The sequence below is a fragment of the Sphingobacterium sp. MYb388 genome, from assembly GCF_037479535.1.
Taxonomy (GTDB): Bacteria; Bacteroidota; Bacteroidia; order Sphingobacteriales; family Sphingobacteriaceae; genus Sphingobacterium; species Sphingobacterium anhuiense.
The window spans coordinates 115,343-173,013 of record NZ_JBBGYV010000001.1 but is presented as its reverse complement, the minus strand read 5'-3'; the positions used below and the strand labels follow the sequence as shown (position 1 = coordinate 173,013).

Sequence of the window (57,671 nt, the reverse complement as noted above, 5' to 3'; positions counted from 1 at the left end):
TTATACAATCTTTTTTTTCATCAACAGTTTGATTATTATCCTTTGAACAACTCAGCATAGTTGTCACTGTCATCAATAGTAAAAATACTTTTTTCATAAAATTAATAATAAGCTTAATGTCGTTAGCCATTACAACAGTTTAAAATACAAGAAGTGATTGGCTTAAATTTCACTTCAAAAATAGGTTTAACATATGACCACCACATGCGGGAAACCATATAGGTATTATAATCTTAGTTCACTAATTATTAATCTTTAAAAATATTTTGTCACAGATATATTCAAAAAAAATTATAACCAATTGTACAGGAACAAAGGGTAAAATAAGTAACGTGTAAAGAGTCGTTCCAAATATTGAATAGAGTTTCTCTTTAAATGGTTTACTAGGTTTTCTATCGTTATTTAGAAAAGATGGCAAATCATCATCACCATCAGATTCATAAATTTGCTTTATATAGTTAGGAATACGGTCACGAAAACTTATATCATTGCGGACGACTCTTAATTCAATTAGGATACCGTCTTCAAATTTCAGAAAAGTCTCTTTACGGTAAAGTGTTTCAAAATTGTCATGATCTGATTTTACAAATCCCTTTCCTAATTTGATTTCACCTGAATACCATTCGGCAAATACTTCTTTTTGATTGGGAAATAAATAATCTAGTCCAACACCCTTAATTCCAAAAGGGTTTAGTGGATCAGTTTTAGTAAATTCAAAAGGTTCTGTCTTGTCCGAACCTTTTACGTTAGGTATTCGCATTGAACCAGAGAAATTTGTTAAATAAAGTTTATCTTTAATGATTTCCCATGTGCCTGTGTAACCACGCCAGCAAGCGGAAGAAATGCCCACGAACTCCTCACTTAAATTGTTTTCGTATAGATACTTACTTAATGGTTCGTTGTAGGTATCAGAATAAGTTTTGCCTTGATAAATAAATACTTCACTTGATTGAGCGGTCATAATTAAAGTGTTTTAAATAAATCAACTAACAACTTTAGCGAAAATGCTAAAAAGAAGTGCTATTAAGCACATGGTTGAACCATCTCCCGAACCTTTATATTTAACAGGGTCAGATAAATAACGCAAGCGGAAAAATGCAAATAAGACTGCAAAAAAAACTATAGCTGGCATAATGATTAAAATAATAGGTACCGATATGTCCCTATACGGTTGGTTAGTAAATACAAAAGCGTGGGACTATAACCTAGAGCTGTCGGAGAGAGGTACCTAGGAGAACCCTGCACAAACAGATAGGTTACGCCCCACGCTTTTATAGCGTAGAACGTTACTCTAACTGTCCTTGTTGTGCAATTGAAAATTTCCTAGGTTTCCTCTTTTACAAGAACTTTTAGTTAACGCTTAACTTGATATTTTATATATTTTTTGTTTCTATATTTCGTTGTTTGATTTAAATACAAAGATATGTTAATTTTCAGATTACTTTACAATAAATTCTTGCGCTCTAATGATAACAGGAAGGCAAGATGGTGATCCCCTTCCCTTAAGACAATGGTAGGGGTTGTTTGATATATAGGCTTGAAGTGTGAAATACAGACATAATTTTTTAAAATTTTGTAATTTTTTTTCTTGAAAATTAAGGGAAATGGTTATCAACATTCTCAAAGGGATTGGTCTATTAGCTTGACTTTTAGAGGCTAAGACCGTAAATTTAATAAGTACAATAAATACATTACTTATTATCAACATCTTACAGCATTTAATAACTCCTGGTGTATATATATTAAAATAAATGAATACCATTTTTAGAATTTGCTTGACTTCATTAATTTTAGGAACGTTAAGATTGTCGCAATGTGGAAAAGACAGTAACTTATCCATCTTGTTTCAAGTGGAGAAAATACTGTCTCAAATTGTTTCACCTCTAAAAGGTTGGTAACTGATTATAACCACTGAGACGTCATTTTTCTTAAAGGGTATAATAAGATAATATTGACGTCTCAAATTATTTTAGAGATATATTAAATTTTGCTTTTTCTAATTTAATCATTCTCATTTCAGAACTGTCAACCCTTTTTTTAAAGGTTCTAATTTCATAGAATCTTTTAATAGCATTGATTTCTCTCTTTGCTTCTGAGTCGTATTTTTGATAAATCACCATAAATAAATCTAAGAATTCGCTTTGATTATATTCTTTTCCGGATTCAAATTTTTGATACAATTCACGGATTAATGGTACATTCTCAAGATGGGTACTGTCATAGTATAAATAATAGTGCTTCTTTATTTTATTTAGACTTTTACCAATCTTACGAAGTTTGTCAACCCCTTCGTTTAAAAAAATCTCATACATTTCAGGATAATCACGAGTAATCAGACTCTCAAGTTCTTCTAAACTATCAATCTGATATTTATTTTCTGCTCTTTCCTTTCTTAATCTTTGAATAGATTGCATAGCAATGATTAGCTGTTCGTATTTATCCTTAAATGGCTTATATGCTGATACAAGTTTTACATCTAATGAAGAAAGGTCATAAAATTCTTCGACATGATCCACGTTAAAATATTTTAAATCAGTATTCCTAATCCCCACTTCCTTAATAGCTTCAATCAACTTCTTAGTTGAAACGTAAAGAGATTTCACTCTATTCTCAAGTCTAAAATTGTCCATCATGAAATAATTTGGAGTAAAATCCTCGTTAAAAAATGCTTTATCTGCATTAATTTGAATAATCTCTTTAAGATAACTCCTCAGGCCCTCATTGTCTGTTGAGATATAGTGAGTCTTTAAGAACACTCTTAGTTGAGTTCCAAACCTAAACGCCTCTTCAATTGATGATTCAGAAACATAATTTACATATTTTGAAATTTTGCAGATAAAAGATATGGAATTAACCAATTCCTTCTTACGTAAACGACCGATAATTTGTAGAATATCTGTATTCGGGTCAATTATAGAATGTTGAAAATTATCAATATCGGAAATCATTACAATGTCCACTTGCTCATCCAATTTAATATCCACAGCAGAAAAGAAGCGGCTAGTTAGAAAATTATACTTACTAAATTTTGCATTGTCGACCATATCTATAACATGATTGGGAGTAACACCTTTTGTCTTCTCGCAGAATTCTTTACACCCATCAGTTGATGTAAAAACAGATGATAATTTATCAATTTTTAGTGATTTAATAATGCGAGCTATACCACTAACACTATTCAGAAAGATAAATACCTTATCTGCCTTTGAAGATTGTAAAACCTTATTCAATGTTGATAGTGAATGATTTGTTGTAATTATGTTCAAATCCCTTTGTATATCAAAAGTTGGAATCACATTGCATATTGAGAAGCCATTCTCTTTAAATCGAGGGTCTGTTGGAATTAGTGCAGTTGCGCTAACGAAAGCTTTGTATTTGAATTTGAAAAAATATTCAAGTGATAACAATATTGATTTTCTATAATTAACATCCTTAGTTAACTTATCACATTCGTCAATAAGCATAAAGTATGTGTTTAAATAATCAATTTCCATTTCTTCAAATACTGCTATAATTTTAGACAATGATTCGGGGGTAGTTACTAACTTTTTATCTTCGACATTACCTCTAAGATACTTTTCAATATGAACCTTATTCACACCTTCATATACTCCTAAAACACCTTTGCGTCCTTTGGTCTTACCAATAATTACAGGAACATTTGGTTCAATAATGATAGAATTTCTTTGTGCAACATTTAATTCAATATGGGTTGCCCCAATACCTGTAAGGTTTTTGCAAAAAATGGTGTTAGTTGGAACCGGTTTACTTAGGTATGTATCTTTTTTTAATTTAATAGTTGTAGTTTTCATAAGGCATAGAATATCTGTTCGCACATATGTGCGTTATTAAAAATCTTGAAACGTTAAGGGAAAAGCTGAGGAGGATTCCTCAGCTTAAATTATACTAGGGTTTATTTTTGATTTGCAATAGTTAGGAGCTCCTTCAAATCAAGATTATATTTTACGTTAGTTGCAAAGCTCAAAAGCTTGTATAAGCCAAAGAAGTAAAACATCTTATATGTAACTTCTTTTCCGCGATACTTGGTGGTAATTTCAACATTAGAGATATTATTTTCGTCAAGTCTTACATCACTTATATAAATTTCTATCCCATTTGTAAGATTATTTAATAATAACCATAGTCCTTTTCGATGTGAATTAGGTATTGCCTTGTAATAAGCTATAAAGTTCTTTTTGGAAATTACACCTAAATATTTGTGGTTTTCGACAAAAAAACTTTTGTTGTTCAATGTATATTTAATGGTAGCTTTAGTTGCTTTTTTTGTAGCGCCATTGAATAAAGGTTTAGCAATATTTTCAATGTTTGTTTTGGTCGCTGATTTTTTAAAATTAATTATATTCATCTTTTTCAAATTTTAATATTTATGTCTCCCTAGTTCATGTCCACATTTAAACACTTGGCGCCTTATTGTTTAAAGTAGTATCCCTCTCGGACATCACAAAAGTCTGAAGAAACGAAAAGGGGATAATATTTTACTTTCGTAAAGTATACCCCCCATTGAAAATGAACAAGAATATTATTGAGTTTTATTTACTTTTTAGTAGGTCTTTAATATAATCTTCCTTTAAATCAAAGGGCTGATCAAAATCTAATTTGGGATTCTGCGGAACAAAGCCAAAGAATCGAAGGCAGGAGAATATAATGTGCTCTTTCTGTTTTTTCAAACCTATCTTAAAGTAATTACTCAATTCAGTTGATTTGTCAGTCAGATATCTATCCAATGTTTTTGCGATTAAGCTATTGAATTTATTCAGTGGTGAAACTCGTTCATCCCAGCCCCAATTTTGTGTAGCCTCAGTAAACAACCTTTCCATATAGCTTAATTCAATATTAGGATACAATCCGTCATCTTGAAATATTTTCATGATAGCCTGTGAAGTTATGTTGTTCATCTTTTTCATCACCTGCGCAATTGGAAGATCTTCTGCGAAAGAAAAGGTCATATTTAAGCTCTCATTAAAATACTTGATATCTTCCTCTGTAAGTTGTTCTAAAGACCATTTAGAAACCCTGTGGGCAAGTAATAAATTTAATATCACCTCTCGTTCCTCTGAATCTATTTTTAGAGTATTTTGTTTAATTACATCACCATTTTCGCTTTTCAATCTAAAAGTAGCATCACTCCTATCAAGGTGTTTAATCATTTGTAGTAGATTGATTATTTCTTTTAATTGCTCAAGCTCTTTGGATATAAAGTTACCTTTATTCTCAAATTTGCTATTAGGCGCTTTCTTATCTATTTGATAAGAAGCGTAAAGATATTTGAAATATGTACTCCATTCGTATGTAGCAAATAGGTAGGTGATTGCAATTATTTCGTAATATAGTGTATGAATTACCTGAACTTCTTCACCTGTATAATTTCTAGGATTTATAGGCTGGAAATACCTTTGAATAAAACTAGAGATATTCCAATCATCACCTCCAACATACCTCTCTATATCAATTTCCATAATCATATTATTTTCCTTTTTAGGATCTGGAAAACTAGGCGTGTAATTGTAGTAAGGAGCTATATTAGTTAGATCAATTGAATAGTTAATATTTACTTTTTGGTATTTTGGTGACTCAGACATCTTTTTTCTGCTAAAATATAAAAGCCCATCGAATTAACGATAGGCTTATCAGAAATAATTGAGACATGATTTTTTGAAAGGGGTATAAAAACAAAATTTCCGTGTCTCACTAAATACTTGGAACTTCCTTTTCTGATATATCAACAAAATCAAGTAAATCCTTAAGATAATTCTCTGTCTCTTCAATAGAGGCATGTCGATTAGCTTTCATGATTTCAGCCAAACTCCATCCTGCTAGAAATTTCTTTACATTACTAAAATGCTTAAAACTATACATGGTATATCCTTTATTATCTAATCTAAGCTTTTTAAGAATTGTCACAAACCTTTTGTAAGGTCTATTCGGATGATATGGAATTGTTCCATATAAACAATTATCGTTACAGAAAAGATACAATTCTTGGTCTATATGTTGAAATGGTTCAAGAAGCTTTTTAAAGTTGGAAGAAATTGTCGAGTAACCATCTTTTCTATTCTTACTAATGTGTGAAGGAATAAAAATAAGATTTCGTTCGAAATCATAATGTTTACGCTGTAATAACATCAATTCTTTTGGTCGAATACATGTATAGTAAATAGATTTCACAAATAAAGATAACATTCGATCTTTATCAACAGCATTCATAATACTCTTGAAATCTTCATCTGTGAATACTTTATGCTTCTCTGTTTTAGAAACATATCTGTTCTTTATCTTGGATACTGGATTCGTCTCAATAAAACCCTCTGAAATACAAAATTCAAAAAAACCATAATAGATACCTTTACAGTTATTGAATGTCTTTGGCATCCATTTCTTGCCCAACGAAACAAGAAGCTTGTTCAGATGACTAAATTGCAGAGAATCAATTTTAGCCGAAGCAAAGATTTCATTCAAGAATTTAAGTTTACTGGAATAGCTCTGAATTGTTTTAAGCCTTGAGCCTTTATCGATTTGAAACTGAATAAATAATTCGATTGCTTTGGAAACAATTGGAATCTCTATTTTAATAGCTTCAATTGTATTGAATCGACCTGATTGTAATAGATTTTCATAGTGGATACGTAACTCTGAAAAATTCTTGATCTTGTTTTGATAATCCTTAATACGATTCAGTCCATCAGATTTACGATGTCTTTTTCCATCGAAATAGAACTCAATAAACCATTTCTCATTCGCTTGTAAAGCTTTTGTACTCCTAACCTTACCTTGTAAGATTACGGGTGTTGTGTAGTTTTTCGTCACAGTTTTGGCACAGTTTTCCAAAATGTGACCTAAAGCATATAGTATTTGCTAAAGAATGACCTAGCGGGAATATAAATAAAAACCGCATTTAAAGCCAACAGACTCCGGAGAGGTGTCAGAGTGGTCGATCGAGCACGCTTGGAAAGCGTGTGTACTTAACGGTACCGCGGGTTCGAATCCCGCCCTCTCCGCATCCTAACAAGGAAAACGTATCAAAACCCTACAAATTGTACAATTTGTAGGGTTTTTCTTTTACACGCCATATCGTTTTTTTAAATACTTCTCATTTCCAGCGAGACCCTAAAAGATGGTTAGCTAGGGTCTCGCTAAAATGAACCGCTAGATAAACACCGCACAAAGGCACTACATAACCAGTCTTTGAACATCTTGACAGTTTATATCCAATAGAATAAATTGAATATTGAAATAAAACATCACACACTTACATGACAAAGTGAATAAGCATAACGAATGGTTTTATTTTTAGATAAAGTCTTCCTATAGCATAGGTATCATTCCTACTTTTTTTGTAGATTGGTTTTGCTGAACCATTAGGAGCGAACATAATCATGTAAGATTAAAATGGACAAACTGACAATCATAATAAACGGAGACAATTTTTCTGATTTAGAAAGTTTCTATCATGAAGTCGACCAAGTCTTGACGAAAGATCTTGATTGGCAAACAGGGCATAATCTAGACGCGTTTAATGACCTACTTTGTGGCGGTTTTGGTGTTTACGATTATGCGACATCTGTAAAAATTGTTTGGACAAAATTTTCTAAAAGCAGAAGCGAATTAGGGGAGAAACTTACAGATACTTTATGTGCGATAATCGCATACCACGATCATATTGAATTTGAGACAAAAGACTAAGAAATAATTGTAGTATAAAGAATAAATGATGGACGTGGTTATCTATAGCTTAAAGCGCCTACATAGGTGACTAACGATAACACTCCCTCCCTAAACTACTAAAAAGCCCAGCTACAAAACTGGGCTTTCTCATTTTTTACATGTAGAATTTTTGAAATTTAATGATGTAAAACGTATCGTAGAAAATTATTAATCAACCGAATATTTACCCAAAGTATTCGAAAATACATAAATACCAGCCGAATAATTATTGCCTAAAAAGACCTCTTTCTAATTGATTATTTTTAAAGAATACATAGATGGTGCATTGCCTTTGTTAATTATAAAATTTAAAAAAAATGAAAAAATTAAATGGAATGAAGAGTTTCTCTTCTTTAGAAAACAAAAAACTAGACTTAGAAAATGTGGAAGGTGTTACTGGAGGTCGTCTATCTCAGGAACGTTTCACCCAAGTTTCTTCTAACTTTTTAAATGCAGACGGTGCTCAAGATTATGATATGTACATCGGTAGTAGATTTGTTGGAAGAGGATGGGATATGTCAGATTGTGACGTTTCTTGGTAATAACTGAATCGATTCATCACATCGTGTACATCTAACATTATTCAAAAGAACATTGATTACCTGGCGAATATGTATGTTCCCCGAGCCCCATTGACTTACTGATTGATTTTAAAGAACACAAGCAATTGTGCATTGAATTTGTCAATTATAGATTTTAAAAAAATGAAAAAATTAAATGGAATGAAGAGTTTCTCTTCTTTAGAAAACAAAAAACTAGACTTAGATAATTCTAAAGCTGTGTTAGGTAGTTTGGCTGGTGGGCCTCAGTATATCAGATCTAATTTCTTAGATGAAAATGGATGTCAGGATGTAGATTACTATCATGGAGGTAAATGGCGTGCTAGATTTTATGATTGTTCAGGTTGTTAATAGTTCTATTTTAAGGTTATGAAGAAATTAACTGGAATGAAGGATTTTTCTGCTTTGGAAAAGAAGAAAATCGATATAAATACTGTAGGCGGATTAGCCATGTCTGGTGGTGTTTATGAAATACGTTCAAACTTCGTCGATGCACATGGTTGCTCTGATGTAGATGTTTATGATGGAAATGGTGGTACATACCTGTCAAGAGTATGGATCAAAGATGGCCGATTTCCTCACCTAGATTAAACTAAATTTCAGTTTTAATCGAAATATATTTCTAAAACATAAGCTGCTTTTGTTTGCAAAAGCAGCTTATGTTTTTAAAAAGACTGTTATACTTAAAAATAGTACACTACTCAAATTTATGATTTTAATCATCTCTAAAAACAATGAAATCACGACCACAACGGTCATAAAGTGGCTTATTGCTATGAAGAAGGAATTTATCCGTATTCATGAAAACGAGGTATTTGAAATCAAAGCTATAGAAAAAAGAATTCTTTTAAAAAGCACGCGAAATCAATTTTTTCTTGATGAAATAACTGCTGTATGGTATCGACGAGGAAATATCGCATTTGATACATTAAAGTACGAGAATCAAGCTATAAATCGCTATATGTTTGAAGTACAGCACTGGTTAACGGATTATGTAATCAAATCTTTGGAAGGAAAGAAACACATCAATAAGGAAAGTAATAGCCATGTTAACAAACTATTGGTTTTAGAAAAAGCAAAAGAAGTAGGATTGGATGTACCACCTTATTTTTTGGCTGAAGATATGAAGGATGTTATCATCAATCAAACCATTGTGAAACCCATTTCTGGTACGCCGATAATAGATATGGTTCATGAAAATCAGAATGGTATTATGTACACATCGGTCATCGAGCAAAAGAAAGAATCCAATTTCTTTATTTCTTTTTTTCAAGATAAGATCGAAAAAGATTTCGAGATACGAAGTTTCTACTTAAATGGAAAAATTTATTCTACCGCCATTATATCACAAAATGATGAAAGAACAAAGATTGATCATAGAAGATACAACAGCAAAATTCCCAATAGAAATGTCCGGTATAACCTACCTCTGGAAGTAGAGCAAAAAATTAAGGTATTGATGCAGACATTAGATCTAAATTCAGGGTCTTTAGATTTTATTAAATCTGGCGATAAGTTTTATTTTTTAGAAATTAATGCCATTGGTCAATTTTTAGGAATGTCCAATGCCTGTAACTATGGATTAGAAAGAGAAATAGCAACATACCTATAATATGGAAGAAAAAGTAAAAGACCTGATTATAAAAGAAGAGAATAAGCTTCCTCTGACATTTGAATACATGGAATTGTATGATGGTAAAAGTTCGAATAATTTAGATTCAGATTCATCGCTTTATCTAAAATGTTCAACGTATCAAACAGATTATTTGTTACGGACAAAACCATTTAAACGATTGACAAGACTGATATGAGATTTTTTAATTTGTACACTGACATCTTTATAACAAAGGGATATAATCGTATACTAGTATCCGATTTAGGGAGAAATGTTTCCAAATTATATCCGTTAGAATTGTATGAGCTTATTGAAGAATTAAAATCGAGTTCCATTGAATCGGTACTTGACAATTATGATCCAGAATCCAAAAATATTGTCCAAGAATATCTCGATTATTTATTGGAAAAGGAATATGGTTTTATTACGGAAAACGATTGGGATAAAAATTTCCCCCCATTATCTTACGAGTACCATGATTATCAATTGGTTTCCAATTTATTTATAGAAATTGAAAAACTATCCGTACCAGAAACATTAATAAAATCTATAACCAATTTAAATATTAAACATGTGGTTGTTTTTTGCAGAAGTTCAGCATCTTCACAAGAAATCATCGATTTTGACCGTGCTTTTGAAAATACACCTTTAGAAGGTTTAGAAATATTTACAGCCTATTCTACTGCTCTTAACGAAGCTTTTCTTCAAGCTGTTCATGATCGAAGTCAGCGGATTTATCATCTTGTATTTTATCAATGTGAAAAAGTCCCTGTGCTATCGAATTCCAGTTTCAGATTTATGGTTGATTTTACTGAAGATGCACTATCCATTAATTCCTGCGGAAAAGTAAATACAGATTATTTCAATACAAATATGCCCAAAGTTCTAGAGGCTATAAATCATAATTCTTGCCTTCACAAAAAGATTGGAATCGATATAAATGGTAATATTAAGAACTGTCCAGCAATGCCACAATCTTTTGGTAACATAAAAGAGATGACTTTAGAAGAAGTATTACAGCAAAATTCGGTTCAGGAATATTGGCATCTGACAAAAGAAGAAATAATGGTTTGTAAAGATTGTGAATTTAGAAATGTATGCACCGATTGCAGGGCTTTTACAGAACGTTCCCAATACAATAAAAAAGGTTTGGATATTTCCAAACCCTTAAAATGTGGCTATGACCCCTATAGCAATGAATGGTCGGAATGGTCTATGAATCCGCTAAAACAACAAGCGATAACGTACTATGGTTTTGAACAATTGGCTCCGAAAAATTAAATATGGCAAAATTTCCATTCTATAAACAACCGGATTCCAAAGACTGTGGACCTACCTGTCTCCGCATTATCAGTAAATATTACGGAAAAATATTACCCCTCCAGATGCTCCGTGATTTGTCCGAGACAACACGCGAAGGATCAAGTCTTTTGGGATTAAGTAAAGCTGCCGAATCTATAGGATTTAAAACACTTTCTGTAAAAATAGATTTCAAGACACTTGTTGAAGACGCACCACTTCCCTGTGTAGTGTTTTGGATGAAACAACATTACGTTGTTGTCTATAAAATTCAAAAAAAACGTCAGGGTTACCGAATCTATATTTCAGATCCAAGTTACGGCTTAATTAGCTATTCAGAAGAAGAATTTCTACAGAACTGGATAGGAAAAGGTGCTACCGATACAACAGAAGAAGGTATTGTACTCGTTCTAGAAACAACAGCACGTTTTGATCAACAAGAAGACATTTCAGACAGATCCTTTTCTATCAAAAACTATCTGAAACATTATTTTTTTAAATATAAATCCTTTATTATTCAATTGGCTTTAGGGTTGATAGGAGGAAGTTTACTGTCCTTGGTTTTTCCGTTTCTGACACAAAGTATCGTTGATATAGGGATTCAGAATCAAGATTTAAATTTTATCTATTTAGTGTTATTTGCCCAAATTATGCTTTATATTGGACAAATGGGCATAGAAGTGATCCGAGGATGGATTTTACTGCACCTATCATCACGCATCAATATATCTATTGTATCTGATTTCTTCATTAAATTGATGCGTTTGCCTATTAGCTTTTTTGATTCAAGGGTAACGGCCGATATCATGCAACGAATCGCTGATCATGGTCGAATCGAACAATTACTTACCAACAACTCTCTACAGACACTCTTTTCATTGATCAATTTTTTGGTTTTTGGTGTTGTTCTTCTATTTTACAGCTATAAGCTTTTTATTATTTATCTGGTAGGTGCTGTTCTTTATTTCTTTTGGATCGCATTTTTTTTAAAGAAGAGAAGAGAATTAGATTACAAACAGTTCTCCCAGCTAGCAGAAGAACAAGGCCAGGTCATGGAATTGATCAATGGTATGCAAGAAATCAAAATGAATAATGCCGAAACCAATAAACGTTGGCAATGGGAAGGTATTCAGATTAAAGTTTTCAGAATTAAAATTAGAGCACTTAAGCTTGAACAGATACAGACTATAGGTGGAAATATTATCAATCAACTTAAAGATGTATTCATCAGTTTTATCGCGGCAAGCCTGGTGGTAGAAGGTCAATTGACATTAGGAATGATGCTTTCTGTGCAATACATCATAGGACAGCTAAATAGTCCATTAATCCAATTTATGAACTTCATCAGACAAACGCAGGATGCTAAAATTGCACTGGAGCGATTGAATGAAATCCACGGAAAGGACGATGAGGAAAGTCTGGATAATAACTATGCGTCTGAAATTCCAGAACAAAATATTTCAGTAACGAACTTAACATTTCGCTATAAAGGATCAACTCATGCTGTATTTGAAAATTTGAATCTATTGATTCCCTATGAAAAAACGACCGCTATTGTAGGCGCCAGTGGATCTGGAAAAACGACTTTAATGAAACTATTAACAAAGTTTTACGATGCAGATGAAGGTGAAATTAAGATTGGGAAGACCGACATACGCCATATCGCCCCCAGTATGTGGCGTGCATCCTGTGGCGTTGTTATGCAGGATGGTTACATTTTCAATGAAAGTATAGCAAATAATATTGCAATGGGTAATATTAGTGTAGATAAGCAAAAATTAAAGCACGCGGTAGAAATCGCACATATAAAAGATTTTATTGAATCATTGCCAGTAAGTTACAATACAAAAATTGGCTATGAAGGATTAGGTATCAGCGGGGGACAACGCCAACGGATGTTAATAGCGCGTGCAGTCTATAAATCTCCACAATATGTATTTTTCGACGAAGCAACTTCTGCCCTTGACGCAAATACAGAAAAAGTTATAACAGATAATTTGAATCAGTTCCTAAAAGGGCGAACGGCAGTGATTATCGCACATCGCTTATCTACTGTAAAAAATGCAAACAAAATAATCGTACTGGATAAAGGTAAAGTGGTCGAGGAAGGCACCCATGAACAGCTTGTATCCTTAAAAGGAGAATATTATCGATTAGTAAAAAATCAATTAGAACTTGGCAACTAAAGACAACATATTGGACAATATCAATCTGCGTTCAGAGCAGGTACAGGAGGTTTTAGAAACACCGCCAAATTGGCTTATCCGTTGGGGAAGCCTAGTGATGTTAGGTATAATACTTTTATTTTTTTTACTGGCATGCATTATTAAATATCCAGAATTCATTTCATCTACTATTATTATATCATCTCAAAATCCACCAGAGAAAATTGAGGTTAGGATCGATTCACGGATTGAAAAATTGATCGCAAAAGATCAAAAAACAGTAAAAAAAGGAGACTTACTGATGGTTTTGGAGTCGTCAGCCGATGATCAAGATATATATCAATTAAAGAAGATTCTCGATTCTCTATCGACGAAACAACTTAGTAAATTTCCATTACAACTTGTTTCCAGCTTTAGATTGGGTGAAGTACAGGAAGATTACAATGCCTTTGCCAAGGCGCTGGAGGAAGAGATATTATTTACCAATCTACAGCCTTATGCTGCAGAAGAGGTAACGGCCCTTAAAGGTATTACAGATTATAAAGAACGTGTTGCAAATCTTAGGCAACAACATATATTAGAATCAAGTAAGTTACAATTGACCGAAAAAAACTACAAGCGTTCCGAATCATTACATCGTGAAGGTGTGATAGCTGCTTTAGAACTTGAAAATGAAAAAGTAAAATTATTGGAAGCGCAAAGGAATTTCAAAAATACAGAAATATCAATTGCGCAATTGGAAGAAACTATTTTAAACTTTAAAAAAATAAAATCAGGTGCAGATGTAAATATTGTTAAAGAAAAAACTTCCTATTCATCTGCTTCTATCTTATTACTTGAAAAGCTCAAAAAAGCACTACGACAATGGGAAAAAACTTATCTCGTCTATGCTTCTATAGATGGAACATTAAGTTATCTCCAATTTTTAGGAGAGAAACAATTTGTGAAAGCGGGCAGTACCCTGCTCAGTATACTGCCAAACAATAGACAGATAACAATAGGACAAATGCATATAGGAGCGCAGAATCAAGGTAAAATAAAAATAAATCAAAAGGTATTGATCAAGCTTGATAATTATAAGTACCAGGAATATGGTATAGTACAAGGGAAAATCAAATCCATTGCTTTAGTTCAAGATAAAGACAGTAAATACTATATAGAAGTAGCACTGCCCAATGGATTACAGACTTCTTATCATAAAACAATTGTATTTGACAAGGAATTGAGCGGAACGGCTGATATTGTTACACAAGAATTAACACTTGCTGAAAGAATATTGAGTCAATTAAGGAGTTTACTTAGATATCAAGATAATTAATGATTGTGTTATTTCGATATATATTACTAACGCTTGGCATCACATGCATTACAGGCAAAGTTTTGTTCGCACAACAGACTTTTGACTTACACCAATGCATTGCCGTTGCACTTGAAAAGAATATCACTTTAGACAAAGCGAAATTAGTTCTTGAAGACAAAAATCTAGATATAAAAAATTACAAAAATGAACGTCTACCTAATCTAAATGGATTTACAAATTTATACAACAATTTTGGACAATCTCAAGATATTTTTGGTAACAATGCACGAAATGACAACTTCAACAGTACATTAGGTTTATCTTCCTCCTATTCGATCTTAAACAATGGCAAACTGAAAAATTTCATTAAGAAATCAGAGAGAGAAATGGAAGCAAGCGGACAAGACTTAGCTTTACTCAAAAGAGAAATAACACTAAAAACTATCCAGGCTTACCTAAACGTATTGTTGCAAAAAGAGATCTGCAAATCGGTAGATACAGCTCTATTTTTTGCAGAGAGCCAACTTTTAAAAGTACAAAAGTCAACTGACCTCGGAGCCACTTCACTCACTATATTATACGAAGCAAAGGCTAATTATGAACGTGAGAACGAAAAGAATAGACAGGCGCACTACACTATAGATAAAGCTATATTGGAACTTAAACAAATAATGGCTATTGAACCAGATCAAAATTTTGAAATTAATACGGAAACTAAGGCTTTTTCACCGTTACAGCAATCAAGTTCTGAATCTTCGGATTTATACAGTTCCTATTTAAAACAGCACCCTGCATTAAAAAAATATGCATTGTTGAGTGAGGCACTTCAATTTGATCAAAAAGCTATAAAAGCCCAGCTTTACCCCACGATTGATGCGAGTCTGACATTGGGTAGTTTTTATTTCAATAATTTGACTACAGGCTTTGGAAGACTTCCTTTATTTAATCAGCTTCAAAATAATTTTTCTCAACAGATAGGTCTGACCATCAATGTACCAATATTCAACAAAAATACTGTTAAGACAGCTGTTCAAAAGAATAAGATTCAACAGGCTGAAAATGCAAAACAAATACAATTAGAACAGCTTACTATCAAGCAGGAGCTAACAAAACAATTACTAGATCTGGATAATTATCAAAAACAATATAAACTAGCAACTAATGTTCTGGAAGTCACTAAAAAGGCTTTTGATTTAAGTTTAAAAAGTTACGAGGCAGGTAGAATCAGTATATATGACTTAAATACATCGCGTTCGAACCTGCTCACGACAGAGAGTGAGCTGATTCAAACTAAATACAATATGCTATTTACACAAATTTTAATCCATTATCTGAGTACAGGTGACATTAAATTTTAAACCTGTTCAAAAAATAAAATTATCCCAATCCTTCGATAAACTGCATAATCATTTCTCGCTTTCGATTTGAAATAGGAATCATCCTGCCATCCTTCATTTCCAGTTGCCCGTCTTTAAAATACTTATGGATATAATGGGAATTAATAAGATAAGATTGGTGACAACGTATAAACTGTTCTTGAGGCAACATCGCTTCAAAATGCTTTATTACTTTAGAAACCATTAAATTGACCCCATCTTTTAAATGAAAAGTAGTATATCCTTTATCACTAAAACAGTATAAAATATCCTCTACATCAACAATCTGTGTAAATTCAAAGGTTCGAAGTGCTATTTTTTTTGGAGTAGCCGGATGTTTAAGATGACTTTCTGCAATCTTGAGCTGTAATTGGTTTAGCGTAAATTCTGTCGTCTTTTTATAGCATTGTTCAATCTTCTCCATGAGTAAACTTGGATCGATCGGTTTTGTCAGATAACCAATAGCGCCAAGATTAAGCGCTTCAATAGCATATTGGTTAAAAGCAGTTATAAATATAATATTAGCATCTAAATTAAGATTGGCTAATAATGCTAAGCTGAGACCATCTTTTAACTGTATGTCTGATAAGATAAGGTCCGGTAATTCTCTTGGAATGTCGATCTCGGCCTTTTTGATATTAGACGAGCTTCCAACCATCCGCACATAGGGTATTTCATCCAAAATGGATTGGATATAACGAAGTATATTCGCCTCGTCTTCGAGTACATAAATCTTTAACATAATCTAATCAAAATTCAGAGTTAATGGGAAATATATTTCAACTTGATAACCTGTTCCGTCCTGTTTAAAATTCGGATGTTTGCGCATACCTGCAACATGCTTATCCTTTCCAAATAGCAGTTCAATACGCTCCTCGGTTATTACCTGAGATAAGGATTCTTTCTTCTTTTTTATCTGTGAGTTTTCCGCCACTCCCACTCCATTATCAGTAATCTCAATATGTAGCGTACCTTTAGTTTGGTAAAACCTAACTTGTAGACAACCTTTATCCTCCAGGCTCATAAGACCATGTTCTATCGCATTTTCTAAAAAGGGCTGGACTAACATCGGAGGAATAAGTGTATTATCTAAGTCTAAATCGCCTGTTTCCACATGATATTCAAAAGAGTGATTAAAACGCATTTGTTGAAGATTGACGTAGTTATTAAGACTATCTATTTCTTTTTCTAACGGTATAAAATCTTTTCTATTTAACTCTAACATATCGCGGATAACTTTTGTCAGAGTAACCAAATACTTATTTGCTTCCAATTTTTTATCGGTACTGATCAAGCCCTGCAAGTTGGCAATAGAATTATATATAAAATGAGGATTTAGCTGATTTTGCCTATTTTTTTGTTCTAAGACAAGTTGTTTATGTTGTAATAACAATTTATCATGTTCAGCCTTGAAGAGTTTTTGTTTGTAGGAGCTGAAAACAAAAAAGACAATAAAGATCGTCAATATGATGAAAATTATAAATGTCCATCGCTGTTGGGTAATAAATTTACTGTTTAAATCATTATTTTCCTGAAGAGATCGAATTGCTTCATCTTTCTTCTGAGCATCATAACGTGCAGTAATGTCAGCTATCGCTGTCTTTTGCATCACCTCAGTGGCCTGTAGATATGCTTCATATTGTTTTCTACCATATAGATAAGCCTGTTTATAATCGCCCTTTTTTTCATAAGATTTGCTTAAGATATCCAATACCGAAGTCATATCTTTGGTTTCCTTTTTGTTTTTACGAGCGATTTCCATCCCCCTCTTCACATATAGAATAGCTGAATCAGGTTGATTGTTAGCAAGGAATAGGTCGGCAAAATTATTGTACTGTTTTAATGCCGTATTCTCTTTCGTTTTGGTGAGATAGTTAAAATATATCCTATGTCGATCAACAGCTTCTTTTGTCTTTCCCTGTTTTTTCAGCCATTGTGATTCAAAGTCAATCGAACGCATTAATGCCATTGTATCATCCAATTCTCTAGCCAAAGCTTGACAGCTATCCAGATATGTCTCAGCCCCAGGAGTTCCATCAAGATCTAAGGAGATCATAAAACGAATATCATAGTACATTTGAAGGAAGCGTGCAGATGTTGCATAAGGATGATTTTGTCTGAACAATTTAATATACCGTAAAGAATTCTCGGAGTCCTGATTAGTATAAAAAATCATGGCCAACATGTTGTCATATAAAAATAAGAATACAGACTTAGATTTCTCCACCTGACTTCTTGTATTCATAAGCTCCTTGGTCACTTCTGAGCTATTAATATCTGTATGGTCGGCTTTACTTTTTAAGAGCACATATTTCTTTAAAGCCCACTCATCCACCTGCTTAGGTAATATATATATGTTATTCACACTACTTATCAGTGAATCATCTTTAAAACCAAAGGGTAAATTAAGTGCTTTGAGTGCCCAATAATAAATATTCTTGTTAAAATTGGCTGATTTTTCATACTCGACAAACAGACTATCTCTGATCCGATTATTATCCTGTGTTGAATTTATAATCGAACTTAACAAATGATGCTTTGCAACACTGTCCAAAGTCAAACCTGCATGTTTAGAAATTGTTGGCTTCTGACTGGAGTCACAGCTTACAAATATGGTTAAAAAATAAATGCAGAAAATTATGCTCCAAATTCTATTCAATTTCAGCAAGCGACCAGTTTTTAGACAATATTCTTTCATCCCTATAAAAATCATTTTTTAAAACAACTAATATAAACCATTTTCAATATTCGCTATAGTTCAACCAATATTCGAAACGATCTTGTCGATATTTAAAGAACAAGATTGTCCGAAACTTATACTATATGTAAAAATAAATAAGGTTACAGAAGTGCTGACTTCAATTAGTTTGTTTCAAATATATTTAAAAAATGGAACTAGTCAGGGGCTCTCAATTCAATTATATAAATAGTCAAATAAAAAATGCTAAAATTATTTTAAAAAAAATCCGCCGGTTTACCATATTACATAAAATCAAAACCCTATAAATCAGAAAATTTACAGGGTTTTGATTTTTATTTTAAATTACGATTTTCTATCTAGTACCTATTTTGGTTGGTTAAACATGTACCGAGCGATCTTCCATTTGTTATTTTCTTTTTTCATTAAAAAAAACTCTCGATTTAACTCGTTAGATTTTTGTCCACTAGCACGGATCAATTGACTTCCGTTTGATTGAGTTCGAACAAATACTACACTATCTTCAAGTATAACTGCTTCCTCCATTTTAAAGGATACATTAAGCAGGATTGCTTTAAAAACATTTTGATAAGCTATTGTAAGTTCATGTTTTCCTGTTGCTGTGGGCAACCCTGTTGCCATAAATATACCGTCAGCCGTATATTGACCGACGGCCTGCTCGACATTTGATTTATTCAGGGCCTCAAAATAAATAGTCAAAGCATCTTCGATTTCCGCTTTTATTGTTTGTTTATTCATTACTGTTGAGTTTTCAAGTTTAGAAATATGTGCATCATCATTCCGTTGATTTGTTTCATCTTGACAGGCTAATAACATAAAAAAAAACACTGCCGCCACCATGGCCTTTATCATACAATTTTAGATTTTATGTTGACCAATAATATCCTTTGCTTCATCAAGTACCACTGTTTTTCCCAGTGCTCCGAACTCATGAAGATCGCCAAATACTTCTATGCGAATAGATTGATTGATACCTCCAATATGAAGAGGTTCAAAACCACTGGCTTTGATTAATTCTTCAACAAATTGATTACTATTAGTATTATCCGATGCATAAAATAACACTTTATTTTGAGGGGTAACGAAAGCCTCTTCTGATAATGAATGTACACCTAGAGTTCCAAATGCTTTAACAAAACTGGTTTCTTTAGGTACCAAAGCTAATAGAGTCTGACCTGCAGAATCATGTTGATCAATAATTTTTCTAAAACCTCCATTGCCATCTGGAGCAATTGGATTTGAAACATCTACAATAATTTTTCCTTTTAGCTCCGTCGCATACTGCACCAAAAATTCTTTAATATTATCAAAGTAAATCGCAGGAATGATTACATCAGCTTTATGAATCGCATCGGATATCTCCTCTGCAGTGGCAAGATTTCCAAATTTGTCCGCCAGATTGCTTGCCTTCTCAAATGCTCTAGAGGAAAGGATAACCGGGTGATTTCCTTTTACAAGATTAGTGGCTATGGCTTTACCAATATTACCCAAACCAATAACGGCTACTTTTACTTGTTGATTTACTGTATTCATCGTTTTATATGTTAAAAATTTGTTTGTCATTATTGACAATACAAAATTGCGATGAATAGTCAACCTACACCTATAAGCTATAATAAGAAATACCCTTAATCTAGTTTAAGAGTATAGTTATTTTCTAAATCTATCGTTCTTTATTTTACTCAAAAATTCTGCAGTTATACCTAAATAAGAGGCAATTTGTGTATTAGGTAGCCTATTTGCTAAATTGGGATATTGATTAATAAAACTTTCGTACCTATCAATAGCGGTAGAACTAAACATTTGTAATAATCGATTTTGAAGTTCAATATATTTATTTTCAATAATCACACGGAAATTACGGTCAAACTTTGGATAATTAGTGTATAAATACCATAAATCACCTTTGGAAATCTGTAATACTACTGAAGGTTCTATTGCTTCTATATATAACTGCGAAGGAGTTTCACGATGTAAACTACCTATGTCCGAAATCCAATCGTCTTCAGCTGCGAAGACAAGATTATGTTCAGCCCCCTTATCATCTATACCGTACATTTTAAAACAACCAGTCTGTATGTAGGTAAAAGACTTACATACATCCCCTTGGTGTAAAAGAAACTGTCTTCTTTTTATAGTTCTCTTCGTAATATGGTTTGTTAAAACCGCGATCTCCTCGCTATCAAGGGGCAGATACTGGTTAAAGTGGTTTATAATATGATCCATATCAATTCTTTTTTCTAAACAATCTTCTAAAGATACAAAATGAGAATGCCATGAATATAATGATGGATTTAATATTTCTAAATAATGCCGCGTTTATAGTTTTGATAAATACGCTATATTTTCAAAATTAAAACACATATGCTATAACATTCATCCTAATTTTTAAACAAGGAATATACTAATAAAGTTAACAACTTTAAGATCCGAGTACATGGAGTGATGGTGTAAAAAAGAGTCATAAACGAATGCTTTACCATATAAAACAATCCGAAATAATTATTTTTTTCCTTTTAATAAAGCAACAACAGCAATTACTAACATTTTTCTTATATTAGGGAAAATATTACATATCAAGGTATCCTTACTAACATTTAACTTTTCTTTATGAAAGCTTTAATTATAATCGATGTACAGTATGATTTTTTACCAGGAGGTGCTTTAGCTGTTAATCATGGTGATGAAATCGTGCACACAATTAACGAGCTACAGACACAGTATGATCTTGTGGTAGCCACACAAGATTGGCATCCAAGGGGGCATAAAAGTTTTTATACCTCGCATCCTGGCAAAGAGCCATTTGAAGAAATAAAGTTAAATGGATTAGATCAGGTACTTTGGCCAGAGCATTGCATACAAGGAACTAAAGGCGCTGAATTCGTCTCTGGACTTTCAACAAATGCAATTGAAGCTATTTTTAGAAAAGGAATGGATAAAGAAATTGATAGCTATAGTGGTTTTTTTGATAATGGTAGAAAAAAATCTACAGGAATGGGTGATTATCTTAAAGGTAGAGGTGTTACAGAAGTAGCTGTCTGTGGAGTGGCTGCTGATTACTGCGTATATTACACTGCAAACGATGCTTTAGATTTAGGTTTTAAATCGAGTATTATAGCGGGTGCATCTAAACCAATAGATCTGGAAAGATACGATCGTGTGAAAAAAGACTTTATCTCGAAGGGCGGTACAATCATATGACCAGCTGACAACTCTAAACATAATATTTACAGTAATTATAAATTAGGCCCAATAGCGAAGTTGGGCTTTTCTTATGATCACGAATGTAGAAGGCTTAATTTCAGGTTTATGTATTCGTTATCAAATTGATTGTTGGTATATGATAAAGAACACCAATAGTAATGGCAGGCCATTTCCTTCTTTTCCCCCTTTTCATAAAGAAATGCTAAAGAGCTATAAAATGGAAATTTAAGAAAGTCATTTAACATAGGTTCCAAATCAAACATTTTCTCAATCAATGGAGTTATTGGCAAGTAATTACTCTCAGCAATAACCCTATTTATTTTTACTGCTATAGCATTAGGCTCTAAAAATTCTAATTGAGAATACAAGGTAGATATCAATCTCCAATCTGTTTTTTCATAATTAGGTGAAGAACAATGCACTGAAGCAATTAAAGCCTCTAAATGATATTTATTCAGCCTATTTTTACTTAAATCTATTTTATTAAGATAAGCATATCCCTCGCTTATTAAATTTTTATCCCAAAGCGTCCGATTTTGAAATTGAATAGATATCCATCCATTTTCTTGAATCCTTGCGGGAAATCGAGAAACATGAAAGAAAAATAAAGCTAAAAGAGCATTTAATTCACAATGATCCTCCTGATATTTTTTGACTAAAACACTTAGACGAATCGCTTCAAAACATAAATCCTTTTTTATTGATTCTCGTTTTTGAGCAGATTTGAAGCCTTCATTAAACATCAAATACAATACATGAAGCAGATGGGGCATCTCATTATGCAAGCTTTCGAATTCACATTTCTCATATTGAATAGCAATTTTTTTTATTAAAACCTGACTTCGTAAGATGATCTTTTTAATAGTTTCAACGGGTAACATCATGGCTCTTGATATTTCAGAATAGCCAAATCCACATAAATAAAACAAAGATATAATCAACTTATTTCTGTCAGAGACATTGATTTTAGAAAAGAAGATCAACAATTGAAGTAAACTATCTTCGGCTTCATGTGACGCAATTGATTCTTCTTCCTCGTACGAAATTCGATTAAGAATCTTGCTTCCAACCGAATCTCGATTGATTTTATTGATTAATTTATTTTGAGAAACATAAATTAACCATCCGAAACAATTTTTGGGAGTTCCTTTATATCTCCATTCACTTAGGGCAATTTCAAATGCTTCCTGAACTGCATCAACAATATTATCGATCTGCTGATATCCAAATTTTGCAGACAAAAACGAAATCATCTTTCCATGGTATTCCCTGAAAAGATGATCTGTTAATTTGTCAATGTCCTTATTGCTCATCGGTAATGATAATCTCCCGTATTTCTAAAGTTGCACCATTCTTTAAATCAGGACAACTTTTAGCAAGCTGTGTTGCTTCTTCCAAACTTTTCACACTTAATTTGTAGTAACCGCTAACACATTCTTTTGTCTCGATGTATGGACCATCTGAAATCATATCCTTCTTTAATGTAACTCCATTAGCTTCTAGTGGATTTCCTTCTAGAAAATGTCCATTTGCAACCAGTTCCTCTACCCAATTGATATGTTCCTGAATATCAGCCTGCATATCTTCTACCGATAGGTTGCCATAAGTCGAAGACTCACGAATCAACAATAAAAACTCTTTCATCTTTTCTTAATTAAGGTTAATAAATATACTATTTATTTTAATGACAAATGAGGATCGTAATTCGGGACATTTTTTTTCAAATCGTATTCAAGAAATTTATAATCACATGAATAGATGCAATTTAACGTAATATAAGGTACTAAAAAATAGTGATTAATGTATATGATCGCGATTAGATATATACTTTTTCCTTGTCAATAAAATCAGAAGACAAAACTTAACGTCTGCCTTTAAGATTTCAAGAACATTCTCTTAAATAAATTATGCAATTAAATATACTGCATTCAAAGGCAATTCATCAAGTTGATTTATCTCCGACTGTTTAACAAATCCCTTACTTTCAAAAAGTCTGATAAAGGGATTTTGAATATACTCGTGGATCCATACCGCTTCATATGGCCTGCAGACGGATAAACTTTTTTCCAGTAATGCTTCTTCTACACCCAGATTAAAATATTTTTTTAAGATCCCAAAATTGGCAATACGGATAGCCCGTTTACGGTCTAAACTCGAAGGTCTAACGCCCTTTGACGTAATTTGGACGAATCCTGCCGGTATATTATCGACGTATGCGATGAGCCATTGATTTGACATGCTATTTAATTCTTCAACCAAATTGCTATCACTAAAATTTTCATGTATATATTTCTCTACGAACGAAAGCTCTAGATGTTTTGAAAACTTTTCTATCGCTATCGCATGCGTTAATGTTAAAAGAGCTGCCAATCCTTCTTCTGTAGCTATAGTAAATTTGATTATTATTTTCATACTGATATCATAAATGTGTGTGCACAAATGTATAAGTCTTTCAAAAGAATAAAGAGAACAGCTTATGCAACATGAAGCAGTACAGTTGTTATCGCATTAGTTGACCAGCAAGCATAATCGCTTCTATCTTCTTAACAGAAAATTTGTCTGCAAATACTACTCGAAAGTAATTTGCGAACGCCCCCGAAAATGAAAAAGTATACCCAGGAGTAAATCTCACTCCTATTTGCTCACATTGTCTGTAAAATTTAAGCATGTCTGTCCCGTCAGGCATCTTTACCCAAATATTATAGCCTCCTGCTGGCATTAAAATAGAAGTACTGTCCGGAAAATTAGCAGAAAGCAAGTGTACAGTACTATAGGCATTCTTAGCCAATTGCATTCTAAAGGAACGTATATGACGATCGTAACTACTTCCTGTCATCAGTTTATTTAGCGTCTCCTGATATAAAGGAGAAACGGTACTTCCCAATGAAAATTTAATCTGCTCTGCCCGTTGCATAAATTTTCCAGCCGCCAACCAACCTAGTCTTATACCGGGAGCCAAAGTTTTCGAATAGGACGAATAAGTAAGAACTAGACCACTTACATCAAAACTTCTCAAAGTAGTCGGTCGCTGTCCATGAAAATTCAGATCACCATACATATCATTTTCAATAAGCGCAACATTATAGTATTGTGCTACAGTAACTAAGGCTAGCTTTTGTTCATCTGACATTAATATCCCTGTCGGGTTATGAAAATTTGAAGTTACAATCGCCGCTTTAACCGGATTGTGAAGGCATGCCTCTCTGAAAAAATTAATATCAAATCCCAAAACCGGATCTACAGAAATCTCGATAACTTTCAGGTTCAATACCCTTATTACTTCAAGTACCGAAAATACACAGGGATTTTCCACTGCTACAACATCGCCCGAAGAACAAACTGTAGCCAGAGCAATATATAAAGCCTGCAATGCACCATCTGTAATAATTAGCTCATCCATATGAATAACAGTACGATAAGCTGCCGCACGTGTGATAATATGTTCTTTTAACTCAACAGAACCATTTGAAGGATAATACCGAAGTAGACCTGCCCCCTGCTCCCGGATCACCTGTTGCATCGTCCGCAACACTAACTTTTGTGGCACAAGCAAATCTCCAGGAGCAGCTACATTAAACTCAGAAAATGTCTTTCCTGCTCCCGCAGAAGTTGTAAGTCCAAGATGATTCTTAAATATAGCATCCCTAATGACTGGAATACGGTCACTTTTTAACTCTTCTACATTTTTTTTTGTTTGATAACTTACATAATAACCCGATTTAGGAATACTTTCCACTAAACCATGAATCATCAGATATTCGTACCCATTTTGTATTGTACTGACACTGATCTTAAACTGTTCTTTCAACTCACGAACGGAAGGCAGTTTATGACCTGGCTTGAAAATACCATCTTTGATATTTTTTTCTATAGTACTGGTAAATAGTTCGAATTTATACGCCTTCATATCTGTACTGGTAAGTTTTACAAAATCTACACCTATATCGCAAATCTAAGTAATTTACCTTTGAGAAAAAAAATACTATGTCCCCTAATAATTTCATAAGTAGTCCAGTAGATCTACGCAATTTATCCTTTTCCTCTTTACAAGTTGTATGCGAAGACTTACGATCGTTTATTATCGATCATGTTGCCGTAAACGGAGGTCATTTCAGTTCTAGTTTAGGTGTTGTTGAACTTACTGTGGCCTTACATTATGTTTTTAATACGCCTATAGACAAACTGATCTGGGATGTAGGACATCAAGCTTATCCTCATAAATTACTCACAGGAAGAAGAAAATCTTTTTACTCTAACCGAGTACTAGGAGGTATAAGCGGTTTCCCCTGTAGGGACGAAAGCGAATTTGATGCATTTGGAACTGGTCATTCTTCTACCTCCATTTCGGCCATCCTAGGTATGGCTATCGCAGCCAAATATCGCGGAGAACTCAACCGGCAGCATATTGCTGTTATTGGAGATGGGGCGATGACAGCAGGACAAGCCTTTGAAGCAATGAACAATGCGGGATATGAACAACCAAACATGCTTATTATACTCAATGATAATAATATGTCTATCGATAGCAATACCGGTGCACTACAAAATTATTTGACAGATCTCACTACCGCTAAATATTACAATACGTTAAAGTTACATCTCAAAAATCTCCTTTCATCAGAAAATTCATCCACAAAATGGGCTTCAGAGACGCTGCGAAAATTTGATAAAATCATTAAGGGAGGATTTATGCAGCATAGTAATCTTTTCGAAGCATTAAACATACGATATTTTGGTCCTGTAGATGGACATGATCTAAAAAAAATGATTGGTTTGTTCGAAAAACTAAAGCACATACCAGGACCAAAATTACTTCATTGTGTTACTATCAAAGGAAAGGGATTTGCTCCCGCTCTGGCCGATCCTAAAAAATGGCATGCTCCAGGAACTTTTAATAAATCAACGGGAGCGAAGTTGAGTACAGTTAATCGCAGTCCCACTTTTCAGGAGGTTTTTGGAAATACGCTACTTACACTAGCAAAAACCAATGACCGCATCATAGCAGTCAGTCCAGCCATGTTATCGGGTAGCTCGTTATCGAAGATGAAATCAGAAATGCCTGACCGAGTTTTTGATGTCGGTATTGCCGAACAACATTCCGTTACTTTTTGTGCTGGACTTGCCGCTGACGGCCTGTTGCCATTTTGCGCAATATATTCAACATTCCTACAGCGCGCCTACGATCAGCTCATACATGATGTCGCTTTGCAAAAGTTACCTGTTGTATTCTGCATAGATCGTGCAGGTGTTGTTGGCACAGATGGGCCAACACATCACGGCGCATTTGACATTTCCTTTCTTAGATGTATACCCAACATAACAGGTGCATCTCCCATGGATTTGGATGATTTTAAAAATCTGCTTTTCACAGCACAATGCGATACGTTAAATGGTCCTTTCGCGATACGCTATCCAAAAAGCGTAGGCTCTGGTGAGCTCAAAAGTAAGTTTTGCAAAATACCTCTCGGAAAGGGACGAAAAATCAAATCTGGAAAAAGAATAGCCATATTATCGCTCGGTCCGATAGGTCAATTTGCAGTAGAAGCCTGTCAAGAACTTTTGGATGATCACATTGATGTAGCCCATTACGACCTCCGGTTCTTTAAACCTATTGATGAAACATTACTGCACGATGTCTTTAGTCAATTTTCAGTCGTGATTACTATAGAAGATGGTAGTATCATAGGCGGGATAGGTAGTGCAGTAATGGAATTTATGGTAGATAATGGATATCATTCCATTTTAAAACGTCTGGGGTTACCTGATACATTTGCGACACAGGGAACCCAGAATCAACTTCATGCAATATACGGATATGATAAGAAAGCTATAATTTCTTTGATTAGATCACTACACCATGAACCAAATAAAGAGAACATCTCTTAAAAAAAACAATTAGTTATATAAATATGCTGCGCTTGTATCTTGATTTAAGCAAATAAAACAAGCTCTGAAATAGAGCTTGTTTTTAAATATCAGAACTATTAAAAATAGCCAACCTATTCAAGTTTGTATTACCAAAGTCTATATGCTACACCAAGTGTTAGATACATATTATGCAAATTATATCCTATTCCACGGAAAGATGAAGTGAAAACCGGATTTAAGCCTAATTGTCCTGTCAGATCTGCCGCCCAACGTTGACCAAAATGCCTTGAAACTCCTAAATGAGCTCCAATATCAAAGGATCTCACCTCTCTTGAAAAGTCAAAATCAGCACTTTCAATCAATACTTTTTCACCTAATGAATTACCTTTTCTAATATAACCATCTGACACAGTTCCTTTGAATTCAGCCGATAATAAACAAGCGAAATACATCCCTAATTTAAAATCCCATTCTCCCTGACGGTAACCTGAAAAAACAGGTAGCGTTAAATACACATTTCGGGATGTCGTGGCGTTTGTTCCTGTAAAATCTCCTTCAAAAGAGCCTTTTTCACCATTACCATTATCCACAGAAATAATAGTATGAAAGTACTGGACACTGTCAGTTACTTTCATTCCTTTAACATCTACGCTTAATCCAGTACCTACAAACCACTTTGATGAAAGATCATATGTAGCCTGATAGCCAATAGAAGGTGAAAATATCGGTGCATAACTATTGATCTGACGAATGGTATTAGGAAAAGAAAAAGGAGCCGTAGCACCAATATTATAACCTAATGTAATTGAATGCTTAATCTGATCAAATAAAAACTTTCGCTTTATGTCTTGTGCGTACAAGATATTTGATCCCACCAATAGACAACAATAAAGGGATAACGTTATATATTTCTTCATAATAAAGGTACGATTCTTAAACTATCTACCACCAATCTCGATCCTATCGCTCCTCTATATTGATCCCCTTCAGCACTGGACGAGGTAACAATGGCCATCATCAAATTTTTACCAATACTAGCATCCTGTTTATATACAAAAGGAATATCAAAACGTGTAAAATTGGTTTTATCAGAGCCATCCTGAAGATCCGCACGCGCAATTATCCGGTCCGAATTCATAATATTAGTCGCATTAAGTCTATCCGGACCGTTAAACAAAACGGCATAGATACTACATTTGTCTTTCACTCCTGGCTGAACCTGACCTACCTTATTTATAAAATCAGGTCCTGCACTATATTTATAATAACCTGTGAAAGATTTAGGAAGCCCCTTATAAGGTTCTCCAAATTCTGTCGCCGCCAACGGATTAAGCATAGCCTCAGAAGCATTAAAATTTCCTAAAAACAAAGAACCTGCATACAGTCGAATACCAATAAGTTCTGATAAAGGTGTACCTTTAATCGTAACCAGTTCTGCAGCCTTCGTTCCAAGGTAACCATCTGTAGTGGATCGTGTCGGGTATGCGTCACTGCGCGCAGGAACACCCGAAAGCGCAACTCCCGGATTGCCGGAGGACCAGAGCTGTAATCCATCATCCTCTACCGGATACTCATATTTATCTGTAGGATGACTAGCCCAATTTTGAAAAGCAAAATCCCAATGACCAATATTCACAACTTTAACCGTATACCGTTTGGTGTTTTCTCCTGATTCTGAAGTGACATCATATACAATTTCTTGATCACCGTCAAACTTGATCAGTGTTCCACTTGCTGGTTTTACAGAAGCACCCCTAGATAACGTCAGCACCGGAGAGATTCCCGAATCATAGGCTTCGTTTGTAAGGTTTAATGTTATTGTCCGATTTATCTGATCTATAAACACATTACCAGTTAGTAAATGTGGATCAACAGTAACGGATTCAATATCTGCCTCAGGATTTTGCGGAGCATCCTTAATACAGCCTTGCATAAGTACTATGCATAGAAATAGCGTGGCAAAAAGCCGTTTTCTCATCGTTCCTTGATTAGTATTTATTAATTACGTAAACCATTCTCATTTGATTAGTCAATCGTATTATTTGACTCAGGTTCATTTTTCCACAGTAGCTCTTGTTTCGGTAAGGCCAGATCAACTCCATTCTCCTGAAATACAGATTGGATGGTTTTAATCACATCGCTTCTTACCTGACCCGTGTCTTTTAAAGTTTTCACCCAGAAGTAAATTTCTATCATTATAGATTGTGCTGACAGACTTCCAAATTGCACGGATACAGCAGGAGTAGCGAATATCTGATCATTCTTATTTAAAACATCTACGATTAACATTTTTACTTTATCCAGATCTGACCCATATTTTACCTCTAACTGAATATGTATTCGTTTTTTAAAACCACCGACAGTCCAATTTAATACATTGGAATTCAAAAGATCACCATTAGGCATAATGAGATCAGCACCATCTAGTGTAGCAATTACACTGCTACGAAAACCAATAGATTTAACCTTACCGGCATGTCCGTCAATTTCGATTAGATCATCTACGTTAACCGGTTTTTCAAAAGCTATAATCAATCCACTGACTAGATTATTGACTAGTGATTGTAAGCCAAAACCAATTCCTACACCCAAAGCACCAATCACTAACATGATTTGATCTACGGGAATTCCGGCAGCGGCGAAGGCTAGGAAAAAACCGATTGAGATAATACTGATACGAATGAGCAGAATCCAGCTTCCCAAACGGAACTTTTTCTCCTGCTTATCATCGTTGGAATTCCATTGGGAGTCTGATGCAAAAAAAGATACTATTTTGGAAAGTACGGTGGCTCCGATCATAATAAGCATAAAAATAAGCAAGTTATATATCGAAAAGGTATAACTTCCTAACTGATGTTCTTCCTGAAAAAAACTTTTTAATGGTTCTGACAAAAGCCTAAACTCATAAAAATTTCGTCCAAATAATACGAACCAGCCAACAATTAAAATAGCGTAAAAAAAGAATGGGGCCCGCTTACCAACTCGATTATAATTAATGTAAAAAAGTCTTCTTTCCTGCTTTTTATAAAGATTAGAGGCATAAGTCAATCCCTCATTAACCAGCCTAATCACCCAAAGAAAAACAATCGCAACAACGACATTCATCAAACCTGCAACCATCAAAATTTTAGCAATATTGAAGCGCCCCAATACATTAAACAAAATCGAAAAAAGTTCCATTATGGTCATAAGAAAGATCGGTATAAGAATCCAACGCTCACGTAATTCTTGATGACGCTCTTTATTAAAAAGAATAAAGATACCAGTAACAAAACTTATCATGGCAAGAATAACCATTAACCATCTTTCTGGCCTAGAAGCCTGCAATACAAGATTATCTACAGCTACAAAGGCAAACAAAACGACAAAAATAACCCAGATACCCAACCAATATTTAGAAATTTCTTTTCTAAATATAATAGTGATCATCAAAGCAGATACTAATACAATTCCCGCAGTAAAAATAAATGGTGGATTAGGAAATAAAAACTGAGCTACACTGAGCGTAATCACTATTCCTGATAGAAATGGAGAGCTTAGTAGCATACTTTTCACTTCTTCTTTATTATTTATATTTCTAATTCCAGATCGTAAAGAATAAAGATAGGTCGTTACGAGAAGTAACAATAAAACAGAAAGAATAATCTTTCCCCAATGCCCCTTTAGGTAATAAAAGAATACCAGCTTTGCTTTTAGTGCGGAAAAGTAAAGCACTTCGTGGATCGGCCGATCAAAATTACTTTCTTCCCAAAGATTTAAAAATTCTTGTTGAAATGTTTTATCTGAAATTTGCTGTTGATCGTATTCAATTTCTTCCATTCCAGTTTGAAGTTGAAGCAACTCAAAATTAACTTGATTCTGTATGGTCTGTATAGTATTAATATTATCTTTTAATAAAGTTGTGACAGGAGTTATTTCCACAGCTACAACTTTCAGTTTGTGAATATATTGATTGAGTTCCGTTGAGTCTTTAGATAATATAAATAGTGATTTATCATTACATAACGAATCAATCTGAAATCTATAACGAACCAGCTGGTCTAAATAACGATCAACCCGTTTCTTATAGATAGAAACCTCTGCATGAAGAGCATCAAGAATATGATAAGTTGTGGTCAGGTTGCGCGAGGTTTGAGTTGTACCCTTATTTTCAAAGACACCATCTTTGGAAATATTATGCCATTGGGAAACTTGATTCAGATCGCGAATAAGGGCTACAGTATCAAAACCTTTTTTCAAAAAAGAGCGGGCTTGCCTCGACAGCACTTCGATTTCTTCAATGACTTGATTTTGTCGTATGGCCGCTTTATCTGTCTCTATATCTTGAAGACTTTTTTTCGCCGATTCTTTAAAGAAAATCTCGGTACGTGAAACGAAATCTTGCTTTGCACTATCTTGTGCCAACACTTTTGAATATGCGTCAGAAACAAAAAGAAATATGGTCAGCAGTATAGATATATTCAAAAAGCGCATTCTCTTTAATAATTAGGTTAATAAGTTTATCCTACACAAAAGATTATATGTCAGAGCACTCATCAAATTTAATGATTAATATTGAAGTATTTTATGTTTTTAAGCTAAATAATCGATAGGCAATATCAATTCTAAAAACATGAGTACTCATCTACAATTGATTTTAAAAACCATATTAACACGTAAATGGAAGATAATCGTACTCTCCTATATATCTTAGCATCACACCTTAATTTACACTGATCCTGAAAATAAGGAGACGGGCGGTTTGGTTGTTATAATAATCATGAGAAAATGATCTTAAATCGATCACTTTCTCATGATAATAGCACGGTAAGACTCCTCAAATTAGTAGTAAGAAGAGTTTAAGTTATTGTTTTCTTTTTCCGCTTTTTCAATAATTTTGATATCTGTCAGAATTAGAGGAAAGTTTTTCTTAATACATAAATCCTGTTCAAAATGGACTGAAGGTTTACCATCTGCAGTCCGAATAGTCCAACCGTCCTCCTCTGTATAATTATCATCCGTTCCTAAATTAATCATCGGTTCAATTGCTATCACTAAGTTTTCTTTCAAGACCTTACCTTTACCACGTTGTCCATAGTTAGGAATATCTGGTCCTTCGTGCAAATCACGTCCTAATCCATGACCGACCAAGTCGCGTACTAAACCATATCCATATGGTGAAATATGAGAGGCTATTGCATAACCTATATCGCCAATACGATTACCATGCACAGCTTGCTCGATACCTTTAATCAATGATTCCTTTGTGATTTTGACTAATTGAATTACTTCTTGAACAACTTCACCAATGATAAATGTATATGCCTGATCTCCGTGAAATCCGTTTTTAAATGCTCCAACATCTATGGAAACTAAATCACCCTCTTTCAAAGGATTATGATTTGGAAATCCATGCACGATAGCATCATTTACTGAAGCACAGATATGGAATGGAAATCCACCAAAATTATGAAACGAAGGAATTGCACCATGATCACGAATAAATTCATTTGCAAAACGATCGATATCAAGTGTTGTGATACCTGGTCTAATAATCGATGCAATAGCAGCCAATGTTTGACTTGTCAATTTTGCACTTATTTGCATTAATGCTACTTCTTCTTCTGTCTTATAAATCATATCATTTATTTTTATTACAATCTGTTACAATCAGGCTTTTAGCCAATAAATATCACTTCACCAGGATCAAGATTCTAAATGAGCACACATCCATCTAATCTACTAATTAAGTAATAGTTTGAAACAAATTTAATGACCATAATACAACTAGAAAAGTAAAAATTGGACAATAATTCGACATAGCACTGAATATATTTTAAGTACTTTTGTAAAACTATGCCCATTAATTTTTTTGGAGATATTATACCATCTGATTCCATAATAGGAGAATCAACAAGATACTGGAGGGATTCTAATTTATTTTTTAAATCAGAATGCATCTTAGGTGCATATGTATTTTCATGCAAAGACTTAGAAGGCAACCAGGCACTATTCAATGACGGTCTTCCTACTTTAATTTTTATGCCTAATAAAACGGATATCGTTCATATTAAAAAGGCTGATCAAACAATCAAATTAAATGCGGCATGGGTATGTTGTGGGACAATACAGAATACTTACTGGCAACTACCTCAAGATCTTGAATATATTATTGTATTACGTTTTCATCCTTCATCCTTTTATCAAATTTTTGATGTAGCACCAGAATTCTTTCTTTCACATCCCGTCTGTAGCCTAACTGACATCATAAGTGAAAAATCAAAATTGCTAATCGATAAACTGTATCAAAATAAAACTGTTGCAGATCGTATGCAATTACTGGAAAACACCATGCGCACATATACTCCAGCAGAAAACCTACCTTCTCTGCTTCAAGAAGCTTTAAATAAAATTGAACAGAAAAAAGGAAATATATCTGTAGCAGATATAATCCATGGTTTGGGAGGAAAAATAAATCGTAAATGGCTACAGAGAAGTTTTGTAAAATACATGGGAATTTCTCCTAAAAAATACATTTCTTTACAACGCTTCATTTATATATATGGCGAGTGGCAGAGCAACTATCAAAAGGATTTCATGTCGAACTCTTTCTTATCTGGTTATTATGATTACAACCATTTTTTAAAAGATTTCAAACTATATATAGGCGTCTCACCCACGAAATTTAAATAAGCAGAAACTATTTCCTGCTCATTTAAATACAATATTACTAATCTTCATGTGTAAGATTAAAAAATGTAAGCATTTGCTCTAATGCATTATTGGCATGCATAATTTCACTATTCTTTAAAGTATCTGCTGTAGCCTCTGCACCTCTCTTGATCATATCTGCTTCAAAAAATGCTATAGCACTCTTTAAATCACTAAATTTATCACTGGTAAGACATGATGCCAATTCAAATGCATCTTGCATTGCAACATTGGCACCTTCACCAGCAAAGGGTGGCATCCGATGAGCCGCATCTCCAATCATAGTCAGGTTATGATTTGCTTCCCAAGATTGATCAAGCGGAAAGTAGTATTGTGGACGTAAAATTAACTGAACATGCTCATTTCTAAAAAATTCAGACCATGCTGTACTCCATTCCACAAACTCCTGTCTGAACCATTGATCCGCTTGCTGCTTGTCTTTCAAATCTATTCCATTTTCTTTGAACCAATGTTCTGGACATTTAAAGCTCGCAACAAACATAATCGAACCATCACCTTTAGATCCGTATCCCACAAATTGCCCCTGCCCAAAAGCCATCACCTTTCCATCTTTCGCAAATTCAACAAGTTTTGGAGCATGAATAGCGGCATCATAGATATTACCTTCAATCAAGGTGATACCAGAATATATAGGCTTAATAGTACTAATGAGCGGACGAATTTTTGAATTAGCTCCATCGGCAGCAATTACCAAATCTGCATATGTAGTTGTGCCATTTTTAAAATTTAAATACCATCCATCTTGATGTGATTCCATGGACACAAATTGGCTGTCCCAAATGACAGTATCGGGTTTTAATGAATTTAACAGAATATCACGCAATGGTCCGCGGTCTATTTCAGGTCGGTCTTCTCCTTTTCCAATTTCACGATCATGATCATCCATGTGAATGTTAAGATCCTGATCGACAAGCAACAATTTACTTGCAGTGGGTCGGTGATGTTTATAAAACTCTTGAAGAAGACCTGCACGCTTCATCGCTTTTAATCCAGTACCTTCATGAAGATCCAACGTAGATCCTTGCACGCGCACTTCACGATTAATATCCCTTTCGTAAACATTTACTTCCACATTTTGCATCTGTAAAAGACGAGCTAAAGTTAACCCGCCAACGCCACCTCCGACGATAGCAATTTTCTTATTTTCTACTAACATTCTTTTTCTTTTAACACGATGTGGTAAAATTATTCAGAGTTAAGAGAAGATAATAGTATAAATCGGTCGTTTTTATTCTTCAATAATTCTTTCGGTACTACGCCAGAAAATTTTTTTATATCTTTTATAAAATGGGTCTGATCAAAAAAATTCTCTTCAGGAAACAATTTTCCCTGTGCAACATGATCCAGAGATGCTCGAAAGCGTAAGACATTGCAGTATGCCTTCAGGGATAGACCAAATTGCTGATTGAAATACCTATTGATCTGACGGCTGCTCCATATCACTTTTTCTGCTAATTCTTTTACACTCACGGATCCCTTCGAGGCATAAATTAAATCAAATAAGTGCTGTTTCCGTTTATCGATTTGATGGGGAATTAAGGACTCCATTGTCAGTGTTGCTTTATTCATAAAACAATTAAAATCTTGCAGATCATCTTCAGAAAAATCCCAAAAATCACTTGGAAGCACTTTGCCTGAATCCACTAGATCGGAAATAGGTTGTTTCAAAATATAGTCGACAGCAAGTAATTTAAAACTTACCACAAACATCTTTATACGTGCGGGAATAGTCGCCGGTTTATGTTGTGTACCAAGTCCCAATAATATGATTTGAAAAGGATTTTCCGGTGATTTAGAAAATATCAGATCAATTCGTCCATCTGGTAAACCAACTGTTTCTTTTTCCTGATCAGATTGATTATGCAAAAACCAAAAGCTTTCTACATAATCGCAAAGGGATTTATTCGGTAAAAAAACGCCATAGTCTATGCTCTTATCCATCACCTTACAACCATATTTAACTGTTATCTGACAGCTGAAAATTCATAATTTATTGAAATATCAAAACTAATTTACAGATTATATTCTTACAGATAAATACTTCTCCTATTTAATAATTATAAATAGCATATACTTAGACCAGCTCCCCTAATCTTTAATTATCTATCTTAATCGTTGCTAGCCATTTCTTTATATCCGCTTTAACCTGCTCTTCTTTTACACCTTTCATCACCAAAAAAAGTCCTTCTTTTTCCTTTCCGTCTGTAGTAGAATAGCCTGTTAAAACGGTACTATTAGCACATAATTGCCTTAACGTTTCAAAACTGCTACCAATACCATAACCGCCATTCGTGTTAAAAGGAACAATCGTTTTCCCACTGAAATCATTTTGGGACAAAAAGCTTTTGATTGGAGGAGGAAGTTGCATTCCCCAAGTAGGAAACCCGACAAAAATTACATCATATTGTTTTATATTCTCAATTTGCGTTTTTAAAGGAGGCAAATAGCCTCCTTGATTTTCACGTGCAACCTGATCTACTACACTTTGATAATCCAGTGGATAAGCTGTCATTAATTCGATCGGCACCAGATCACCTCCTATTTCTTTGTGGATGATCTGAGCAACTGCCTTTGTATTGTTTGTACGCGATAAGTACACGATTAATATCTTTTTATCATGAAGCGGTTTGTCTGTTATTGGATCAGGGCTAGACTGCTCTTTTATCGGTTCTTTAGCCTGAGAACAGGATAATAGCAATAATAAAGCTAAACTTAATAGTAATCCGTATTTTGTTAATGCTTTCATTATTAATCAATTTATTAGACAAATATCAAACCGTCAGTTTTTATTTTAGTATACGGATTACGGAAAAAACTACCCTTATTACTTATTTCCCTACTCGATTTTGTAAAGCTTCTGGATACCGCGCTCCTTGGATCGTAATTTTTGAAGTAGCTTGTTCAATCTGTTCCATATCTGCAGCCGATAATCTGATATAAGATGCGCTGATATTCTCCTGTAATCGATGGATTTTTGTTGTCCCTGGAATAGGTACTATCCATGACTTTTGTCCCAATAACCAAGCTAATGCTATTTGTGCCGGAGTAGCCTCCTTATCAATAGCGATTACTTTCAACAAATCAACCAAGGCTTCATTAGCTTTTCTATTCTCTTGTGAAAACCGAGGCACTATATTTCTGAAATCTGTGGGATCAAACTGTGTTAATTCATTGATAGCACCTGTTAAAAATCCTTTTCCTAATGGGCTGAAAGGAACAAAACCTATACCCAATTCTTCAAGAGTAGGTATAATTTCCTTTTCAGGATCCCGATAGAATAACGAATACTCACTTTGTAATGCAGTTACTGGTTGCTCTGCATGTGCTTTACGAATCGTCTCCGCACCCGCTTCTGAAAGCCCCCAATGTCTAATTTTTCCTTCATTTATCAGATCACGAATAGTTCCTGCAACGTCTTCCATCGGAACATTCGGATCCACTCTATGCTGATAAAATAAATCAATATAATCTGTTTTAAGCCTTTTCATGGATGCTTCCGCTACCGCTCTTATGCGTGATGGACTACTATCCAATCCTTTTTTTGAATCACCTTCCTGAAACCCAAATTTGGTTGCAATTACTACTTGGTCGCGAAAAGGGACCAAGGCTTCACCTAGTAGCTCTTCATTAATAAAGGGACCATAACATTCTGCGGTATCAAAAAATGTTACCCCTGCTTCATACGCTTTATGAATTAAGCTAATAGCCTCTTGCTTATCTGTAGCAGGTCCATAACCAAAACTTAACCCCATGCAACCCAAACCCAAAGCTGATACTTCAAGTTTATTATTTCCTAAATTCCTTTTTTCCATGATTTAATATTTTTATACTGACAATAAGTATTTTTTACAATCGCTACTTTTTCTTTTAAGATCTTAAACAGGTATTACAATGCAAAGTTCAGCTATAGTATTGAATAGTCGTGTATACAGATTACGGTTTCACTTACCATTATTACCGATGCTTATTCATTCTCTATTAAACAGACATCATTGTACATGATTTTGTTTATAAAAATCATGTAAGGACTGATGGATATTTATAAAAATAAACAGCATAACTCTATTTACATGCTTAAGGGAATGGTGTATTACAAAATATACTTTCGTCTTCATCCTTTATTTTTCGTTTTAGTCGGGTCAGGTATTTATTTTCGAAACAGAAGGTTGTATCTTTATAAATAGTACTATTTATTGTTGTACAAAATCAAAAAAATATTGTTAGCAAAATACAGTTCATGGCAGGTCTTATTAATCAGTATCGCTGCCGCAACATTTATTATATACCCGGATATCACCTGGTTACCTTTTGAATTAAGAGGATTAGAAGAAACAAGAAAAATGCAGCATATCATCTTTTTCTTATTTCGCTACCTGTTCTTTGTCTCATTGGTTTTTATTTTGATTAAAAGCAATCTGACTTATCTTCGATCTTCAACCTTAAAAAAACGGATCGCTTACAATCTTTTGATATCAGCTAGCGGCTACGTTGTATATGGCGGTATTTCATTTTTACTATTTACCAAAGTGAGGCATTTTGGAAGTCTTGTACTCTTTCAATTCTTTGTTGTTTCTATCCTGAGTTCGCTCGTGGGGTACATTATACAGCTCTATCGCGATAAGAGAAAAAAAGAACAGCAGATTGAGGAGCTAACCATGAAAAATCTACAGAGCCGCTATGATGCACTTACCAATCAGATCAACCCACATTTCTTTTTTAATTCCCTAAATGGTCTAACTTCTTTAATTCGAAAAAAGAATGATGAAGTCACTTTAACTTATGTTAACAAATTATCTGATGTATTCCGATACATTCTGCAGAGTGACAAAAAAGGTCTGGTTACTTTGAGAGAAGAGCTTGCTTTCGTAGATGCTTTTAAATATATGATGGAAGTTCGTTTTGCCAATAAATTGACCTATAACGTTGATATAAGTGATGAAGTATTGGACTATAAATTACCAGTGTTATCTATCCTCCCTTTATTGGATAACATTGTTGTACATAATATCATTGACAGCGATCATAAAATGATCATTGATATTTACTTCAATGACCGCAATGAACTTGTTGTTTCAAATCCTATTTACCCTAAATTGGTCGCACCCGTCAGTAACGGAACAGGTCTTAAAAATCTAGAAAGTAGATTTATATTATTACTGGAAAAACCGATACATATTGAAGATAATGGCAAAACATTTACAGTTTATTTACCCTTAAAGTAATTATTGATGCAGGTATTAATTGTTGAAGACGAAACTGCAGCTTATGAAAGCTTGGTTGAGATATTAAAAGAAATTGATCCCACTATTCAGGTATTAGGTAATACAGAAAGTGTCAGCCAGACCATTAACTGGTTAACTACAAATCCACCGCCGGATCTCATTTTAATGGATATTCATCTTTCTGATGGTGCGGCATTTCTTATCTTCAATCATGTTGAGGTCGAAATTCCTATAATCTTTACTACTGCTTATGATGAATATGCTATTGAAGCCTTCAAGGTCAACAGTATTGATTATTTGCTAAAACCAATAAAGAAAAATGATCTTGACCGCGCGTTGCAAAAATTTCAACGTTTTACACAATCAGATCTAGTAGCCTATATCTCAAAGATTACGCAATTAGCTCCTGCCAAACATTATAAAGATAAAATCTTAATTCCTGTTCAAGACAGATTAATTCCAATTGACCTACAGACTGTTTCTTTTTTTTACACAACAGATAAAAGTACCCATATCTATCTCAAAGATGGCAGTAAATATCCTTATTCAAGAACACTCGAGCAACTCTATATTACTTTAAATCCTAAGAACTTTTATCGTGCTAACAAACAGTTCATTATTGCAAGAAATTCAGTCGAGAGCATCACCATCTGGTTTGATAACCGCTTACTTATTACACTTGATACAGAAACCCCTGAACGCATTTATGTCAGTAAAAATAAAGCTTCAGATTTTAAAGAATGGATGGTAAATATGTAAAACCATCGTCGTTTATTTCTCAGATTTTTCGTATTCAGTAATCAATATTTCGCTTTGTTCCATCCCTACATATAGGCATTAATAAATTTCCACATTTTTGCGACTACCTATTACAAGATAGTTTATGGAACCAGTAGCAAAACAAGCAATTACAAACAATAGAATAACTGTCATAGATGCTATTAGGGGTATTACTCTAATCGGTATTTGTATGACACATGCCTTACAGCATTTCGGTGCATTCACTAGTACTGCCCCACCACCATTGCCCTGGATCGGTACAATGGACTCGATCTTAAGCTGGATATTGCAGTATTTCATCATGGGGAAATTCTTTATTATCTTTTCTTTTTTATTCGGCTTGAGTTTCTTTATACAAATGGATAATGCTGCTAAGAAAGGTATTGATTTTCGTGGTCGATTTTTCTGGCGTCTTATTATCCTATTTATCATCGGTCTTATACATAGCGCTCTTTTTCGAAATGATATCTTGATCATCTATGCGCTATTGGGTGTACCGCTGATCTTTATGTATAAATTATCCAACAAATGGTTGATTGCGATCTCGATTTTCTTTTTATTGGGCGGTGCACAGCTATCTAACATTGTTTACAAATCAATTGCTCCAGAGATTCTATCAACTATTACTGAAACGATGACTGAAAGAAGAGGCCGTTGGCAAGAAATATTTTTCAATGGATCGATTTTAACAAACATACAGCACAACCTTAGTGAACAGTTACATTTTAAATTCAACTTCCAATTTGGGGAATATGGACGAGGCTATATGACAATGGGCTTTTTTATTCTTGGATTATTGGCAGGTCGTTTACGTTTATTTGAAAAACTTGAAAAATACAAAAATCAGATTTATCGCTTAGCTTGGATGGCCTTAGGTGCCGTTATATTACTTTATATTATAAAACCGATCTTACCGGCACAACATGGTAATCCAATTGCTGAATGGCTAGTAATTCCCTTAGATAATCTCATTAACCTATTAGCAGCATATTTATGGTTAGCTGTCATCATAGTTATTTACAGTAAAGAAACGATGCAAAAGAAACTTTCAAAACTTGAAAGCTATGGTCGAATGGGGCTGACCAATTATATGGTACAGTCGATCTTAGGTGTATTTATATTCTATGGATATGGCTTTGGTCTATATGATCTTGGTATATTTCTAAGCGTTATGATCTGTTTAGGCTATACTATGCTCCAGATTCAGTTAAGTCATATGTGGCTACAGAAATTTCGTTACGGTCCGATCGAATGGTTATGGAGATCAGGAACCTATCTTAAATGGCAAAAATTGATCAAATCATAAATGTAAGTAATATGAAAAAAATCACTCATCTAAATAGCGTTTATGCATTCAACATTTTCAATCATTTTGAAGTGCGCCATCCGTTAGTTAATATCGTTGACTGGTCTAAAGCAACCTTACGTCCAGATTGCAATGTCCATTTGGATTTATATTGTATTGCACTATCTATACTTGATAATCATGAAGGCAAGCTTTCTTTTATTGCTCCGGGCAACACGATCGGAATCGAAAATACGGCCGATCAGGTTTTTAGAAAAGGGCATGCCTTAGTATTTCATCCGGATCTGATTGCAGGAACAGCACTTACTGAACATTTAAATGTTTATCATTTTTTTCAAAATAACAGTCATCAAGTATTGCTATTAACTCCAAATGAATGTAAGATCGTATCTGACTGTTTCGCAAAAATCGAATATGAATTAAGTCAACCCATAGACAAGCACAGCAAAAAACTATTAATCTCGAATGTCGAGTTGTTTTTAAATTATTGTGAAAGATTCTATGATCGTCAATTCAGCGTTCCAGATCATATTAATCGGGGGATGGTAAAGAATTTTAAACAGCTATTAAATCATTATTTCAAGTGTGATAATTTAATTGAAAACGGTATTCCTTCCGTGGCGTATTTTGCAGATAAACTAAACATATCACCCAATTATTTTGGAGACCTAATCAAAAAAGAAGCTGGCAAATCAGCACAGGAATATATAAAGGATAAGATCATTGATGAAGCTAAAAATAAAATTTACAACCGAAGTAAATCAATCAATGAAATTGCATATGAATTAGGATTTAAATATCCTCAACATTTTTCAAGGTTTTTCAAGAAGAATGTAGGCCTTAGTCCAAACGAATATCGGCTCTCGGCTTTAACATAAAAAAGCTGTCTTCCTTATAAAAGAAGACAGCTTTCTAATAAAATAATCTTGATCCTGATTAGTGAAGATGTTTACTAAAGAATCCCATCATCGCTTTATAAAACTCGATCTGATTTTCTTCTTTACCAAAACCATGTCCTTCATCATATTTAACCATATAGGGTACATCAACACCCTTATCCCGCAAAGCTTTTACAATCTGATCAGCTTCAGCAATTTTAACGCGTGGGTCATTTGCTCCTTGTACGACAAATAAAGGTGATTTGATTGCATCAATATGAAAAATTGGTGATACTTCTTTCGCGATTGCAGCTTCATCTTCTTTATCCAGATCATACCATATTTCATATAACATTTCTTTATAAGGTTTCCAATACTCAGGAATCGAACTCATAAGTGTAAAAATATTAGAAACACCAACATAATCAACTCCCGCTTTATACAGATCAGGTGTCTTTTCTAAACCTCTTAGTACAGCGTATCCACCATGACTAGCTCCATAGATCGCGACATTACTTTTATCAACCCAACCTTGCTCAATAGCATATTGTACACCATCTTCAACATCATCCATCGCTTTACGACCTATTTGCTTAAAACCGGCACGAAGGAATTCTTTTCCATATCCACCAGATATACGGAAATTCACTTGAAGGGTTGCATATCCTCGGCTTGCGAACAATTGTGTTTCGGGATTAAAGCCCCAGCTATCGCGTATTCCCTGAGGACCACCATGTGGGTTTACGATCAAAGGAACTTTTTTACCATCAAGAGCTACTTTAGGCAATGTGATATATCCATGAATAGTCATTCCATCACGGGATTTAAAAGTAATTGGACGCATCACTGCCATATCCTCTTCTTTCAATTGTGGCATCAAATCCACTAATAGAGTCGCTTTACCACTTTTGGTATCATAATGATAATAACGCCCATAAAGTTTGTCGCTTTGAACAACAACTAACAATTGATCTTCATTGTCTGTTTTACCAGCAATCGAGAACTCATAACCTTTAAATTGGCTTTCCAGATTTTTATAAATTTTCTTAAAAGTCTCGCTGACCGGTTTTATAATTACCTTTTCTCCTTCATATCCCACAAAGTCAATTTCCCAATTGCGCTTTCTTGAAAGAGAAATTAGATTCGCATCATATTCTTCATTGGCGTAGATTTCTCTTAATATCTTTTTATTTTTAAGATCGTACAAAACAATTCGAGATTTGTCGGAATCCAAATTAGTTAAGACATAAGCTTCATCGGAATTCTTAGAAGCATAGTTAAACGATACAACACTAAATGTTTCATCCCACTTAGTCGTATGGAAAAGTTCAAAATTTGTGGCACCTTGAGGCTTATAAAAAAATTGACTATTTATACCATTCTGCATCTTTGCATATCCACGAAGGTTACCATCCTTATCAAATTCATAACCAACTATTGCATTTGCAGGATCTTCATTCGTAAATAGTTTTTCCATTACCCCAGTTTGAATATTAACTTTATAAGGTTCGAATACCTGTTTATTATCTTTATTCATCTGGATAATAATAAAATCCTTTTGTTCCTTCAACATATTCAAAATCGATGCTTGAATATTTTCAAAAGGTGTCAAGTCAATATTATTAGTTCCATCAATATTTATTGCATAAAGATGGTAATTCTCGTTACCACCCTGATCCATGACGTACACTAAACGATCATCATTAATCCAACCCATACCGCGGATCAGCTCATTTTTTTCTTCAATAGCCCGAATAACTTTACCAGTAGCGACTTCTTTTACCATTACATGGCGTTTATTCTTATCATCCTTCTCGCGATATGAGATATATTTACCATTTGGAGATAACTGAAAACCGGATAGCTTTGGTTTCGCAAAATAATCTTCAACCTGATATTTAAAATTACCTTTGTCCAATGCAATAAGTGTTGCTAACTGTTCTTTGGTAGATACCAATGTAGTATCGCCAGGCTTAGTGATTACTTTATTTTCCAAAATTAAAGGTAGCTTGGCGTCACCTTGTGTATATGTACCTGTGATTTTTCCATTTTCCAATTTACCACTATACTTAATTCCTGCTTGCTCAATACTCAAAACAAGTTGCTTGTTTTCGAAAGTGACAACAGACAGGGGAATTCCAACAGCCCCCTGAAGTGGAACATCCATAGTACCCTGAACTTTACCGTCGGTCTCGGTTAAGTGAAAAATAATGGCAATTGCAGTACCTTGGTAATCCAATGTACCGGTCCAATCGCCTTTGATCTGTGCTTGCGTATTTGACATACCCAAAATTACAAATACAATTGCATAAAGAATCTGCTTCATAATTAATAAAGTTATTTTTGTATTAGTCGCATCTTTATCAATTTTGTTACACTTTTTTTATGGCAGAATCAATAATACTAAAACATCCTATCATCTAATGAAAAATACACAGCACGTATGAGCTCTGGCCAGTACCTCTCCAATCGTCCTTCTCGAATCTGCTGTTCCATCTTACATGCTCTTTCTGACACAACATTGCTTAAAATTGTTATGTTCTCTCCTAACTTTTCTGCGGCTATCTGCTGTAAAAGTTTCTCATATATATTTCCAGATTTAATTTGATTTTTTTACCTGTTGCAATTGAAAACGACTACCTTTCAGTAGATTCCTCAATAATGAGGATCATACCCTTGCCTTTTTCGATCATAATTAGGTCATCAGCTTTATATCTTCCCTCAACTTGAAAAAGAGGTATTGCTGGAGCATATATGTTTGCTTTCTGTGGATTTACGCCCAATTTACTCCAATCAATCTCCAATTTAACTGCGGTATTTTCCGGAGCCCAGCTCGCGATTGCCAGCATAGTTTTATTTCTTTTTTGAAAAACAGTAGTCAAAACATTCTCTTTATTCGTTTTTATAGGGATATTTGGAGACCAGTAACCGATCATTTTACTTCCTTTGATACCAAAATCATCCCATGCTTTCCACAGTCCGGCAGGTGTTAATTTTTGATAAGGCATACGGTTAGTCATACCATAGATCATGCCTCGCCAAGGATTTCCACCGTCCTGTAACATTTCCCCCATCAATCCAAATGGAATACCGCTCACCTCTGTTAAAAAAAAGTCCGGTTGATTGTTTTCATAATCAAAATATTCACCAAACCACAGTCTATTGAGATAAGGAAAATGTTCCAAATAAAGATTTGCACTGTTATTAAAACCATCACTCTTATTAAACTGATTAGCGGAGTGTAGATCAATTAATCCAGCTTTACCATTTTTAGTTAGTACCCTTTTTATGCGTTTCATCGTGATCCGATCAAATGCAACGTCATCGAGATAAATACCATCAATACCAATACGATCGACCAACCAGTTCATACCTTCAACATAGTAGTTATGCCATCTATTCATTCCACTGTTGATGATTGCAGCATCCTTAAATTGAGGCACATACCAAGCAGCAATATAATCACTTCCCAAATGTTCCTGTAGCCATGAATATCCCTGTCCTTTACCAGAGGAGAATACCTCATGCCCTAAGCTTCTTAACGGATACAGTTCATAGACTCTGTTGGAAACTTCCCTAACCGTATTATATATTTTCACTTTCAATCCTGCTTGATGGGCTTCATCTACATAATGCTTCATTTCCTTAGTAGCAATAAAAGGATAATTGATGTAGGGATTTATTTCATTAGCATGATGTATATTAATCACATTAGATCCACTCTGTACAACCGAATCCACAGGTTTATAAGCATGATAATAACGTTCGTTCCATTGGGCTTCGGTATTCAACGGATGAAAAGGGGTAATCAGTAAATTAAAATTATAGTAGAGAATATCTCCTTTTTTCAATATTCGTTCACCACTATAATTATTTACTACAACTGAGTTTCCTTCTTCTATAATATTGATTCCACCTTTATTGTCGTTACCCCAAGATTTTGGTAATACCAATGGTTTTTGCAGGTAAAAATTAGTATTGAGCGGTCTTGAATAATGTTCGTCACGAAGTGAAAACTGTATTCCGGCATGAACAGCTCCTATCCAGCCACCATCCTGATTTTTATTGGCCACATCCCATTTCCAAGTCAGTTTATTAGGCCTTTTCCCTCCTTTTTCTCCCAAACCCATAAAATAGGTTGCATATTGGGACTGCATCGGAATATGCATCTGGATATCTTTTAATGAAACATCCTCCTGAGCAGTTAGCTTAACTTCGTAATGTAAGTAACCATCAAATTCCAGACGTCCATTTACTTCCATGTTAAGTTGTGGAGAACTATTCATTGCTGTCCAACAATATTGGCCTTCATTTCTTTCGACAAACTTAATTCCACTATTATTCATTTTTATAGCTCTTCCATCAATGGCTCCATAAAGATTAAACTGCATAGGTCCATCTAGAAGATTATTTGGTTTATCTGAAATTTCCGTTAATTCCGGTGTAAAAAACGTGCTGATCTGTCCGGGTAATCCCGATGCACTCAATTTAACCGCTCTCCCCAATATTTGTAAAGTAGAATCAGCTTTCATCTGCAGTGCTGTATATGGCGCGATAAGTGTATTCTTTTGTGCTAAAGTAGAGTTCAACCACGGAAGGCGTGTCATATTCCAAGGTTCATCCGCACCATGATCCTGAATCAGATCGGCTGTAACTTCTACAATAACGTTTATCACTTGTTCCTCAGCATTGGCTGGTTTTACTTTTACTGTTCCTTCATACACTCCAGCACCTATAGTTTCAGGAACTTGAAGACCACACCAAAGCGACTGGATATTATTTATCGGAACAGAAACTTTTAATTTCATCGGTTGTCCAGTATAATCAATACCTTGCGTATTTAGACAGTTCAAGTTCTCTGCAGTGATCAACGATCCATCCTTAGATTTAAAGTCTGAAAATGAAATCTTTACATCCCTTAAATCATGCTTAGAAGACCAAAGAGCAACTTGAAAAGCATAATATTCACCTCGTTTTGCGTGTCCATAAATACGATCACGAGGTCTGTCAATGCCTATCCAGCGCTGGGGTAATTGTTTTTCCATTTTTACAGGAAATTCCCTTAACTCCGGAAATACATAATAGGATTTCTTAGCATTATGGGAAACAAATGCTTCGATCTCTTTCTGAGTTGCAAGAATTTCCATAGGATCATTACTATTATAGTGATCCACCGATTCGAAACGATCAAATGAAACACCTTTCGAATTTTGAATTTCAGGTTTTGCATCCGAAGGTGCTGCAATAGGATTCTTGAGGTAGATGGCATCAGGGTAATTAGCACTGCGTCCCCCCATTTTATAGGGTAAATAATAAATGTAGTACGTTCCATGATTTGCTAAAGGATTAAAGCGAAAAGCCCCCGATTCAGCATTGATCCACAAATAAGTATTGGGAACTAACTTTTTGTTACTTGCACTATCTACCATGATAAGTTGCTGCTTAGGTTCCATCCAACGGTTACGCCAAGGCAAAACGACCTGTACCTCTTTTTCTTGACTATTTACCCTCACTATCGCCCGATGATTTCCCAATGCATCAGCATCCCATTTCTGTACCTCTGGCGGATACGCTAATTGGCCATAAGCAGAAAAGGAAAATAACGTCACTGTGACAATTCCAACTAAAGCATATCTTTTTACTGTATTCATTTAAATATAAATTTAATTAACAAAATGGTATTTATTCCAGTTTTTTAAGATACATAAGCCTACACAACCAAGAATCTATTTAACAACATCTTTAAATATTCGCAATGAAAATTCGTAACACAATACCAATAACGGAAAACTCATGTTATGGGCTGGTTGTCTCTATACGATTTCGGTACTGCATAATATCATTTTAGATTATCAGGTTTATACTCATATATCTTCTCTCAAGCAATATTTTCTTTTGATCTTGAACTACTTCCTATATGATTTTTGTTGGTTGTATTATGAAACTAATTTGGTTATTATTTATCAATATTACAAGAAAAACGTCTTGATACACACATCATTATAATCTTAAAAAATTATAACAATCCTTTTTAAGAAACACAAGCTTAGAAAGTCTATCCTTATGATCACATAAAAAATATCAAAGTTCATTACTTCCAAAATTTTAAGTTCGGGTATCCCAGTTAAATGATCGTTTATCTATCACTTTCTATAAAATTTTATCGATATTCGTGTAAGTCGGTGCAAACATTGCCTCTTAACACTTGTTTTAATAAAAATTCGACATGCAACAAGGAATCGTCACACTAAAAAACGTTAAAAAAATTTACAAGACAGGCGATTCTGTTATAACTGCATTAGATACTACCAATGTTAGTTTTGAGACAAATAAATTGACTTTAATAATGGGGCCTTCGGGTAGTGGAAAGACAACACTATTATCAATTTTAGGCTTTGTGATCTATCCTACCGCTGGTGATGTTTTTTATAAAGAAACACATGTTAACAACTTAAAGGAATCCGATTTAGCACAATTACGGTTACATGAAATCGGTTTTGTATTTCAACAGTTTAATCTTATAGAACCATTAAATGCTTTAGAAAATGTAATCCAACCACTCATTTTGCAAGGCATTACAAAAAAGGAAGCTATCGTCCGTGCAAGCAGAGCTTTGGATGAAGTAGGATTATCAACTAAAATGAAGACACTTCCGAAAAGATTAAGTGGGGGACAGAAACAACGCGTAGCAATTGCGCGTGCTTTGGTGACTAATCCTGCAATGATCCTATGTGACGAACCAACCGCATCGCTTGATGCTAAAAGTGCCACAAGCATTATGCAAGAACTAAAAACACTAGCTTCCAAAAACAAGGCAGTCATTATTGTTACCCATGATTTACGTCTGCGCAAATATGCAGATAAAGTAATATATGTAGAAGAAGGAAAAGTTTCAGATGTGATTAATAATGAACAAGATTACAAATAGAATCGCGATAACTATAGCTATTGTAATGATGACAATGGCCTGCACTTCGGATAAGAAGCCGAAAACATCACATACTAATAAACAAATCTTACAAGATATAACCGAAATAAAAGCGATTGGTAAGATAATTCCTTCAGAAGATTGGGCCATTATTGCTAGCACAACCGCTGCAATTATTAAACAGGTACTGATTAAAGAGGGAGATACAGTTCAGGCAGGAGAGCTTCTTGTCCTACTTGATAAAGGCAATATTACATTAGATATCGAGCAAGAGCAAACAAAGTTAAATGCGGCAGTCACCGAAAACAGAACTACAGTTGAGGATATTGAAAAAGCAAACTTAAATCTAAAAGAATTGCAAGCTAAATATGAAACTTCTAAACGTCTGTTTGCCCAAAATGCAGAGTCAAAAGAGGTAATGGAAACGGATCTTACCAGTTGGCGACAACAAGAATTAACGTTAAAAGGTCTTCAAGAAAAGCGCAGAGCGCAGCAGATAAAAGAACATGAACAATATTTACAGATTCAAAAAATACAGAATCAGGAGAATGATTTCAACATAAAGGCACGTAAATCAGGAATTATTATGGATCTAACTGCCAAAGTTGGTCAAAGTGTCGGCAATGCAAATGAGCTTGGAAAAATAGTAAATGTTTCAAACCCAATTATTGAAGCCGAAGTCGATGAATTATTTGCTCAGGATGTTAAAATTGGTCAATCGGTAACTATCCTGCCGGTAGGCAGAAAAGATAATCCTACTACGGGACAGATCTTCTACATAAGCCCCATCTTATCGAACAAATCGATTCTATATGAAACCGCAAATGAAGGAGAAGACCGCCGTGTTCGAAAAATAAAAATACAGGTAAATAACAATAATCAACTACCTATCAATGCCAAGGTAGACTGTACAATAAAGATGAAATAGCATGTTAGCATTAGCTTTTAAATTCATCAAATATGATCGCGCAAAAAGTGTAGGAATCATTACGGCAATTGTCATCAGTATCTTTCTAATCGGACAACAGCTCGGGCTCCTTTTTTTTCTGATGGGGCTAATGGGAAATCTAGTGGGCAATGCTCCTGTTCAAGAAAATGATCTATGGATTATTGAAGCACAGAGTAACAATATAAATGCTGTAAATAGTATCGATAAGCGACTGGTTCAGCAAATAGGGAGCTTAAACGATATTGAGCATACCTACCCTGTAATATTAGCACCAGCACGAGCAACTTTTTTAGATGGAAAAACGGCTTCAGTAACGCTAATTGGTGCCGATGCTCCAGACTTTGTTATGGGCCCTAAGACCGAAAGGATAAAGGAAGGAAATTTATCTTCATTAACAACTCCAAGTACAGTGTCGGCCGAGTTTTTCAGTTCAAAAACATGGAATACAAATTTATTTGTCGATAAAGCCATAGAAATCAATGGTCAAAGTGCCAAAATTAGTGTAATAACAAAGCAAGCGCAAGCTTTCGGAGCAAGTTTAATGTATACCTCTATGGAAAATGCCATATTTCTGGGAAATGTATCTCCTTTTAAAGTCAACATCATTATTGCAAGATTAAAGCCCGGAACAGATAAGGAAAAGGTACGCAACGATATTCAGCAATTATTTCCACAGCTCCGTGCTTGGGATGCCAAGAAATTGCAACAGTCTACAATCAAAGAAATCTTGATTACCTCCAATATGGGAATGAGCTTTGGAACTCTTGTCCTTTTCGCTATGATTAGTGGCTTTTTCATTATCGGACTTACCTTATATTCATCTGCTTTAGATAGAATTAAAGATTATGGGACGCTAAAAGCGATCGGAGCAAAAAAAAGCTATGTAAATAAACTTATTATTGCTCAAGCATTTTTATATGCTGTCATTGGCTATCTTATTGCCATGTTTTTATTGGCAGGATTTAAATTCGGTGTTGCCGGTGCTGGATTAGTAATTGATATTTCCCCACTTTTTGCCTTGTTTCTACTATTCATTACATTGCTTATTTCAATTGGCGGTTCATTATTTGCAGTTAGAAAAATAACCAAATTAGAACCGGCATCTGTTTTTTAACATGAAGAAGATCCTATTTACTATACTAACAATTTTTCCAATCTTCGTTCAAGCACAAAAATTGAGCATTGCACAACTATGGAAAGAGGTTGATAAAAACCTCATATACCAACAAGATCTTTTAAAAAGAGGAATTAAAATACAGGAATTAAAAGAATTAAGAAATACTCGTATTCCGGTATTTTACATAGATGCTAACCTGCAACGGAATCTTATTATCCCGACCACGCCAGTCCCGGCAATTGCATTTGATCCGAATGCATTGGAAGGTGCTATACTTCCTTTAAAATTTGCCACAAAATGGTCTTCCAAAGCGGGAATACAGATGGAATGGAATTTATTTGATCCAAAACGAAAGCTCGATGAGAAACAAAAATCATTTGAAATACAAAAAGAAGATATCAACAAAGAGCAACATATACAAGAGTGGAAAAAAAATGCTACACTAGCTTATGCTTCTGTTGTACTTGCAACACAACAGTATGAGCTCGCATTACAGGATTCTGCTTCTTATAATGAAATTTTGAAAATTAGCAAAGCTCGTTATGAAGCTGGACGTCTCCCATCTAGTCAGTATTTAAATGCGCAACAAGAATATGAACAGCATCTGATCGGACTATACGATGCTTGGTCGGTTCTAGAAGATGCTGACTTAGAGTTAAGAAAGTATACCGATCTCGCTCAAACACAATCCTTAAATTCAAATATCGAGGAAATCTGTTCTTTCGTCAAAAATTTGCAACAGGAAAATTATACCATTAAGTCATTAGAATTAGATCAACAGATCAACAAATTACAGATGCAAGGTGTCAAAAAACAGCTGTTGCCGACCCTATCAACAAACGCCTACCTAGGGAAACAGTATTTTAGTAATGAATTCCGCTTGGATAGAGGCCATTCGTGGTATGGAAATAGTTACATCAATCTAGTGCTTCGCATACCCTTATCCGCTTATTTTACCGCACAGCCAACCTTGAAAAAAGAAATATTAAATTCAGGTGTATTGGAATTACAATTACATCAGGAACAGCAAATCGACCAGATCAATGCGCAACAGCAAATTGTTAAAATTAAGACTGCACAACAAAAACTCTTCCGCTTTCATAATATTGAACAATTGGCAGCACAAGAAAAAAAAGAACAAGAATCACGATATCGAGAGGGACGCTCCATGTTATCAGATTACAATCAATCAATTCTCTCCTATCATAAAGCCAAACAGAATGTATGGCAAGCAGAATTTGATCTGATCAAATTACTCTTAGATAAAATAGGAGTTAATCAATCAAATTGATTGAAAAGCATATTGATTATAACCTTGAGAATTGTTTTTTACTAATGTTGAGATAGGAAAACGTTCATTAAATCACAGAAAACTCATATTAAAGAAAACTAAATTAAATCCTATTCAATTTTCTTTACACAGCTCCCTCTAGGCGCATCACTTTCAAAAAGTACCATTTCTGAATGCAGAAATTTCGCAGCATCTGCAGAATCCTTCACTTTGACAGCACTCCGTGTTATCATTTCTGACTCATACTCCATCAACACGGATTCCCTTATTCCAGTTTTTTTCCAATGAGATGATCCACATCCTTTTGAAATACCCCGCGCTAATGCCAATGCGTCCAGTAAGGCTTGATTTGCCCCTTGTCCTTTAAAGGGACTCATAGGATGGGCCGCATCTCCGATTAATGTTACCTGCTTCCCATTATCCATAAGCCCCGCTTCAAGTAACGCTCGATCATACACAGGATAACCTGAAATAAGATCAACCTCGGTAGCAGCTAGAATCTGAGGAATAGGATCGTGCCATGGCGCCTTGCGGCATGCCTCCTCTTTAAGGGCCTGCGGTCCCTGTAAACTTAAAGCTTTTGCTTCATTTTCAGAGACAGGAAAACTAAGTTGCCACATAACAGAATCTGAAGTATAGGGCATGATATAAATACGATCATTTCCATTAGCTGTTTGAAAAACCGTCGCACCGTCCAATAAAGTGCTTGTGATATTATTGAGCGCACTCAAAGAACAAATACCCAATATCACCATACAATCAAGATAACGTAAAGGATTCACATCATCACCAAGCAATAACTTGCGGACAGAACTTCGAATACCATCTGCACCAACTACTAAATCGGCTTTCGAAGTTATGATTTCACCGTTCACTTGGAAATCTAAGACAGCCCTCCCGTTCTCGTCTTGCTTAAAATTCACCAATTGATGTGCCCACTTAATTCTATCATTTCCACCAAGCTGCTGTAAAAGTGCCTGCCGTAGTGATTGACGGGCTATATGTACATTCGAACGTTTCGCAACCATCTCAACATCCGAAGACAACCATTTCCTCATCCCCCACTCACCTATCACTTCACCTGCAGTTGTATGAACCACATGCTTTGTGGAAACCACACCTTCGTCCAAAGTTAAAATACCTAATGAAGAAATAGCTTTACTAGCCTGTTGCAAAGTAAGTCCATAACCCTGAGACCTAGTGCTAAAGTCACGATCGCGTTCATAAAGCGTAAAAGGAATACCACGGTGCATACACGCCACCGCTAGCGCAATACCACCAATACCCGCACCAATAATAGCAACATGTGGATAATGCTCTTCGTCAGGTATAACTGGTTCGTTAGACAGAATCAAGCCCGAACCATTACAGTGCAAACAAGTATATTGATGACCTTTAGGGCGAACAGGTACATTGCCCTCACCTTTCATTGTTTCAAATTGATCGCATGCAAGCTGGTAATTTAACCGTACTTTCTTACTAAGCTTACGTCTTTTTTTTCCGCGTCCCAAGCATTCCCGGCACATCACCCAATAAGTTCCTTTATTTTCTACTTCCTTCACTTCAACTTTACTTTAACATATTCAGATAAATTAGCAATTTACGAGTACAGTAAAAGCTAAGTGACCTACGTCTATGATACTACTAAATAGTATAAAACATTACTTTATCAATAGATTGCAACAAAGTAATGATACAAATTTACGACAAATAATAGGTTTCGCCATTGCAAAAAATAACCCGAATAATATTTATTTATAAGACGACATTGATCCACTCAGACGCAAAAACATTGAATTCACATCAAGAATGAAGAGGAGCTCAATAAAGATATGTATATTAGATTTACTAAACCTTTTTCAACATGCAATACCAGCAATCACTCTTAAATATAAAATCGATTTTCATAATCTTGTTTTTAAGTTTAATAATCATACCTTCTTCGGCACAAAACATACATCGCTTTACAGAAGGGCTTAGCATAGAAGCATCCTTTACCTATGGAAGGGAAGCCATATATACAGACGAACTACTCTGGTATTTTTACCAGCATAAATTATCCACCCCTGTGGCAGGAACAACTTTAGATGGCAAAGATGATAAAGCTTTATGGACTATTGTAAAAGCCGATACTAGTGGCTTCTTTAGACGTCAACAAAATACAGCGACCAACCTACAGCAACCCAATAATCCACCAGGACCAGGTCGTATTGCACAGCAAAGTCAGAACACAACATCTGCCGCATCAACATATAGAGGGCCGCGCCCGAGCTATCTTTATCTTACTTACCATTCAAATAAAGAACAGGCCGCTCTACTCAATATCAGAGGGAATAGCGCAGTTCTTATTAATGGTGAAATGCATACTGGCGACCCCTATCGTATGGGCTGGCTATATATTCCCGTCCAGTTGAAGAAAGGCTTAAACGAATTTTATGTAAGAGGTTCATTTATAGCTGCGACACTCAGTTTTCCAAAAAACAAAATACAGATAGCAACCGAAGACCTGACACTTCCAGATATCGTACAGGGTAAACAAAATCAGAATCTCCTTATCGGCCTAGTTCTGATTAATACAAGTAATAAAAATATTCATAATATAAAAATTCAGAGCAATACTGGAGGGAGAAAAGTAATTTCAACAGCACCTGTTCTTATGGCCAATAGTACACGGAAAATTATCGTTCCTATTGATGCATCTGCAATAAATAGTTTAGGTGAAGTACAAACTGATATCGCTATCTGGGATAAAGAAAAGTTGATCGAGACGAAAAAAATACCACTGAGAAGTGTATCGGGAAATACTCCCTATCGAATCACATTCATCAGCAAAATAGATAATAGTTTACAATATTATGCCGTAAATCCAGCCTTAGGAGGAGAAAAAGCAGGAGATGCACTTTTCTTTTCAGTACATGGTGCCGGTGTAGAAGCCTTAGGGCAAGCACAGGCTTATCAAGCAAAGGATTGGGGAACACTTGTCGCACCGACCAATCGTCGCCCCCGCGGGTTCAACTGGGAGGATTGGGGCAGAATGGACGCTTTAGAAGTACTCGACCTTGCCCAACAAACGTTAAAGCCAGACAGCCAAAAAATTTACTTAACTGGTCATTCCATGGGCGGACACGGCACCTGGTTCCTAGGCGCTACTTATCCAGAAAAGTGGGCAGCAATAGCACCTTGTGCAGGATATCCAACTTTAAAAGGCTACGGATCTGCTGATGGGCTGATACCAGAAAAAGGCCGAAATATGTATGAAGACATATTATTAAAGTCAGGAAATCAAAGTGATGTAATTGCATATGCAAGCAACTACAAACCTTTAGGAATATATGTGCTCCATGGTGATGCTGATCGAACAGTATCTGTTGAATATGCACGTCAAATGCGTAAATTACTCGGAACTTTTCATCCGGATTTTAGCTATTACGAATATCCAGGTGGATCACATTGGTACAGTAATGAAAGTGTCGACTGGAAACCTTTATTTGATTACTTTAAAATACATCAAAGAAAAACAACAAACGAAGTCGATCATATTGATTTCAAAACATCAAATCCTGGTATCTCAGCGACATACTACTGGAGTACGATCTATCAACAGATTAAGCCACTTGATTATTCACAAATTGTACTTACTAGAAATCTGGAGAAAAGAACCCTAATCGGTAAAACAGATAATGTACAGATATTGAAATTAAATTTGGAAGGTTTTCAGAAAAATGAACCCATCACGATTGATATCGACAGCTCCAATACAATTACCTATCAGTGGAATACAATTGAACAATCTGTAGTGTACCTCAAAAGAGAAACCCAAGGTTGGTTAGTTGTTGAAAGACCAAAGCTAGATCAAAAAGGCCCTCATCGGAACGGTTCTTTTAAAGAGGCCTTTAACCACAGTATGGTGTATGTTTATGGTACAACCGGAACTAAAGACGAAAATAAATGGGCTTTAGAAAAAGTACTCCATGATGCTGAAGCATGGTATTACAGAGGTAATGGAACATTTGATATGATAGCTGACCGCGACTTTGATGCAGAAAAATACATTGATCGCAATATTATATTAATTGGTAATGCAAAAACAAATAGTGCTTGGAACAAACTGCTTAGTGACTGCCCAATTACGGTAACGTCTGATCAAATTAAAATAGATAAACAAACTTATAAAGGCAATAATTTAGGCGGTTACTTTTACTGGAAAAAACCAGGAACCGAAACCAGAGGTGTTGGCGTGATTACAGGAACTGGACTTAAAGGAATGCAGGCCACAGGAGCAAATCAATATTTTGCAGGAGCTAGTGGTTTTCCAGATTATATGTTCTTCAATTTAGATATGTTAAAAAATGGTCCAGAGAATATAATAGATGCAGGATTTTACTCGAATGAATGGAAGATAGAAGCAAAATAAAAAAAATAAGGCAAATAGAATCAGAAAATTAAATTGTAAAGTGATCTAGCTTTAAAAAATATTAAACAACAAAATAACTACCTCATTAGCAAAATGATGACTTTTTCAACATTTAAATTAGAGGGGATTGGCAAACTATTTGTTATAACAGCGAAAGTTTTCCTTTTGAAAACTTAAACTAATATTTTTTATAATTATCATGAAAAAAGTAATTCTACCTTTTCTTACTCTTTTTACTTTATTATTT

The 57,671-nt window shown here is 34.6% G+C and carries 49 protein-coding genes and 1 tRNA gene (2 of these 50 running past the window's edge); 24 read left to right on the top strand and 26 right to left on the bottom strand.

Annotation, left to right across the window (positions count from 1 at the left end; genetic code table 11):
- From WH188_RS00745 to WH188_RS00720, 6 genes are all read right to left on the bottom strand, one after another.
- A protein-coding gene (locus tag WH188_RS00745; RefSeq protein ID WP_339423051.1) for a hypothetical protein crosses the window boundary here: on the bottom strand, positions 1-130 show its 5' end (the start). It extends 662 nt beyond the left edge of the window; the window shows 130 of its 792 coding nt (coding positions 1-130); the start codon lies at positions 128-130; the stop codon falls past the left edge of the window.
- A 111-nt stretch (positions 131-241) separates the two neighbouring features.
- A complete protein-coding gene (locus tag WH188_RS00740; RefSeq protein ID WP_339423050.1) occupies positions 242-961 on the bottom strand; it encodes a hypothetical protein in 720 nt (239 codons plus the stop codon).
- Positions 962-1,964: 1,003 nt separating this feature from the next.
- On the bottom strand, positions 1,965-3,812 hold the full coding sequence (locus WH188_RS00735; protein ID WP_339423049.1) for a hypothetical protein: 1,848 nt from the start codon (positions 3,810-3,812) through the stop codon (positions 1,965-1,967).
- A gap of 101 nt (positions 3,813-3,913) precedes the next feature.
- On the bottom strand, positions 3,914-4,366 hold the full coding sequence (locus tag WH188_RS00730) for a hypothetical protein (protein ID WP_339423048.1): 453 nt from the start codon (positions 4,364-4,366) through the stop codon (positions 3,914-3,916).
- 184 nt (positions 4,367-4,550) lie between these two features.
- Positions 4,551-5,600, bottom strand: a complete 1,050-nt coding sequence (locus tag WH188_RS00725; protein WP_339423047.1) for a hypothetical protein — start codon at positions 5,598-5,600, stop codon at positions 4,551-4,553.
- Positions 5,601-5,709: 109 nt separating this feature from the next.
- Positions 5,710-6,825, bottom strand: coding sequence for a tyrosine-type recombinase/integrase (locus WH188_RS00720; protein ID WP_339423046.1), 1,116 nt, complete (start codon positions 6,823-6,825; stop codon positions 5,710-5,712).
- Positions 6,826-6,931: 106 nt separating this feature from the next.
- Between WH188_RS00720 and WH188_RS00715 the strand changes: the two genes are divergently transcribed.
- From WH188_RS00715 to WH188_RS00665, 11 genes are all read left to right on the top strand, one after another.
- Positions 6,932-7,016, top strand: a tRNA-Ser gene (locus WH188_RS00715).
- Between the two features lie 391 nt (positions 7,017-7,407).
- Entirely contained in the window at positions 7,408-7,701 is a 294-nt protein-coding gene (locus WH188_RS00710) for a barstar family protein (protein WP_132771934.1), read from the top strand.
- A gap of 338 nt (positions 7,702-8,039) precedes the next feature.
- Positions 8,040-8,264 carry a TIGR04139 family peptide modification target gene (locus tag WH188_RS00705; RefSeq protein WP_132843965.1) on the top strand — a complete coding sequence of 75 codons (225 nt, stop codon included), beginning with the start codon at positions 8,040-8,042 and terminating at the stop codon, positions 8,262-8,264.
- A 162-nt stretch (positions 8,265-8,426) separates the two neighbouring features.
- Entirely contained in the window at positions 8,427-8,633 is a 207-nt protein-coding gene (locus WH188_RS00700; RefSeq protein WP_132771936.1) for a TIGR04139 family peptide modification target, read from the top strand.
- A gap of 18 nt (positions 8,634-8,651) precedes the next feature.
- Positions 8,652-8,873: a TIGR04139 family peptide modification target gene (locus tag WH188_RS00695; RefSeq protein WP_132771937.1), complete on the top strand. Its 222-nt coding sequence runs from the start codon at positions 8,652-8,654 to the stop codon at positions 8,871-8,873.
- A gap of 118 nt (positions 8,874-8,991) precedes the next feature.
- Complete coding sequence (gene gwsG, locus WH188_RS00690) at positions 8,992-9,894, top strand: grasp-with-spasm system ATP-grasp peptide maturase (protein ID WP_168128077.1); 903 nt, start codon at positions 8,992-8,994, stop codon at positions 9,892-9,894.
- 1 nt (position 9,895) lies between these two features.
- Complete coding sequence (locus WH188_RS00685; protein ID WP_168128029.1) at positions 9,896-10,093, top strand: hypothetical protein; 198 nt, start codon at positions 9,896-9,898, stop codon at positions 10,091-10,093.
- On the top strand, positions 10,090-11,178 hold the full coding sequence (gene gwsS, locus WH188_RS00680; RefSeq protein WP_237682867.1) for a grasp-with-spasm system SPASM domain peptide maturase: 1,089 nt from the start codon (positions 10,090-10,092) through the stop codon (positions 11,176-11,178). Before WH188_RS00685 ends, gwsS begins: the two co-directional genes overlap by 4 nt.
- 2 nt (positions 11,179-11,180) lie before the next feature.
- On the top strand, positions 11,181-13,382 hold the full coding sequence (locus WH188_RS00675; RefSeq protein WP_132771939.1) for a peptidase domain-containing ABC transporter: 2,202 nt from the start codon (positions 11,181-11,183) through the stop codon (positions 13,380-13,382).
- The gene (locus WH188_RS00670) at positions 13,372-14,679 is read left to right on the top strand and encodes an HlyD family efflux transporter periplasmic adaptor subunit (protein WP_168128076.1); all 1,308 of its coding nucleotides are present in this window, start codon (positions 13,372-13,374) and stop codon (positions 14,677-14,679) included. Before WH188_RS00675 ends, WH188_RS00670 begins: the two co-directional genes overlap by 11 nt.
- 62 nt (positions 14,680-14,741) lie before the next feature.
- Positions 14,742-16,019, top strand: coding sequence for a TolC family protein (locus tag WH188_RS00665; RefSeq protein WP_168128075.1), 1,278 nt, complete (start codon positions 14,742-14,744; stop codon positions 16,017-16,019).
- A 19-nt stretch (positions 16,020-16,038) separates the two neighbouring features.
- Here the strand turns inward: WH188_RS00665 and WH188_RS00660 are convergent, their stop codons facing one another.
- The 5 genes from WH188_RS00660 to WH188_RS00640 all read right to left on the bottom strand — a co-directional run bounded on the left by WH188_RS00660 (position 16,039) and on the right by WH188_RS00640 (position 20,982).
- On the bottom strand, positions 16,039-16,779 hold the full coding sequence (locus WH188_RS00660; protein ID WP_168128074.1) for a LytR/AlgR family response regulator transcription factor: 741 nt from the start codon (positions 16,777-16,779) through the stop codon (positions 16,039-16,041).
- A 3-nt stretch (positions 16,780-16,782) separates the two neighbouring features.
- Positions 16,783-18,750 (bottom strand): sensor histidine kinase, encoded by a 1,968-nt coding sequence (locus tag WH188_RS00655; RefSeq protein WP_339423045.1) that lies wholly within the window; start codon positions 18,748-18,750, stop codon positions 16,783-16,785.
- Between the two features lie 351 nt (positions 18,751-19,101).
- Positions 19,102-19,608, bottom strand: coding sequence for a YybH family protein (locus WH188_RS00650; protein WP_168128072.1), 507 nt, complete (start codon positions 19,606-19,608; stop codon positions 19,102-19,104).
- A 6-nt stretch (positions 19,609-19,614) separates the two neighbouring features.
- Positions 19,615-20,289 (bottom strand): NADPH-dependent F420 reductase, encoded by a 675-nt coding sequence (locus WH188_RS00645; RefSeq protein WP_168128071.1) that lies wholly within the window; start codon positions 20,287-20,289, stop codon positions 19,615-19,617.
- A gap of 117 nt (positions 20,290-20,406) precedes the next feature.
- Positions 20,407-20,982, bottom strand: coding sequence for a Crp/Fnr family transcriptional regulator (locus tag WH188_RS00640; RefSeq protein WP_168128070.1), 576 nt, complete (start codon positions 20,980-20,982; stop codon positions 20,407-20,409).
- A 384-nt stretch (positions 20,983-21,366) separates the two neighbouring features.
- Here WH188_RS00640 and pncA point away from each other — a divergent pair, with 384 nt between their 5' ends.
- Entirely contained in the window at positions 21,367-21,957 is a 591-nt protein-coding gene (pncA, locus tag WH188_RS00635; RefSeq protein WP_132843979.1) for a bifunctional nicotinamidase/pyrazinamidase, read from the top strand.
- Between the two features lie 77 nt (positions 21,958-22,034).
- Here the strand turns inward: pncA and WH188_RS00630 are convergent, their stop codons facing one another.
- From WH188_RS00630 to WH188_RS00615, 4 genes are all read right to left on the bottom strand, one after another.
- Positions 22,035-23,273 carry a DUF6596 domain-containing protein gene (locus tag WH188_RS00630; protein WP_183915521.1) on the bottom strand — a complete coding sequence of 413 codons (1,239 nt, stop codon included), beginning with the start codon at positions 23,271-23,273 and terminating at the stop codon, positions 22,035-22,037.
- On the bottom strand, positions 23,263-23,604 hold the full coding sequence (locus tag WH188_RS00625; RefSeq protein WP_132771948.1) for a YciI family protein: 342 nt from the start codon (positions 23,602-23,604) through the stop codon (positions 23,263-23,265). The genes WH188_RS00630 and WH188_RS00625 overlap by 11 nt, the downstream gene beginning before the upstream one ends.
- Positions 23,605-23,865: 261 nt before the next feature.
- A complete protein-coding gene (locus tag WH188_RS00620; protein WP_132843982.1) occupies positions 23,866-24,372 on the bottom strand; it encodes an N-acetyltransferase in 507 nt (168 codons plus the stop codon).
- Positions 24,373-24,460: 88 nt separating this feature from the next.
- A complete protein-coding gene (locus WH188_RS00615; protein WP_168128068.1) occupies positions 24,461-25,867 on the bottom strand; it encodes an aminotransferase-like domain-containing protein in 1,407 nt (468 codons plus the stop codon).
- 77 nt (positions 25,868-25,944) lie between these two features.
- Here WH188_RS00615 and dxs point away from each other — a divergent pair, with 77 nt between their 5' ends.
- On the top strand, positions 25,945-27,846 hold the full coding sequence (gene dxs / locus WH188_RS00610) for a 1-deoxy-D-xylulose-5-phosphate synthase (protein ID WP_168128067.1): 1,902 nt from the start codon (positions 25,945-25,947) through the stop codon (positions 27,844-27,846).
- A 128-nt stretch (positions 27,847-27,974) separates the two neighbouring features.
- Here dxs and WH188_RS00605 read toward each other — a convergent pair whose 3' ends face one another.
- The 4 genes from WH188_RS00605 to map all read right to left on the bottom strand — a co-directional run bounded on the left by WH188_RS00605 (position 27,975) and on the right by map (position 33,447).
- Entirely contained in the window at positions 27,975-28,745 is a 771-nt protein-coding gene (locus tag WH188_RS00605) for a porin family protein (RefSeq protein ID WP_168128066.1), read from the bottom strand.
- A complete protein-coding gene (locus tag WH188_RS00600; RefSeq protein WP_168128065.1) occupies positions 28,742-29,761 on the bottom strand; it encodes a PCMD domain-containing protein in 1,020 nt (339 codons plus the stop codon). Before WH188_RS00600 ends, WH188_RS00605 begins: the two co-directional genes overlap by 4 nt.
- 92 nt (positions 29,762-29,853) lie before the next feature.
- Positions 29,854-32,301: a mechanosensitive ion channel family protein gene (locus tag WH188_RS00595; protein ID WP_410528506.1), complete on the bottom strand. Its 2,448-nt coding sequence runs from the start codon at positions 32,299-32,301 to the stop codon at positions 29,854-29,856.
- A 348-nt stretch (positions 32,302-32,649) separates the two neighbouring features.
- On the bottom strand, positions 32,650-33,447 hold the full coding sequence (gene map, locus WH188_RS00590; RefSeq protein WP_168128063.1) for a type I methionyl aminopeptidase: 798 nt from the start codon (positions 33,445-33,447) through the stop codon (positions 32,650-32,652).
- A 216-nt stretch (positions 33,448-33,663) separates the two neighbouring features.
- Between map and WH188_RS00585 the strand changes: the two genes are divergently transcribed.
- Complete coding sequence (locus tag WH188_RS00585; RefSeq protein WP_339423044.1) at positions 33,664-34,500, top strand: helix-turn-helix domain-containing protein; 837 nt, start codon at positions 33,664-33,666, stop codon at positions 34,498-34,500.
- A 37-nt stretch (positions 34,501-34,537) separates the two neighbouring features.
- Here the strand turns inward: WH188_RS00585 and WH188_RS00580 are convergent, their stop codons facing one another.
- From WH188_RS00580 to WH188_RS00565, 4 genes are all read right to left on the bottom strand, one after another.
- A complete protein-coding gene (locus WH188_RS00580; protein ID WP_168128061.1) occupies positions 34,538-35,695 on the bottom strand; it encodes an FAD-dependent oxidoreductase in 1,158 nt (385 codons plus the stop codon).
- A gap of 29 nt (positions 35,696-35,724) precedes the next feature.
- Positions 35,725-36,480: a helix-turn-helix domain-containing protein gene (locus WH188_RS00575; RefSeq protein WP_168128060.1), complete on the bottom strand. Its 756-nt coding sequence runs from the start codon at positions 36,478-36,480 to the stop codon at positions 35,725-35,727.
- A 154-nt stretch (positions 36,481-36,634) separates the two neighbouring features.
- Positions 36,635-37,285 carry a flavodoxin gene (locus WH188_RS00570; protein WP_206368653.1) on the bottom strand — a complete coding sequence of 217 codons (651 nt, stop codon included), beginning with the start codon at positions 37,283-37,285 and terminating at the stop codon, positions 36,635-36,637.
- 82 nt (positions 37,286-37,367) lie between these two features.
- On the bottom strand, positions 37,368-38,351 hold the full coding sequence (locus WH188_RS00565) for an aldo/keto reductase (RefSeq protein ID WP_168128059.1): 984 nt from the start codon (positions 38,349-38,351) through the stop codon (positions 37,368-37,370).
- A 405-nt stretch (positions 38,352-38,756) separates the two neighbouring features.
- On the opposite strand from WH188_RS00565, the gene WH188_RS00560 reads away from it, so the two are divergent.
- From WH188_RS00560 to WH188_RS00545, 4 genes are all read left to right on the top strand, one after another.
- A complete protein-coding gene (locus WH188_RS00560; RefSeq protein WP_132771961.1) occupies positions 38,757-39,761 on the top strand; it encodes a sensor histidine kinase in 1,005 nt (334 codons plus the stop codon).
- A 6-nt stretch (positions 39,762-39,767) separates the two neighbouring features.
- A complete protein-coding gene (locus WH188_RS00555; protein WP_168128058.1) occupies positions 39,768-40,520 on the top strand; it encodes a LytR/AlgR family response regulator transcription factor in 753 nt (250 codons plus the stop codon).
- Between the two features lie 124 nt (positions 40,521-40,644).
- On the top strand, positions 40,645-41,847 hold the full coding sequence (locus tag WH188_RS00550) for a DUF418 domain-containing protein (protein ID WP_168128057.1): 1,203 nt from the start codon (positions 40,645-40,647) through the stop codon (positions 41,845-41,847).
- An 11-nt stretch (positions 41,848-41,858) separates the two neighbouring features.
- A complete protein-coding gene (locus tag WH188_RS00545; RefSeq protein ID WP_132844003.1) occupies positions 41,859-42,725 on the top strand; it encodes a helix-turn-helix domain-containing protein in 867 nt (288 codons plus the stop codon).
- Positions 42,726-42,783: 58 nt separating this feature from the next.
- Here the strand turns inward: WH188_RS00545 and WH188_RS00540 are convergent, their stop codons facing one another.
- Positions 42,784-45,051: an alpha/beta hydrolase family protein gene (locus tag WH188_RS00540; protein ID WP_206368651.1), complete on the bottom strand. Its 2,268-nt coding sequence runs from the start codon at positions 45,049-45,051 to the stop codon at positions 42,784-42,786.
- A 310-nt stretch (positions 45,052-45,361) separates the two neighbouring features.
- On the bottom strand, positions 45,362-48,376 hold the full coding sequence (locus tag WH188_RS00535) for a glycoside hydrolase domain-containing protein (RefSeq protein ID WP_206368649.1): 3,015 nt from the start codon (positions 48,374-48,376) through the stop codon (positions 45,362-45,364).
- A 575-nt stretch (positions 48,377-48,951) separates the two neighbouring features.
- On the opposite strand from WH188_RS00535, the gene WH188_RS00530 reads away from it, so the two are divergent.
- The 4 genes from WH188_RS00530 to WH188_RS00515 are packed head-to-tail and all read left to right on the top strand — an operon-like array spanning position 48,952 to position 53,010.
- Positions 48,952-49,653, top strand: coding sequence for an ABC transporter ATP-binding protein (locus tag WH188_RS00530; protein WP_132771965.1), 702 nt, complete (start codon positions 48,952-48,954; stop codon positions 49,651-49,653).
- The gene (locus tag WH188_RS00525; RefSeq protein WP_168128056.1) at positions 49,634-50,581 is read left to right on the top strand and encodes an efflux RND transporter periplasmic adaptor subunit; all 948 of its coding nucleotides are present in this window, start codon (positions 49,634-49,636) and stop codon (positions 50,579-50,581) included. The genes WH188_RS00530 and WH188_RS00525 overlap by 20 nt, the downstream gene beginning before the upstream one ends.
- Position 50,582: 1 nt before the next feature.
- Positions 50,583-51,716 carry an ABC transporter permease gene (locus tag WH188_RS00520; RefSeq protein WP_021189792.1) on the top strand — a complete coding sequence of 378 codons (1,134 nt, stop codon included), beginning with the start codon at positions 50,583-50,585 and terminating at the stop codon, positions 51,714-51,716.
- Between the two features lies 1 nt (position 51,717).
- Positions 51,718-53,010, top strand: a complete 1,293-nt coding sequence (locus tag WH188_RS00515) for a TolC family protein (protein ID WP_168128055.1) — start codon at positions 51,718-51,720, stop codon at positions 53,008-53,010.
- 110 nt (positions 53,011-53,120) lie between these two features.
- Here WH188_RS00515 and WH188_RS00510 read toward each other — a convergent pair whose 3' ends face one another.
- Complete coding sequence (locus tag WH188_RS00510) at positions 53,121-54,572, bottom strand: FAD-dependent oxidoreductase (RefSeq protein WP_311732297.1); 1,452 nt, start codon at positions 54,570-54,572, stop codon at positions 53,121-53,123.
- Positions 54,573-54,874: 302 nt separating this feature from the next.
- Here WH188_RS00510 and WH188_RS00505 point away from each other — a divergent pair, with 302 nt between their 5' ends.
- The gene (locus WH188_RS00505; protein WP_183915546.1) at positions 54,875-57,424 is read left to right on the top strand and encodes a carboxylesterase family protein; all 2,550 of its coding nucleotides are present in this window, start codon (positions 54,875-54,877) and stop codon (positions 57,422-57,424) included.
- A 199-nt stretch (positions 57,425-57,623) separates the two neighbouring features.
- A protein-coding gene (locus tag WH188_RS00500; RefSeq protein ID WP_021189788.1) for a hypothetical protein crosses the window boundary here: on the top strand, positions 57,624-57,671 show its 5' portion. The gene runs 468 nt beyond the window's last position; the window shows 48 of its 516 coding nt (coding positions 1-48); its start codon is at positions 57,624-57,626; the stop codon falls past the right edge of the window.

Bases quoted from the DNA above. Each gene is read 5' to 3' on its own strand.
- WH188_RS00685 (WP_168128029.1), top strand. From the start codon at position 9,896: ATGGAAGAAAAAGTAAAAGACCTGATTATAAAAGAAGAGAATAAGCTT.
- WH188_RS00620 (WP_132843982.1), bottom strand. From the start codon at position 24,372: ATGAAAATAATAATCAAATTTACTATAGCTACAGAAGAAGGATTGGCA.
- WH188_RS00520 (WP_021189792.1), top strand. From the start codon at position 50,583: ATGTTAGCATTAGCTTTTAAATTCATCAAATATGATCGCGCAAAAAGT.
- gwsS (WP_237682867.1), top strand. From the start codon at position 10,090: ATGAGATTTTTTAATTTGTACACTGACATCTTTATAACAAAGGGATAT.
- WH188_RS00700 (WP_132771936.1), top strand. From the start codon at position 8,427: ATGAAAAAATTAAATGGAATGAAGAGTTTCTCTTCTTTAGAAAACAAA.
- WH188_RS00505 (WP_183915546.1), top strand. From the start codon at position 54,875: ATGCAATACCAGCAATCACTCTTAAATATAAAATCGATTTTCATAATC.
- WH188_RS00655 (WP_339423045.1), bottom strand. From the start codon at position 18,750: ATGATTTTTATAGGGATGAAAGAATATTGTCTAAAAACTGGTCGCTTG.
- WH188_RS00570 (WP_206368653.1), bottom strand. From the start codon at position 37,285: ATGAAAGCATTAACAAAATACGGATTACTATTAAGTTTAGCTTTATTA.
- WH188_RS00575 (WP_168128060.1), bottom strand. From the start codon at position 36,480: ATGGATAAGAGCATAGACTATGGCGTTTTTTTACCGAATAAATCCCTT.
- WH188_RS00625 (WP_132771948.1), bottom strand. From the start codon at position 23,604: ATGAAAGAGTTTTTATTGTTGATTCGTGAGTCTTCGACTTATGGCAAC.
- WH188_RS00675 (WP_132771939.1), top strand. From the start codon at position 11,181: ATGGCAAAATTTCCATTCTATAAACAACCGGATTCCAAAGACTGTGGA.
- WH188_RS00525 (WP_168128056.1), top strand. From the start codon at position 49,634: ATGAACAAGATTACAAATAGAATCGCGATAACTATAGCTATTGTAATG.
- gwsG (WP_168128077.1), top strand. From the start codon at position 8,992: ATGATTTTAATCATCTCTAAAAACAATGAAATCACGACCACAACGGTC.
- WH188_RS00605 (WP_168128066.1), bottom strand. From the start codon at position 28,745: ATGAAGAAATATATAACGTTATCCCTTTATTGTTGTCTATTGGTGGGA.
- WH188_RS00705 (WP_132843965.1), top strand. From the start codon at position 8,040: ATGAAAAAATTAAATGGAATGAAGAGTTTCTCTTCTTTAGAAAACAAA.
- WH188_RS00650 (WP_168128072.1), bottom strand. From the start codon at position 19,608: ATGATAAAGGCCATGGTGGCGGCAGTGTTTTTTTTTATGTTATTAGCC.
- WH188_RS00535 (WP_206368649.1), bottom strand. From the start codon at position 48,376: ATGAATACAGTAAAAAGATATGCTTTAGTTGGAATTGTCACAGTGACG.
- WH188_RS00550 (WP_168128057.1), top strand. From the start codon at position 40,645: ATGGAACCAGTAGCAAAACAAGCAATTACAAACAATAGAATAACTGTC.
- WH188_RS00530 (WP_132771965.1), top strand. From the start codon at position 48,952: ATGCAACAAGGAATCGTCACACTAAAAAACGTTAAAAAAATTTACAAG.
- WH188_RS00540 (WP_206368651.1), bottom strand. From the start codon at position 45,051: ATGAAGCAGATTCTTTATGCAATTGTATTTGTAATTTTGGGTATGTCA.
- WH188_RS00615 (WP_168128068.1), bottom strand. From the start codon at position 25,867: ATGAAGGCGTATAAATTCGAACTATTTACCAGTACTATAGAAAAAAAT.
- WH188_RS00545 (WP_132844003.1), top strand. From the start codon at position 41,859: ATGAAAAAAATCACTCATCTAAATAGCGTTTATGCATTCAACATTTTC.
- WH188_RS00555 (WP_168128058.1), top strand. From the start codon at position 39,768: ATGCAGGTATTAATTGTTGAAGACGAAACTGCAGCTTATGAAAGCTTG.
- WH188_RS00600 (WP_168128065.1), bottom strand. From the start codon at position 29,761: ATGCAAGGCTGTATTAAGGATGCTCCGCAAAATCCTGAGGCAGATATT.
- pncA (WP_132843979.1), top strand. From the start codon at position 21,367: ATGAAAGCTTTAATTATAATCGATGTACAGTATGATTTTTTACCAGGA.
- WH188_RS00660 (WP_168128074.1), bottom strand. From the start codon at position 16,779: ATGTTAAAGATTTATGTACTCGAAGACGAGGCGAATATACTTCGTTAT.
- dxs (WP_168128067.1), top strand. From the start codon at position 25,945: ATGTCCCCTAATAATTTCATAAGTAGTCCAGTAGATCTACGCAATTTA.
- WH188_RS00565 (WP_168128059.1), bottom strand. From the start codon at position 38,351: ATGGAAAAAAGGAATTTAGGAAATAATAAACTTGAAGTATCAGCTTTG.
- WH188_RS00730 (WP_339423048.1), bottom strand. From the start codon at position 4,366: ATGAATATAATTAATTTTAAAAAATCAGCGACCAAAACAAACATTGAA.
- WH188_RS00710 (WP_132771934.1), top strand. From the start codon at position 7,408: ATGGACAAACTGACAATCATAATAAACGGAGACAATTTTTCTGATTTA.
- WH188_RS00740 (WP_339423050.1), bottom strand. From the start codon at position 961: ATGACCGCTCAATCAAGTGAAGTATTTATTTATCAAGGCAAAACTTAT.
- map (WP_168128063.1), bottom strand. From the start codon at position 33,447: ATGATTTATAAGACAGAAGAAGAAGTAGCATTAATGCAAATAAGTGCA.
- WH188_RS00585 (WP_339423044.1), top strand. From the start codon at position 33,664: ATGCCCATTAATTTTTTTGGAGATATTATACCATCTGATTCCATAATA.
- WH188_RS00630 (WP_183915521.1), bottom strand. From the start codon at position 23,273: ATGAGCAATAAGGACATTGACAAATTAACAGATCATCTTTTCAGGGAA.
- WH188_RS00595 (WP_410528506.1), bottom strand. From the start codon at position 32,301: ATGCGCTTTTTGAATATATCTATACTGCTGACCATATTTCTTTTTGTT.
- WH188_RS00725 (WP_339423047.1), bottom strand. From the start codon at position 5,600: ATGTCTGAGTCACCAAAATACCAAAAAGTAAATATTAACTATTCAATT.
- WH188_RS00645 (WP_168128071.1), bottom strand. From the start codon at position 20,289: ATGAATACAGTAAATCAACAAGTAAAAGTAGCCGTTATTGGTTTGGGT.
- WH188_RS00580 (WP_168128061.1), bottom strand. From the start codon at position 35,695: ATGTTAGTAGAAAATAAGAAAATTGCTATCGTCGGAGGTGGCGTTGGC.
- WH188_RS00695 (WP_132771937.1), top strand. From the start codon at position 8,652: ATGAAGAAATTAACTGGAATGAAGGATTTTTCTGCTTTGGAAAAGAAG.
- WH188_RS00640 (WP_168128070.1), bottom strand. From the start codon at position 20,982: ATGGATCATATTATAAACCACTTTAACCAGTATCTGCCCCTTGATAGC.
- WH188_RS00735 (WP_339423049.1), bottom strand. From the start codon at position 3,812: ATGAAAACTACAACTATTAAATTAAAAAAAGATACATACCTAAGTAAA.
- WH188_RS00515 (WP_168128055.1), top strand. From the start codon at position 51,718: ATGAAGAAGATCCTATTTACTATACTAACAATTTTTCCAATCTTCGTT.